This is a genomic window from Kitasatospora arboriphila (assembly GCF_039528095.1).
In the GTDB taxonomy this organism is placed as follows: domain Bacteria; phylum Actinomycetota; class Actinomycetes; order Streptomycetales; family Streptomycetaceae; genus Kitasatospora; species Kitasatospora arboriphila.
Map to the genome: position 1 here is coordinate 1 of NZ_BAAALD010000036.1, position 56,427 is coordinate 56,427.

Annotated in this window: 51 protein-coding genes and 2 pseudogenes (1 of these 53 only partly in view); 33 read left to right on the plus strand and 20 right to left on the minus strand. The window is 74.0% G+C overall.

The window, feature by feature from the left end:
• Positions 1 to 2,044: WGR domain-containing protein (locus tag ABD353_RS19385; protein WP_344624900.1), on the minus strand; the 2,044-nt coding region annotated here is incomplete at its 3' end.
• A 375-nt stretch (positions 2,045 to 2,419) separates the two neighbouring features.
• Here ABD353_RS19385 and ABD353_RS19390 point away from each other — a divergent pair.
• From ABD353_RS19390 to ABD353_RS19400, 3 genes are all read left to right on the plus strand, one after another.
• Positions 2,420 to 3,568: a hypothetical protein gene (locus ABD353_RS19390; RefSeq protein ID WP_344624901.1), complete on the plus strand. Its 1,149-nt coding sequence runs from the start codon at positions 2,420 to 2,422 to the stop codon at positions 3,566 to 3,568.
• Between the two features lie 163 nt (positions 3,569 to 3,731).
• On the plus strand, positions 3,732 to 4,343 hold the full coding sequence (locus tag ABD353_RS19395) for a DUF6461 domain-containing protein (protein WP_344624902.1): 612 nt from the start codon (positions 3,732 to 3,734) through the stop codon (positions 4,341 to 4,343).
• 96 nt (positions 4,344 to 4,439) lie between these two features.
• The gene (locus tag ABD353_RS19400; RefSeq protein ID WP_344624903.1) at positions 4,440 to 5,339 is read left to right on the plus strand and encodes a phosphotransferase; all 900 of its coding nucleotides are present in this window, start codon (positions 4,440 to 4,442) and stop codon (positions 5,337 to 5,339) included.
• A 60-nt stretch (positions 5,340 to 5,399) separates the two neighbouring features.
• Here the strand turns inward: ABD353_RS19400 and ABD353_RS19405 are convergent, their stop codons facing one another.
• Positions 5,400 to 5,825 (minus strand): BrxA/BrxB family bacilliredoxin, encoded by a 426-nt coding sequence (locus tag ABD353_RS19405; RefSeq protein ID WP_344624904.1) that lies wholly within the window; start codon positions 5,823 to 5,825, stop codon positions 5,400 to 5,402.
• A gap of 301 nt (positions 5,826 to 6,126) precedes the next feature.
• Positions 6,127 to 7,101 carry a LuxR C-terminal-related transcriptional regulator gene (locus ABD353_RS19410; protein ID WP_344624905.1) on the minus strand — a complete coding sequence of 325 codons (975 nt, stop codon included), beginning with the start codon at positions 7,099 to 7,101 and terminating at the stop codon, positions 6,127 to 6,129.
• A 139-nt stretch (positions 7,102 to 7,240) separates the two neighbouring features.
• Between ABD353_RS19410 and ABD353_RS19415 the strand changes: the two genes are divergently transcribed.
• From ABD353_RS19415 to ABD353_RS19445, 7 genes are all read left to right on the plus strand, one after another.
• Complete coding sequence (locus ABD353_RS19415; RefSeq protein ID WP_344624906.1) at positions 7,241 to 7,822, plus strand: TetR/AcrR family transcriptional regulator; 582 nt, start codon at positions 7,241 to 7,243, stop codon at positions 7,820 to 7,822.
• Between the two features lie 322 nt (positions 7,823 to 8,144).
• The gene (locus tag ABD353_RS19420; protein WP_344624907.1) at positions 8,145 to 8,309 is read left to right on the plus strand and encodes a hypothetical protein; all 165 of its coding nucleotides are present in this window, start codon (positions 8,145 to 8,147) and stop codon (positions 8,307 to 8,309) included.
• Between the two features lie 7 nt (positions 8,310 to 8,316).
• Positions 8,317 to 8,670, plus strand: coding sequence for a hypothetical protein (locus tag ABD353_RS19425; protein ID WP_344624908.1), 354 nt, complete (start codon positions 8,317 to 8,319; stop codon positions 8,668 to 8,670).
• A gap of 408 nt (positions 8,671 to 9,078) precedes the next feature.
• Positions 9,079 to 10,899 carry an NlpC/P60 family protein gene (locus ABD353_RS19430; RefSeq protein WP_344624909.1) on the plus strand — a complete coding sequence of 607 codons (1,821 nt, stop codon included), beginning with the start codon at positions 9,079 to 9,081 and terminating at the stop codon, positions 10,897 to 10,899.
• 138 nt (positions 10,900 to 11,037) lie between these two features.
• Entirely contained in the window at positions 11,038 to 12,477 is a 1,440-nt protein-coding gene (locus ABD353_RS19435; RefSeq protein ID WP_344624910.1) for a transglycosylase family protein, read from the plus strand.
• Between the two features lie 288 nt (positions 12,478 to 12,765).
• Entirely contained in the window at positions 12,766 to 13,113 is a 348-nt protein-coding gene (locus ABD353_RS19440; RefSeq protein WP_344624911.1) for a hypothetical protein, read from the plus strand.
• A gap of 92 nt (positions 13,114 to 13,205) precedes the next feature.
• Positions 13,206 to 14,828 carry an FAD-binding oxidoreductase gene (locus tag ABD353_RS19445; protein WP_344624912.1) on the plus strand — a complete coding sequence of 541 codons (1,623 nt, stop codon included), beginning with the start codon at positions 13,206 to 13,208 and terminating at the stop codon, positions 14,826 to 14,828.
• A 47-nt stretch (positions 14,829 to 14,875) separates the two neighbouring features.
• On the opposite strand, the gene ABD353_RS19450 is transcribed toward ABD353_RS19445, so the two are convergent.
• Positions 14,876 to 15,550, minus strand: a complete 675-nt coding sequence (locus tag ABD353_RS19450) for a hypothetical protein (protein WP_344624913.1) — start codon at positions 15,548 to 15,550, stop codon at positions 14,876 to 14,878.
• Positions 15,551 to 15,755: 205 nt separating this feature from the next.
• Between ABD353_RS19450 and ABD353_RS19455 the strand changes: the two genes are divergently transcribed.
• Positions 15,756 to 16,043, plus strand: coding sequence for a hypothetical protein (locus ABD353_RS19455; RefSeq protein ID WP_344624914.1), 288 nt, complete (start codon positions 15,756 to 15,758; stop codon positions 16,041 to 16,043).
• Positions 16,044 to 16,120: 77 nt separating this feature from the next.
• Here the strand turns inward: ABD353_RS19455 and ABD353_RS19460 are convergent, their stop codons facing one another.
• Positions 16,121 to 16,765: a dihydrofolate reductase family protein gene (locus tag ABD353_RS19460; RefSeq protein WP_344624915.1), complete on the minus strand. Its 645-nt coding sequence runs from the start codon at positions 16,763 to 16,765 to the stop codon at positions 16,121 to 16,123.
• Positions 16,766 to 17,224: 459 nt separating this feature from the next.
• Here ABD353_RS19460 and ABD353_RS19465 point away from each other — a divergent pair, with 459 nt between their 5' ends.
• Positions 17,225 to 17,545: a UBP-type zinc finger domain-containing protein gene (locus tag ABD353_RS19465; RefSeq protein WP_425555201.1), complete on the plus strand. Its 321-nt coding sequence runs from the start codon at positions 17,225 to 17,227 to the stop codon at positions 17,543 to 17,545.
• Positions 17,546 to 17,703: 158 nt separating this feature from the next.
• Here the strand turns inward: ABD353_RS19465 and ABD353_RS19470 are convergent, their stop codons facing one another.
• Positions 17,704 to 18,549, minus strand: a complete 846-nt coding sequence (locus ABD353_RS19470) for an AraC family transcriptional regulator (protein WP_344624916.1) — start codon at positions 18,547 to 18,549, stop codon at positions 17,704 to 17,706.
• A gap of 103 nt (positions 18,550 to 18,652) precedes the next feature.
• Here ABD353_RS19470 and ABD353_RS19475 point away from each other — a divergent pair, with 103 nt between their 5' ends.
• A complete protein-coding gene (locus ABD353_RS19475; RefSeq protein ID WP_344624917.1) occupies positions 18,653 to 19,606 on the plus strand; it encodes an alpha/beta fold hydrolase in 954 nt (317 codons plus the stop codon).
• Positions 19,607 to 19,704: 98 nt separating this feature from the next.
• Positions 19,705 to 20,010 carry a hypothetical protein gene (locus ABD353_RS19480; RefSeq protein WP_344624918.1) on the plus strand — a complete coding sequence of 102 codons (306 nt, stop codon included), beginning with the start codon at positions 19,705 to 19,707 and terminating at the stop codon, positions 20,008 to 20,010.
• Between the two features lie 9 nt (positions 20,011 to 20,019).
• On the opposite strand, the gene ABD353_RS19485 is transcribed toward ABD353_RS19480, so the two are convergent.
• Positions 20,020 to 20,439 (minus strand): hypothetical protein, encoded by a 420-nt coding sequence (locus ABD353_RS19485; protein WP_344624919.1) that lies wholly within the window; start codon positions 20,437 to 20,439, stop codon positions 20,020 to 20,022.
• Positions 20,440 to 20,532: 93 nt separating this feature from the next.
• Positions 20,533 to 22,683 (minus strand): bifunctional polysaccharide deacetylase/glycosyltransferase family 2 protein, encoded by a 2,151-nt coding sequence (locus tag ABD353_RS19490; RefSeq protein WP_344624920.1) that lies wholly within the window; start codon positions 22,681 to 22,683, stop codon positions 20,533 to 20,535.
• A gap of 545 nt (positions 22,684 to 23,228) precedes the next feature.
• On the opposite strand from ABD353_RS19490, the gene ABD353_RS19495 reads away from it, so the two are divergent.
• The 4 genes from ABD353_RS19495 to ABD353_RS19510 all read left to right on the plus strand — a co-directional run bounded on the left by ABD353_RS19495 (position 23,229) and on the right by ABD353_RS19510 (position 27,536).
• Entirely contained in the window at positions 23,229 to 24,203 is a 975-nt protein-coding gene (locus ABD353_RS19495) for a glycoside hydrolase family 16 protein (protein ID WP_344624921.1), read from the plus strand.
• A 571-nt stretch (positions 24,204 to 24,774) separates the two neighbouring features.
• Positions 24,775 to 25,221 carry an ATP-binding protein gene (locus ABD353_RS19500; RefSeq protein ID WP_344624922.1) on the plus strand — a complete coding sequence of 149 codons (447 nt, stop codon included), beginning with the start codon at positions 24,775 to 24,777 and terminating at the stop codon, positions 25,219 to 25,221.
• Positions 25,222 to 25,398: 177 nt separating this feature from the next.
• The gene (locus ABD353_RS19505; protein WP_344624923.1) at positions 25,399 to 25,698 is read left to right on the plus strand and encodes an adenylate kinase family protein; all 300 of its coding nucleotides are present in this window, start codon (positions 25,399 to 25,401) and stop codon (positions 25,696 to 25,698) included.
• A gap of 266 nt (positions 25,699 to 25,964) precedes the next feature.
• The gene (locus ABD353_RS19510) at positions 25,965 to 27,536 is read left to right on the plus strand and encodes a hypothetical protein (protein ID WP_344624924.1); all 1,572 of its coding nucleotides are present in this window, start codon (positions 25,965 to 25,967) and stop codon (positions 27,534 to 27,536) included.
• 156 nt (positions 27,537 to 27,692) lie between these two features.
• Here the strand turns inward: ABD353_RS19510 and ABD353_RS19515 are convergent, their stop codons facing one another.
• Positions 27,693 to 28,631, minus strand: coding sequence for a DNA-3-methyladenine glycosylase family protein (locus ABD353_RS19515; protein WP_344624925.1), 939 nt, complete (start codon positions 28,629 to 28,631; stop codon positions 27,693 to 27,695).
• Between the two features lie 220 nt (positions 28,632 to 28,851).
• On the opposite strand from ABD353_RS19515, the gene ABD353_RS19520 reads away from it, so the two are divergent.
• From ABD353_RS19520 to ABD353_RS19545, 6 genes and pseudogenes are all read left to right on the plus strand, one after another.
• The gene (locus ABD353_RS19520) at positions 28,852 to 29,544 is read left to right on the plus strand and encodes a hypothetical protein (RefSeq protein ID WP_344624926.1); all 693 of its coding nucleotides are present in this window, start codon (positions 28,852 to 28,854) and stop codon (positions 29,542 to 29,544) included.
• On the plus strand, positions 29,544 to 31,094 hold the full coding sequence (locus ABD353_RS19525; RefSeq protein WP_344624927.1) for a Y-family DNA polymerase: 1,551 nt from the start codon (positions 29,544 to 29,546) through the stop codon (positions 31,092 to 31,094). The genes ABD353_RS19520 and ABD353_RS19525 overlap by 1 nt, the downstream gene beginning before the upstream one ends.
• 56 nt (positions 31,095 to 31,150) lie before the next feature.
• Positions 31,151 to 34,402, plus strand: coding sequence for an error-prone DNA polymerase (locus ABD353_RS19530; RefSeq protein WP_344624928.1), 3,252 nt, complete (start codon positions 31,151 to 31,153; stop codon positions 34,400 to 34,402).
• A gap of 112 nt (positions 34,403 to 34,514) precedes the next feature.
• Positions 34,515 to 35,180 carry a transcriptional repressor LexA gene (gene lexA / locus ABD353_RS19535; RefSeq protein WP_344624929.1) on the plus strand — a complete coding sequence of 222 codons (666 nt, stop codon included), beginning with the start codon at positions 34,515 to 34,517 and terminating at the stop codon, positions 35,178 to 35,180.
• 36 nt (positions 35,181 to 35,216) lie between these two features.
• Positions 35,217 to 35,550, plus strand: a pseudogene (locus tag ABD353_RS19540) (FAD-dependent oxidoreductase); the annotation flags it as partial.
• Between the two features lie 99 nt (positions 35,551 to 35,649).
• Complete coding sequence (locus tag ABD353_RS19545; protein ID WP_344624930.1) at positions 35,650 to 36,126, plus strand: hypothetical protein; 477 nt, start codon at positions 35,650 to 35,652, stop codon at positions 36,124 to 36,126.
• Between the two features lie 61 nt (positions 36,127 to 36,187).
• On the opposite strand, the gene ABD353_RS19550 is transcribed toward ABD353_RS19545, so the two are convergent.
• The 3 genes from ABD353_RS19550 to ABD353_RS19560 all read right to left on the minus strand — a co-directional run bounded on the left by ABD353_RS19550 (position 36,188) and on the right by ABD353_RS19560 (position 40,938).
• Entirely contained in the window at positions 36,188 to 36,949 is a 762-nt protein-coding gene (locus ABD353_RS19550) for an SDR family NAD(P)-dependent oxidoreductase (RefSeq protein ID WP_344624931.1), read from the minus strand.
• Between the two features lie 511 nt (positions 36,950 to 37,460).
• Positions 37,461 to 39,995 (minus strand): DUF7617 domain-containing protein, encoded by a 2,535-nt coding sequence (locus ABD353_RS19555; protein ID WP_344624932.1) that lies wholly within the window; start codon positions 39,993 to 39,995, stop codon positions 37,461 to 37,463.
• A gap of 331 nt (positions 39,996 to 40,326) precedes the next feature.
• Positions 40,327 to 40,938, minus strand: coding sequence for a CGNR zinc finger domain-containing protein (locus ABD353_RS19560; protein WP_344624933.1), 612 nt, complete (start codon positions 40,936 to 40,938; stop codon positions 40,327 to 40,329).
• 103 nt (positions 40,939 to 41,041) lie between these two features.
• Here ABD353_RS19560 and ABD353_RS19565 point away from each other — a divergent pair, with 103 nt between their 5' ends.
• Positions 41,042 to 41,890, plus strand: coding sequence for an SDR family NAD(P)-dependent oxidoreductase (locus ABD353_RS19565; RefSeq protein WP_344624934.1), 849 nt, complete (start codon positions 41,042 to 41,044; stop codon positions 41,888 to 41,890).
• Between the two features lie 143 nt (positions 41,891 to 42,033).
• On the opposite strand, the gene ABD353_RS19570 is transcribed toward ABD353_RS19565, so the two are convergent.
• Both ABD353_RS19570 and ABD353_RS19575 read right to left on the minus strand, forming a co-directional pair.
• Positions 42,034 to 43,017, minus strand: coding sequence for a hypothetical protein (locus ABD353_RS19570; RefSeq protein WP_344624935.1), 984 nt, complete (start codon positions 43,015 to 43,017; stop codon positions 42,034 to 42,036).
• 201 nt (positions 43,018 to 43,218) lie between these two features.
• Positions 43,219 to 44,640: a DUF4190 domain-containing protein gene (locus ABD353_RS19575; RefSeq protein ID WP_344624936.1), complete on the minus strand. Its 1,422-nt coding sequence runs from the start codon at positions 44,638 to 44,640 to the stop codon at positions 43,219 to 43,221.
• Between the two features lie 170 nt (positions 44,641 to 44,810).
• Here ABD353_RS19575 and ABD353_RS19580 point away from each other — a divergent pair.
• Positions 44,811 to 44,939: pseudogene (locus tag ABD353_RS19580) on the plus strand (amidohydrolase family protein); the annotation flags it as partial.
• A 98-nt stretch (positions 44,940 to 45,037) separates the two neighbouring features.
• On the opposite strand, the gene ABD353_RS19585 reads toward ABD353_RS19580, so the two are convergent.
• Positions 45,038 to 45,400 carry an SCO4225 family membrane protein gene (locus ABD353_RS19585; RefSeq protein ID WP_344624937.1) on the minus strand — a complete coding sequence of 121 codons (363 nt, stop codon included), beginning with the start codon at positions 45,398 to 45,400 and terminating at the stop codon, positions 45,038 to 45,040.
• Positions 45,401 to 45,560: 160 nt separating this feature from the next.
• Here ABD353_RS19585 and ABD353_RS19590 point away from each other — a divergent pair, with 160 nt between their 5' ends.
• Together ABD353_RS19590 and ABD353_RS19595 are read left to right on the plus strand one after the other, a co-directional pair.
• On the plus strand, positions 45,561 to 47,102 hold the full coding sequence (locus ABD353_RS19590; RefSeq protein WP_344624938.1) for a hypothetical protein: 1,542 nt from the start codon (positions 45,561 to 45,563) through the stop codon (positions 47,100 to 47,102).
• Positions 47,103 to 47,224: 122 nt separating this feature from the next.
• A complete protein-coding gene (locus ABD353_RS19595; protein WP_344624968.1) occupies positions 47,225 to 48,037 on the plus strand; it encodes a class I SAM-dependent methyltransferase in 813 nt (270 codons plus the stop codon).
• 75 nt (positions 48,038 to 48,112) lie between these two features.
• On the opposite strand, the gene ABD353_RS19600 is transcribed toward ABD353_RS19595, so the two are convergent.
• On the minus strand, positions 48,113 to 49,345 hold the full coding sequence (locus ABD353_RS19600; protein ID WP_344624939.1) for an alpha/beta hydrolase: 1,233 nt from the start codon (positions 49,343 to 49,345) through the stop codon (positions 48,113 to 48,115).
• 121 nt (positions 49,346 to 49,466) lie between these two features.
• Here ABD353_RS19600 and ABD353_RS19605 point away from each other — a divergent pair, with 121 nt between their 5' ends.
• Together ABD353_RS19605 and ABD353_RS19610 are read left to right on the plus strand one after the other, a co-directional pair.
• Positions 49,467 to 50,060, plus strand: a complete 594-nt coding sequence (locus ABD353_RS19605) for a TetR/AcrR family transcriptional regulator (protein WP_344624940.1) — start codon at positions 49,467 to 49,469, stop codon at positions 50,058 to 50,060.
• Positions 50,061 to 50,345: 285 nt separating this feature from the next.
• Positions 50,346 to 50,774 carry a hypothetical protein gene (locus ABD353_RS19610; protein ID WP_344624941.1) on the plus strand — a complete coding sequence of 143 codons (429 nt, stop codon included), beginning with the start codon at positions 50,346 to 50,348 and terminating at the stop codon, positions 50,772 to 50,774.
• A gap of 264 nt (positions 50,775 to 51,038) precedes the next feature.
• Here ABD353_RS19610 and ABD353_RS19615 read toward each other — a convergent pair whose 3' ends face one another.
• Positions 51,039 to 51,380: a hypothetical protein gene (locus ABD353_RS19615; RefSeq protein ID WP_344624942.1), complete on the minus strand. Its 342-nt coding sequence runs from the start codon at positions 51,378 to 51,380 to the stop codon at positions 51,039 to 51,041.
• A 103-nt stretch (positions 51,381 to 51,483) separates the two neighbouring features.
• Between ABD353_RS19615 and ABD353_RS19620 the strand changes: the two genes are divergently transcribed.
• The gene (locus tag ABD353_RS19620) at positions 51,484 to 52,080 is read left to right on the plus strand and encodes a hypothetical protein (RefSeq protein ID WP_344624943.1); all 597 of its coding nucleotides are present in this window, start codon (positions 51,484 to 51,486) and stop codon (positions 52,078 to 52,080) included.
• A gap of 44 nt (positions 52,081 to 52,124) precedes the next feature.
• Positions 52,125 to 52,319: a hypothetical protein gene (locus tag ABD353_RS19625; RefSeq protein ID WP_344624944.1), complete on the plus strand. Its 195-nt coding sequence runs from the start codon at positions 52,125 to 52,127 to the stop codon at positions 52,317 to 52,319.
• A gap of 162 nt (positions 52,320 to 52,481) precedes the next feature.
• On the opposite strand, the gene ABD353_RS19630 is transcribed toward ABD353_RS19625, so the two are convergent.
• From ABD353_RS19630 to ABD353_RS19640, 3 genes are all read right to left on the minus strand, one after another.
• Positions 52,482 to 53,075, minus strand: coding sequence for a TetR/AcrR family transcriptional regulator (locus ABD353_RS19630; RefSeq protein WP_344624945.1), 594 nt, complete (start codon positions 53,073 to 53,075; stop codon positions 52,482 to 52,484).
• A gap of 62 nt (positions 53,076 to 53,137) precedes the next feature.
• Positions 53,138 to 54,028, minus strand: a complete 891-nt coding sequence (locus tag ABD353_RS19635; RefSeq protein WP_344624946.1) for an SDR family NAD(P)-dependent oxidoreductase — start codon at positions 54,026 to 54,028, stop codon at positions 53,138 to 53,140.
• Between the two features lie 517 nt (positions 54,029 to 54,545).
• Positions 54,546 to 55,778, minus strand: a complete 1,233-nt coding sequence (locus tag ABD353_RS19640; RefSeq protein ID WP_344624947.1) for an alpha/beta hydrolase — start codon at positions 55,776 to 55,778, stop codon at positions 54,546 to 54,548.
• 104 nt (positions 55,779 to 55,882) lie between these two features.
• Here ABD353_RS19640 and ABD353_RS19645 point away from each other — a divergent pair, with 104 nt between their 5' ends.
• On the plus strand, positions 55,883 to 56,427 hold the 5' portion of the coding sequence (locus ABD353_RS19645; RefSeq protein WP_344624948.1) for an ArsR/SmtB family transcription factor. 415 nt of this gene lie beyond the right edge of the window; only the first 545 of its 960 coding nucleotides appear in the window; the start codon lies at positions 55,883 to 55,885; its stop codon lies off the right edge, out of view.

Consider the following 56,427-nt stretch of genomic DNA (forward strand, 5'->3'; position numbering starts at 1 on the left):
CCAGCCAGTCCGCCATGGTCGCGGCCACCCGGCCGTCCAGGTACGGCAGCAGCAGCGACGCGTGGGCGGCCGGGTTGTGCTGCGCGGCGGCCAGCATCGGCTCCAGCGCGTCCGTCCCGAAGCGGGCGGCGACCCGGCGCAGCGCGCCGACGGCGTCCCAGATGTGCTCGCCGCCGCGCCACCCCGCGATCAGCGGACGGCCCAGTTCCTCGTCGCCGTACGCGAACAGCCCCAGCTCCTCGTGCCGGTTTGAGTGGTGCCGGGGGTCGCCGGGCCGCTCGGCCACGGCCCGCATCGTGTCGGCGATCCGCTGCCAGTCGCCGTCCGACCAGCGCGCGTACCAGGACTCGGAGATCGCCCAGGCGTCCTGCTCGCCCGGCAGCCAGCGCAGCTGCGGCCCGCCTGTCGCGTCCGGCGCGTGCGGTCCGTCCGGCGCGTGCGGTCCGTCCGGCGCAGTGAGGCCGCTCAGTACGCGCGGCTTGGCGGTGGAACGCGGCCGGGTCCACGGCGGGCTGGTGAACAGCTCGGGCAGCGAGGCGACCGGGACGTCCGGCACCCGGTCGGCCACCTCGGTGAGCGGCTGCACCACGGCGGCCTGCTCCGGCGTCAGCTCCGGCAGCAGCTCCAGCGCGATCGCACGGTGGGCGGCGACGTGCGCGGTGAGGAGCTGGCCGGCGAGCTGCCGGGCGGCCGGATCGGCGGACGTCGCCGCGGCCTCGGAGAGCAGCCGGACGGCCCGGCGCGGGTAGCGGCGGACCGACGCCACCAGGGCCCCGCGGGCCGCCTTGTCGTCTCCCTGATGGGTCAGCAGGCCGCGGAAGGCGTCGTCGGACGGCAGCTCGGCGAGTGCGGCCAGCAGTTGCTTGCGCCGGTCGCTGTAGAGGTAGTCGTGCGCCAGGGCGTGCAGCAGCAGCGGCGCGGCGCCACCGCCGAGCCCCTCCGCGACGGTGGCGATGACCTCCGCCGACCAGCCGTCCCAGCCGAGGCCCGGCAGGCGGTCCAGCTCTTCGAGCGGCTCGGCCGAGGAGAGCGAGCAGAGCAGCATCGACCACGCGGCCGTGTCGAGCCCCGCGGACGCGCGGACGCACTCCTCGGCCCAGGCCGTCTCGGACGGCACCAGGTACACCGCCGCCACCAGGCGCGGCAGGTTCCGCCGGCAGCCGGCCAGGGCCTCGACCACGGCGGCGTGGGTCTCCTCGTCGCAGACCGCCAGCAGGGCACGGACGCGGTCCACGGCCGGGCGGTGCGCCACCGACGCCCGGTGCCGGTGCTTGGCCGTCCCTACCCGCGGATTGAACCGGCGCGAGTTGGACGAGTCCGAGGTCACGTAGACCTCCAGCAGCTCGACCACCGCCCGGGCCGCGAACGGCAGGCCGTGCTCCACCACCCAGCCGTCCACCGCCCGGCGGTAGCCCTCCGGGGAGTCGGCGACCAGCGCCGCCACCACCGCGGCACCCCGCGCGTCGGTGACACCTCCCAGGTGCGTGCGGGCGGCCGCGACCAGGTCGGCATCGCTGTGCGAGGAGGCGAGCGCCTGCTCCACCCACTCCGCCTGCTCCGCGATCAGGGCGCTGAGCTTCGCCGGTGCGTTCCGCGTCGGCGCGGTCGTCGCACGGGCGACGCCGCCGCGGCGGGGGACCAGGATCCGCCGCCAGGCGTCCGGCAGGACGAAGGTGTCCTCGTCGAGCGGGGCGTCCGGCGTGCCCGGGGTGTCCGGGAGGTCCGTGGTCGCGGTCGTGGTCGCGGGGGCGCCCTGGGGGGCGGGGGAGTCCGGGGCGACGGGGGCGGCGGCCGCTCGGGTTGCCGCGACCGGCTGCGCGGGGGTGGGCGCCGTACCGGCGGTGGCTTCGCGGTAGCCCTTGCGCTCCTTCTCGGCGACCGTCTTGGCGAAGTGCGCCTGCGCCGCCTCCGCGGTCGGGAACTCCTTGCTCTGCTCCCGCCCGTCGGTGCCGGACCGGCCGTAGCGCACGGTCACCACAACACCGTCGACCGCGGCCTCCCAGAACTTGTCCGAGCCACCCTCGACGAACTCCCAGCGCCGCACAGCTCCGCCCTCTCCTCGAACGGTTGATCAGGGGAGGAACAGTAGCCATGCCCACCGACAGGGCGTCCGCCGGGCTCAGCCCCGCCACGGGAACGCCGTCCGCGCAACGGAGACGGGCCGCGGCCGGCCGCACTGCGCGCGGAAGCCGCCGCTGACGGTGCTCTCCCTCCCCGCCCATGCAGCCGTGCTCCGCGTGCCGGTGGACCGGCCCGGCGTGGGACCGGTGGCCGTCCGCGTCGAGCTCGGTTCCGCTCCTCCCGGCGAAGGCTTACGGCGGGCAGCTGCCGAGCCCGGCCGCGACGGTGCGGGGCTGCCACAGAGGCGGGCGGGAAACGCAGTTGCCGCCGGCTGTTCGAGTCGGGATCATCTCCGCGCGTGACACACTTCATCGCCCCGCTCGTCATCTTCCTGATCTTCGTCGTGGTCCGCAGCATGCGGAGCGGCTCCGGCGGCAGTTCCTCCCCGGCGGCGTCGGCCCCCGCCCGGCGGGCGCCGGTGTCCTTCGACGCCGCCGCGTACGGCCTGGTGCCGCGTGAGGCGCTGGACGCGCGCCGGTCCGGCCCGCCGCAGAGCGAGCGGGCGCGCGAGGAGTCGCAGGAGCTGGCGAACACCGTCTGGGGCGGCGACTGGCGGGCGGCCGCCGCGTACATCAAGGCGGCCGGCACCGACTGGGACGAGCACTGGAACCGCTTCGAGCTGCTGCGGGCGATCGCCCGCGAGGACGACGCGTGGCTGACGAAGTGGCGCGACGCGGACCCGGGCGACTGCGACGCGGCCACCCTGGAGGCGGACCTGATGGTGCACCGCGCCTGGGCGGTGCGCGGCTCGGGGTACGCCCGCGAGGTACCGGCGGAGCGGATGGCGGAGTTCCGGGCGCTGCTCCCCGCGGCGATCGAGGCGGCGCAGCGGGCGACCCGACTGGCGCCGGAGAACCCCGGTCCGTGGGTGGTCATGGTGACGGCGGCACGCGGCGCGCAGTACCAGCCGGACCGCTTCCGGCCGCTGTGGGCCGGGCTCGTCGCCCGCGCCCCGCACCACTACGAGGGCCACTGGCAGGGCATGCAGTACTGGTGCGCCAAGTGGTTCGGCTCCGACAAGCAGATGACGGAGTTCGCCGAGCGCGCCATGGACGGCGCGCCGGCCGGCAGCCCCCTCGCGGGCATCTACCTGCATGCCCTGTCGGAGCTCCGGGAGCGCCGCTCCGCGCTCCCGATCGGTCCCGAGGCGCGGCAGCGGCTGTGGGCGGTGGCGGACGCGCTGGCCGAGGTGCCGGCCGACAACGACAAGCTGCCCGGCCTGCGGCAGCTGCTGGCGTACTACCTCGGTGAGGCCGCGATGTACGAGGCGGCGGTGGAGCAGTTCCGGCTGATCGGCCGCTGGTGCGGCGCCGAGGTCTGGGCGGATCAGGGCGATCCGGTCGAGGCGTTCCACGCGGCCCGCGCGGTCGCGGTGACGAAGGCCGGGCTGAAGCCGCTGCCGCCCGAGGAACGCCCGACCAAGAACACGGACGCCGCCTACCACTGACCCGGCGAACCCTTACGTGCCTTTGGCCGCTGAGCGTACAACCACCTGCAAAGACCATCGCGTGCGTGCGGGCGGGGTCCGGCTCTTCACTGCGGCGGGCGATGAAGGACGGCCCGCTGATGCGGTCGCGTGAGCTGTCGGGAACGACTGCTATGCATGCGGCATGGCCGTGTACGAGGACCGGTTCGGCTGGACCGCTGAGGAGGACGATTTCCATCCGGTCCTCACGCTCATCGAGGGGATCACCGAGGACGAGGTGATACGGAGGTTCGGCGGCGCTCCGGACGCTGCCGGACCTCTTTCGCTCGACGAAATCCACGGTCGTCAACCGGAGTATCCCGAGCGCCGCGACCACGTGGGCGTGGGCACGGTCGGCGGTGTCGTCTTCGCCCTGGAGTTCGTCGGATGGACCGGAGCGGTGCCCGGCGTGCTGCGCGACCTGTCGCGTGGTGGGAGGTGCTTCGGGATCCACCTCGATGTCCATGGCAGGAGCACCGTTCACTACGCCGTCGACGGTGGCCTCGTCGTCCATGAGGAGGCCTACGGGCCCGTCACGCCGCTACGGGAAGGTGACACGCGCTGGGACCCCGCGTGGTGCGACGGCCTGATCGACGTCACCGATCCGACCGAGTTCTGGGGCCCGAAGCTGTTCCTGCTGGCCGAGCGCGTGATGGGCACGACCATTGAACGACCGTGGTTCACCGGGCCCTTGAGGACGGCGGAGATCCCCAACGCCGAGGTCTTCGAGAACACGCCCGCCTGGGACATTCCCTGAAAGGAGGGTCTCGGCGACCACCCGGGCCCGAGTCGGTGGAACCGGATCTCCCGGAGGGCGGGCCCGTTCCGCCCGGCTCGACTACTGTGACTGCTCGTGGTCGAATCCGAGATCGAGATCAGCGAGGATCTGGTCCGCGCTCTGCTGCGGGAACAGCATCCGGACTTGGCCGAGTTGCCGATCCGTGAGGTGGCGGGCGGCTGGGGCAACCAGATGTGGCGGCTCGGGGACGGGTTGACCGTCCGGATGCAGCGGATGGACGACTCGCCCGAGCTTCAGCTCAAGGAGCGTCGCTGGCTGCCGGTGCTGGCCTCGCGCCTGCCGCTTCCGATCCCGACACCGGTGCGCGACGGTGCACCGTCCGAGCGGTTCCCGAAGATCTGGACCGTCATGACGTGGGTCGAGGGCACGCCGCTGGACCACGGCTCCATCACCCGCGGCGACCACGCGGCCGACGCCCTGGCGGCCTTCCTCAAGGCCCTGCACGTGGAGGCCCCCGCCGACGCGCCCACGGCCTCGGACTTCGGCGCTCACCCCAAGGACTGCACGGACGGCTTCGAGCACTTCCTGCAGGCCGTGGACCTCGGCCCCGTCCCCGAGGACGACGTTCGGGCCGTGTGGGACGACGCGGTCGCGGCCCCTGCGTGGGAGGGCCCGCCGGTGTGGGTGCACGGCGACCTCCATCCTGCGAACGTCGTCGTCGCGGACGGCACCCTGGCGGGCGTCGTCGACTTCGGCGCCCTCTTCGCCGGCGACCCGGCGTGGGACCTCGCGGCCGCCTGGCTGCTGCTCCCCGCCGGCGGCGCCGCACGGTTCTTCGACGGCTACGCGCGAGCGGACGCGGCGGCGGTGCGGCGGGCGCGCGGGCTGGCCGCGATGAAGAGCCTCTTCCTGATGCTGATGGGCCAGAGCGGGGACCGCGGCCTGCCCGGCGGCAAGCCGGAGTGGCGGCCCGCAGGCCGGTCGGCGCTTGACCGTGTCCTGAACGGCCGCTGAGAGGCCCCGTCCCGCGATCAGTGCGGGGCGGGGCCTCTCAGCGGTGGCGGCCGGTCGGGACTACTGGCAGAACTCGTCGAACACGGCGGTGAGGTCGGCGGCCACGGCCTGGGCGCTGCGTCCTTCGATGCGGTGGCGCGGGACGAAGTAGACGAGTTCGCCGTCCTTGAAGACGGCGAACGACGGGTCGGACGGCGGGATGTCGGGGAAGTAGCCGCGCATCTTCGCGGTGGCCTCCACGTCCTGCTCGGCGAAGACGGTGAAGAGCCGGTCCGGGTGCTTCCCGTCGCTCTCCAGGGCGAGGCGGACCCCCGGTCGGGCCATGCCCGCCGCGCAGCCGCTCACGCTGTTGACGGCCACCAGGGTCACGCCGGTGTTCGCGCCGTCCATCGCGGCGTCGACCTCGTCCGCGGTCAGCAGTTCCTTGAACCCGATCGACGTCAGTTCTTCCTTCATCGGCTTGATCAGCAGCGGCGAGTACGGCATGGCGGGCGGCTCCTCACGCAGAGAGATGAATCCTGTACGAAGCGTATCCGTGGTCCGGTCGCAGCGCCGCGTTCGACCGCTCGGTCCGGCCGCGTCGCCGGTCCGCCGTCCCGGGGCACCACCGCGCGCCGACTCGCCGACTCGCCGACCCGCCGACTCGGTGACTGATGTCCTGGCAGAGCGCCGGTCCCGCCCCGCGAGCAGTGCGGGGCGGGACCGAGTCCGTCGGCCCGATTCGCCGGAGGTCGCCGGTCCGCGCCCGGGCGCCCCCCGGGGACCCGGGTCGCTGGTGGGTGCGGGGTCAGAGCCAGCCGTGCTGGGCGGCTTTGATGCCGGCTTCGAAGCGGCTGGTGGCGTTGAGGCGTTCCATGAGGGAGGACATGTGGCGGCTGACGGTGCGTGAGGAGATGCCGAGGCGCTGGCCGGCGGCGTCGTCGGTGAGGCCGGCGGCGAGGAGGCGGAGGAGTTCGCGTTCGGTGCCGGTCAGGCCGCTGGTGGGGTCGGTGGGGCGGGTCGCGCCGAGGGGGACGGCGGTGTGCCAGGCCTGGTCGAACAGGTCGAGCAGGGCGGTGAGGATGCCGGGCTCGGTGACGTGGAGGGCGCCCTTGCGGGTGTCGGTGGGGTCGACGGGGACGAGGGCCTGGGTGCGGTCCACGATGATCAGGCGCTGGGGGAGGACGGGGGCGGTGCGGACCTCGCTGCCGAGGCTGAGGAGCCAGTGGGCGTAGGCGGTGGTGTGGGGGTCGTTGCGGGTGGCGTCCTGGTAGAGGGATTTGATGGTGACGCCGCGGGCTATGGCGTCGGCGTTGGCGGGCCGTCCGGCGGCCAGGTCCTCGGGCCGCATGGCGGAGCCGGGGTGGACGCCCAGGACCTCGGTCCGGGCGTCGCGGCCCATCTGTTCGAGCCGCGTCTGGATGGCGTCCATGCCGAGCAGGCGCTGTCCGTGGGCGGTGCGGTGTTCGGCGCGGTCGGCGACCATCCGGGTGACCGCGGCGCGGGAGGCGGCCAGCTGGGCCTGGCGGGCGGCGAGTTCGGCCTCCTGGCGGGCGAGCATGTCCGCGAGTCCGATCTCGGGGCTGACGGCGCGCATCCGCCCGGGGTGCTCGGTGGACCCGCGGACCAGCATGAGTGCGGCGAGTTCGTCGAGGCTGTCGTGGACCTGGGCGGGACTCAGGTCGCAGGCCGCGGCCAGTTGGTCGACGCCCATGCCGGGCTGGTCGAGCATGGCCTCGTACACGGCGCCCGCCACGGCGGTCAGGCCGACAGTCTCCAGCACGATGTGAGCCCCCCAGCTGCACCGATTCACTTGATCAGAGCGACGAGTCGATACGTCTCGTTTCGCTTCGCACATGCTGGTCGAACGGGGTCGACCGCGTCAAGACGGGGCGGACCGTCTCGTGAAAGAATCCGTGGTCATGGCCCCCGTACCGAATCCGGATCTGCGCAACCCCCGCTCCCACCGCGCCATCCTCGACGCCGCTCTCGAACTGGCCGCCCGCGACGGCTACGCCAAGGTCACCGTCGAGGCCATCGCCGCGGCGGCGGGGGTCGGCAAGCAGACCATCTACCGCTGGTGGCCCAGCAAGGCGGCCGTCGTCCTCGAAGCCCTCAACGACCGCACCGGACCGTTCTCCGGGGTCCCGGACACCGGCGACGTCGTCGCCGACATGGTCGCCGCGGCCCAGGGGGTCATCGAGGCCCTGGGCACCGACCTCGGGACGATCTGGCGCGGCCTGGTCGCCGACGCCCAGGGCGATGCCCGTCTCGCCGGCGACCTGCTCACCGAGTTCCTCGAACCGCGCAACAAGAGCTGGCAGGACCGTCTCGACAAGGCCGTCGCGGCCGGCGAACTGCGCGCCGACGTCCCCACCCGCACCATGGTCGAACTCCTCTTCGGCCCGGTCTACTACCGCCTCCTGCTCGGGACCGACCCCCTCGACCCGGACGACACCACCGCACGCGTCGAGTGGCTCCTGAACGGCCTCCGCGCGCGCTGAGCACGGCCCGCCGAGCGGCGGGCAGGTGCAACTGCCGCTTGTCGCCGGGGGAGTGTCCCGCCCGTGCGCCGCGCGGTCGGCCCTTCCACCTGCAGGCTCGGTACCTGCCGACTGTATTGTCATGGACATTATCTAATGTCGGTATCTCGCCAGGCGAGTTGGCGACAGCCGGAAACCCTTTCCGGGGGTTCCGGCCTGGGCGAAGCTATTGATCGCCGGCAGGGAGACAGTCCCGGACGGCAAGCCGGACGGAGCGTCAACCGCGGGACGCACGACCGGTGAAGAGCGACCCGTCCGTCACGTCACCACAAGGAGTGCCGCCATGATCCGCACCCGTATCGCCCAGGCCACCGCGGTCGCCGCCCTCGCGCTGGGCACCGTCGTCCTCTCCGCGCCCACCGCCACCGCCGTCCAGGACTCGGTCACCCCGTCGGTCACCGCCCCGTCCGCCACCGCGTCCTCGTCCGACAACCTCACCTGGGGGTGACGGAGGCATGGACATCGTCTACGCCAGCCTGAAGCGCAGGCGGCCCGAACCCGCCCGGGCGGGGGAAGCGGCCGAGGTCGTCGGGGCCCTGTGGGCCCACGCCCGGCCCGTGGACGGTCTCGAACACGCGTCGGCCCGCAGTGAGGACGACCGCATCGACCTCCTGCTCTACCTCCTCACCCGCACTCCGTCCGACCCCGAGGCGCCGGGTGCCGTTCAGCGAGCGGGTGCCCTGCTCGCCCGCTGCCACCGGGCCTCGCCCCTGCTGCGCAGCCGCTACCTGGCCCCCGACAGCTCCCCGGCTCCCGACAGCGGCGCAGCCGATGACACCGCCACGGTCCGCGACGACCGCAGCGGCTGACCGTCCGGAAGGCGTCACCGCCGGAGCACCCGCGCATCCGATCACCAGGGCGCCCTGACGCTCTGACACCCTGACGCCGAGGCGTCCGGCTGTCCGGAGCGCATGACCGCTCGGCCGCCGCACACCGTCACATCCCGCACGCCGCCGTCTCCCCGGGTGAGCGCTGTTCCTCGTAGCGCGGCTGCTCCGGCCGGTCGGAGTTTCGCGCACCGGATGTGCACCGCACTCACGGACCGCCTTCCCCGTACCACGGATCCCGTGCGCCCAGCGCGCCCAACGCGTCCGGCATGCCCTCGTCCCACGTCCCGGCTGCTCCTGCAGGGCAGCCGTCCGCGCCCCGGACCGGGCCATGCCCAGTCAGTTCACTCCTCCGACCATTCGTCGGATCAACCTCGATGGGAATCCCTCATGTCCGTTCGCAAGCGCACCGCCGTCGCCGCTGTCGCCACTGTGCTCTCCGCCGGCCTCGCCTCCGCGGCCCTGGTCGTCCTGCCCGCCCACGCCGACACCGTGGTGTCCGGCTACCAGTCGGTGACGTCCACCGGCACGCTCGGCGGCGGCGCCGCGCCGGGCGGCCCGGTCACCCGCTCCCAGGCGATCCAGCGCGCCCAGGACTGGGTCAACAACCTCGTCCCGTACAGCCCGCACGGCCTCCAGTCCCCGTACGGCTGGTGGGCCGACAGCGCGACCGGCGGCCGCTACCGCGAGGACTGCTCCGGGCTCGTCTCGATGGCGTGGCAGCTGACGAGCAGCCTGACCACCGACAGCCTCCCCTCCGTCTCGACCCGGCTGGCCAGCCTCGATGACCTCAAGCCCGGGGACGCGATCAACAGCGCCACGCACGTCGTCCTGTTCGCCGGCTGGACGGACGGCAGCCACACCAACGCCAATGTCTTCACCGAGTCGGGCACGGACTACCCGACCCGCTACACCACCTACTCGCGTTCGTACCTGAAGAGCCTGGGCTACTACGGCCTGCGCTACAACAAGATCGTCGACTCGTCGGAGCCCCAGGGCTACCCGGACCCGGCGACCCTTCCCACCGGCACCCTGGTGAAGTCGCCGGGCAACCCGACGGTCAAGCTGATCATCAACGGGGCGGGCCTGGCCGTCGCCGGATCGGACGTCGGCCCGGACGGCTACGACCTGAGCCGGGTCGTCACCGTCGACGACGCCAAGTTCTGGGCCCTGCCCAGTTCGCTCCAGTCCGGCAGCGTGGTCCACGACCAGGCCGGCGGCAACAGCCGCTACGTCATCGTCGGCGGCGCCGCGCTGCCGATCACCGGCGCGGAGTGGACCGCCGACGGCTACAACACCGTCGCGGACATGGGCGTGCCCACCTCCTGGCTGAACAACGCCCTGAAGGCCACCCTGCCGGCCGGCATGGTGGTGATGGACCAGGCCGGTACCGACGCGAGCCGCTACGTGATGATCGGCGGCGCCGCCCTGCACATCTCCGCCTCCGAGTGGACCGCCGACGGCTACAACACCCAGCCCCTCATGGGCGTCCCCGGCACCTGGCTCGCCCAGGCCGCCACGAAGACCCCGCCGACCGGCACCGTCCTGATGGACCAGTCCGGCACCGACGCCAACCGCTACGTCATGGTGGCCGGTGCGGCCGTGCACATCTCCGCCGACGAGTGGACCGCCGACGGCTACAACGGGCAGTCGCTCATGGGCGTCCCCGGTGGCTGGCTGGCCGGCGCGGTCGACTCCACCGTCGCGGACGGCACCCTGATCAAGGGCCAGGCAGGCGCCGACCCGAGCGTGTACGTGATGGTCAACAACTCCGCCCTGCCGCTGACCAACGCCGAGTTCACCACCTCCTACGCCAACCAGCCGGTGGTCGGCGTCCCGGAGACCTGGGAGGCCGGCGCGGTGGGTCGTCCGCTGAAGAACGGCACCGTGATCAAGAACGTCTCCGGCGCCGACCCGTCCGTCTACGTGATGGCCGGCGGCATGGCCGTCCCGCTCGGCTACGCGGACTTCACCGGCTTCGGCTACGACAAGCAGCCGCTGCGGCCGGTCCCCGGCACCTGGGAGGCCTCGGCCGCCGCCAAGGCCGCCCCGAGCGACGGCACCCTGCTGCAGTCGTCCGACAGCACCACGGTCTGGCAGGTCGTCAACGGCGGCAGCAAGAAGGCCGCCACCGCGGGCTCCTACAACGCCACCGACGTGGTCAAGGTCCCGACCGCACTCACCACCAAGCTCCCCACCGTCACCCAGTAACCCCGCGCCCGCACCGCGCCCGCGCCAGCACGAGCACCGCACCAGCACCGTGCCCACGGGGCGGCCCGGCCCGCCCGGGCTGCCCCGCGCACCGCCCCGCCCGACCTCGACCCGCTCCGTTCCAGGGGGGAACCCGTCATGACCGCCAGTGCCCGCAAGAAGTCCGTACGCGCCCTCACCGCCACCGCGCTGCTCGCCCTCACCGCCCCGCTCGCACTCGGCGGGCACGCCTCCGCCGCCTCGGTGTCCACGTGGGACCGGGTCGCCCAGTGCGAGAGCGGCGGCAACTGGTCGATCGTCTCGGCGAACGGCCTCTACTACGGGGGCCTCCAGTTCTCCCAGAGCACCTGGCTCGGCTACGGCGGCAGCCAGTACGCGCAGTACGCCAACCGCGCCACCAAGCAGCAGCAGATCCTGATCGCCGAGAAGGTCCTCGCCTCGCAGGGCGAGGGCGCCTGGCCCCACTGCGGTCCGCTGGCCGGCCTGGGCGGCGACCACGCCGACCCGTACCCGGCCACGACCTCCTACCCCACCCCGTCCTCGTTGCCGAGCGGCACGCTCGTCAAGTCGCCCGGCGGACCCTCGGTCAAGGTGATGATCGGCGGGGCCGGCCTGCCGGTGGCCGGCTCGGACGTCGGCCCGGACGGCTACGACCTGAGCCGGATCGTGCTGGTGGACGACGCGGCGTTCAACGCCCTGCCCACCACACCGCCGGCGGGCACGGTCGTCCACGACCAGGCGGGCGGCGCCTCCCGCTACGTGGCGGTGGCCGGCGCGGCCCTGCCGATCTCCGCCGCCGACTGGACGGCGGACGGCTACAACACCCGGCCGGACATGGGCGTCCCCTCCTCCTGGCTCGCCGCCGCCGCCGCGAGCGGACTGCCCAGCGGCCTGGTGGTGATGGGCCAGTCCGGCACCGACGCGAGCCGCTACGTCATGGTCGACGGCGCCGCCCTGCACATCTCCGGCGCCGAGTGGACCGCCGACGGCTACAACACCCGCACCCTGATGGGCGTCCCGACCGACTGGCTCAAGGCCGCCTCGGTGAGGACGCCGTCGAACGGCACCGTCCTGATGGACCAGTCCGGCACCGACGCGAGCCGCTACGTCATGGCCGCCGGCGCCGCCCTGCACATCTCCGCCGACGAGTGGACCGCCGACGGCTACGACACCCACACCCTGATGGGCGTCCCCGGCGCCTGGCTCGCCACCGCGGTCGCCCGCCCGGTGGCCGACGGCACCGTCGTCAAGAACGCCTCCGGCGCCGACCCGAGCGTGTACGTGATGGCCGGCGGCATGGCCGTCCCCCTCAGCTACGCCGACTACACCGGCCTGGGCTACGACAAGCGTCCGCTGACCCCCGTCCCCGGTGCCTGGGAAGCCGCCGCCGCGGCCAGGACCGCGCCGAGCAACGGCACCCTGCTCCTGTCGCCCGACAGCGCCACGGTCTGGCAGTGCGTCAACGACGGCGGCAAGAAGGCGCTGACCGCCGCCGACTTCGGCCAGGGCAAGCTCAGCCTCAACGACGTGGTCAGCGTCCCCACCAGCCTCACCGTCAAGCTCCCCACCGCCCGGTAACCCGCACCCGGCCAGGGGCGTCCGGTCCACGGACCGGACGCCCGCTTTTCCGTCCCCCCGGCCCGGCGCCCCGCCGCGCAGGACGGGTCGTCGGCGCGGCCGGCTCCACCGCCGTTCCCCCGGCTCGGCGGGAGGGGAGTCACGGGGGCGGCAGCGCCGGACGTGCGCGGGCCACCGGGCGGAGGCGGGCAGAGGCGGGCAGAGGAGGGGGGAGGCGCGGTGCGTGGGAGAATCTGTGGCGAGTCGCCTTCCGGTGGCCGTCCGTCCCTCCCACCGTCAGGAGCAGGTGTGTCCGAGCCGCTCGGTCCGCAGGCGCGCATCGCCGAGGCCATCGGCCCGGCCATGGTCACGGGGCTGCACGGTGCCGTGCTCCGGGACTCGGAGGGGGAGCGGCACATCGCGGCGTGGGTGAACTGGATCGCCGAGGTGGTCGCGGTCCAGGTCGTGCAGCCGATCGCCGACGAACGCGATGCCTTCGCGGACCGGGTGGACACCCTGAGCGATGTGGCCAAGCGCAACAAGGAGGGGCGCCGGGACGCCCTGCGGGACGTGAGCCGGCTGGAGGCGCGGGTCGCCGAACTGGAGGCGGAAGTGACGCTGCTGCGGGCCGCGGCCGTCGCCGATCCCGAGGCCTGAACGGTTTCGTGCGGCGCCGCACCGGTGGTGGCCGACGGCGTCGGCGGGCACCTCACGGCGAAGACCCGAGATCGAGAGAGGGGAGTCGGCACATGGCGGAGCGGACCGTCTCCCGCCGGGCCGTCCTGGCGGCCGGCGTGCTGGGTGCGGCCGGTACGGCCGGCCTCGCCGGGTGTTCGGGCGGCGGGGCGGGGTCGCAGGGCTCGCCGCGGGCGACGGGCTCGACCGGGGCCGCGCCGTCGACCCCCGTGAGCGCGTCGCCGTCCCCGTCCCCCGGCTCGCCGAAGCCCGCCGACTGGGCGGGGCTGGCCCAGGACCTGGACGGGCAGCTGATCCGCCCCGGCGACGCGCGCTACGCCGCGGCCGGCCGGCTGTTCCAGCCGCAGTACGACACGCTCCGGCCCCAGGGCGTCGCCTACCCGGGCCACGCCGAGGACGTGGCCGCCTGCCTGGCCTTCGCACGCCGGTACGGGCTGCCGGTGGCCGCGCGCAGCGGCGGGCACAGCTACGCCGGCTGGTCCTCCGGGAGCGGGCTGGTGATCGACGTGAGCCGGCTGGCCGGGGTGTCGGGGGACGCGGCCGGGGCACGGGTCGGCGCCGGGGCACGGCTCATCGACGTGTACACCGGGCTGGCCGCCGCCGGGGTCACGGTGCCCGCCGGGAGCTGCCCGACGGTCGGGGTCGCGGGCCTCACGCTCGGCGGCGGGATCGGCGTCACGGGCCGGGCCTACGGACTGACCTGCGACAGCCTCACCGCGGCGGAGGTGGTGACGGCCGACGGCCGGATCCGGACGGCCGACGCCTCGTCCGAGCCCGATCTCTTCTGGGCGCTGCGCGGCGGGGGCGGCGGCAACTTCGGGATCGTCACCTCGTTCTCCTTCCGCACGCACCCCGCCGCGGACTGCTCGTACGCCTTCCTGAGCTGGCCGTGGTCCAAGGCGGTGGCCGTCATCGCCGCCTGGCAGGCCTGGGCGCCCACCGCGCCGGACGCACTCTGGGCGGACCTGCACCTGCTGGTGTGGGCGGACGGCCGGACCCAACTGGGCAGCACCGTCACCTACCTCGGCCCGAAGGGCGAACTCGCCGACCTGATCGACCGGTTGACGGTCGCCCCGACTGCGCCGAAGCTGCACGCGGCGTCCTACCTGGCGACCATGCAGGCGATGGGCGGAGTCTCCGGGTACTCGCAGGCCGCCTCGCACCTGCCGGGCAGCCTGCCCGGCCAGGACCCGGCCGGGCGGGTGCCCCGGGAGTCGTACGGCGCCAAGTCCGACGTCTTCACCCGGCCGATCGACGACGCCGGCGCCCGGGCCCTGGTCGCCGCGGTCGAACGCTACCCGCGCACCGGCCCGCAGGGCGGCAGCGCCGGGGTGGCGTTCGACGCCCTGGGCGGCGCGATCAACCGGGTGGGTGCGGGCGACACCGCCTTCGTCCACCGCGACGGCCTCTTCACCGCGCAGTACACCGCCGACTTCCCGCCGGGGGCGACCGGCGGCACCGACGCCGACCGTTCCTGGAGCTGGCTGGACGGCGTGTGGACGGCGATGCGTCCCTACGCGAGCGGGCAGGCCTACCAGAACTACGTCGACCCCCGCCTGGACGGCTGGGAGCAGGCCTACTACGGGGCGAACGCGGCCCGGCTGCGGAGCGTCAAGCGCACGTACGACCCGACCGGACTGTTCCGGTTCCCGCAGGCCGTGCCGCTCGGCGGCTGACGCGGCCCACGGGCGGGAGACGGCTCGGGGCCGGCCCGAGCGGCTCGTCAGCGTGCGTCCGCCCCCGCGAACCCGCCCGTCAGACCGGCACGGGCCAGCACCCGGACGAGGGCCGGCCGGTCCAGCGGATCGTCGTGGCGGTTGGTCGCGCCCAGCCGCTCCAGCAGCCCGTGCGGCGCCAGCCGGTACGCCTCCGCGTCGGCCAGCAGGCTGTCCGCGCTCGGCCCGTCGACCGTGCCGTCCAGACGGTTCGCCAGTTCGCCCAGCACCTCGCCGCGGTCGATGAAGTCGCCCATGCCGCAGTCCAGGCCGTCGTCGCCGAGGTCGTCCGGGTACGGCGCCCGCGCCCAGGCACCGTTCTCGTACCAGTAGACGCAGCCGATCTCGCACCCTTCGAGGCGGTCCCGCAGTTCCTCGTACGGCAGCCAGTCCGGGCCGCCCGCCAGCACGTCGATCGCCGGCTCGTACCACTTGACGTCGCTCGCCTCGTCCTCGCCGTACAGCACGAACCGCCCGTCGCCCTGCGCGGACATGACCCACCAGGTGCAGCCGCAGTCGTCCCAGTGGAGGCCCTCGTCGTCGAGCCACCGGCCCGTCCGGTGGCGCGGCGGGCGCTCCTCGTGCTCGGTGGTCGCCTCGAGGGCGGCGAGCAGCGCCCAGCGCGCCCACAGCTTCTCCGCCGGCGGAAGGTCCTCCGGCAGTCCCGGCCGGTGAACGGTCATGCGAGCCCCCGTGTGTGCGATCCGATGATGATCACCGCAACGATACGGCCCGCGGCCGACACGACCGTCCCGGGAACCGCACACCCCCGGGTCGCCCGCGGGGCCCGCCCCCGGGCGGTTGCGCCGACCGTGTGCCGGCCGGAGATTGGAACGGCCGCACGAGTGGCGGCGAGCAGGGGCGGGCCCGTTTCCAGAGGAGGTTGTGATGGCGGTTCTCGTCCACGGCCGGATGCCGGGCGTCACGGCGGAACAGTACGACGCACTGAACGCGGCGCTGCACGCGCTGCCCGGGAACCCGTTCGAGGGGTGCCTGTCGCACGCCGCGTTCGTCCGCGACCAGGCGCTGGAGGTGTACGACGTCTGGGAGAGCCGGGAGGCGATGGAGAAGTTCGCCGCGGTGGTGATGCCGCTCCTGGAGAAGGCCGGCATCCCGGTCACCGGCGCGCCGCAGGACGTCGTCGAACTGCACAACGCCTGGACCCCCGGCTCCTGACCGCGAAGGCCGGTCCGGACAGTACGGAGAACGTGCGGCCCCGCCCCGCGGCCGGTGGGGGAGGCCTGTTGCCCCCCTCAGCCGTCGCGACCCGCACCGCGATCCGGCGCGCTCATGTCGCCCGTCGCGGGCGTGCCGTCGGCGAGCCCGTAGCGCAGGTACACCGTGCCCCTCGGACCGGCTGTCGGAGGCTGGAGGAGCGTGAGGTTCGTCGGCACCGCGCCCCCGTCGAACACCTTCTTCCCGACGCCCAGCACGATGGGATGCACCCACAGGTCGAGACGGTCGAAGAGCTTCTCGCGGAGGAGGGTCTGCACCAGGTTCAGGCTCCCCACGACCTTCACGTGCTCGTGCCGGTCGCGGACCTCGCGCACCGCGCCGGCCAGATCCGGCCCGAGCCGGGTGGACCCGGCCCACGAGAGATCGGGATTGCCACGGGAGGCCACGTACTTCGGGACGCGGTTGAACAGCGTGGCGATCCCGTCGTCCGCGCCGCCCTCCTGATGCGGCCAGTACGCGGCGAAGATGTCGTACGTCCGCCGGCCGAGCAGGAGGGCGTCCGTGCCCTCGTACGCGGCACCGACCTGCGCCCCGGCGACCTCGTCCATCAACGGCGCCTGCCAGCCGCCGAACGGGAAGCCCACCGGATCCTCGTCGGGCCCGCCGGGCGCCTGCCCGACGAGGTCGAGGGTCGCGAACAGTTCGATGTGGATGAGGCCCATGCCCACTCCCGAAGAGGGTTCGTCCCAGCCGGACGGCCGGACCCGGGGAACCGGCGCACTCCTCGCCGCGACGGCACCCAGGTGTCACTGATTACCACGCTGCGCCGCGGTCGGCGCCCCGGCGACGCCCGGCAGCAGCCCCGGCGCGTGTCGAGAACGCCGGCCCGGGAGCGTTCACACGGCAGCGGGCGGGTCCGTCGGGAAGACCAGCACGCGGCAGGAGGCGAGCACCGCACCGGCCTGGGCGTAGTCGGTGCTCAGAGCTGCCGGGTTCTCGGTGAGGACCACTCCGGCCCTCGTTCTTCTCCCGCTCGACGCGCTGCACACAGGGCCGGGAGTCCGGTGGGGCTGGTGATGCCCGGTCCCGGGTCGCTCGAGCATCACGATCCGCGCTGCGCCGCGGCGCGGCCGGTGCCGGTCGTCGGGTCGCGGTGGGGGGCGGTGCGTAATGTGGGTGCCGTGAACGAGCGGCATGAATGGCGCGTCGCGGTGGATCCGGGCCTGGTCGTCCAGCGGACCTGCGGGCATCTGGACGGGCTTCGAGAGGTGTCCGCGGGGACGACCCCCGGCTGCGAGGACTGCCTGCGGGCCGGCCGTACCTGGGTCCACCTGCGGGCCTGCCTGAGCTGTGGGCACGTCGGGTGCTGCGACAGCTCGTCCGGGCAGCACGCCCACCGGCACGCCCGTGCCCACGGCGGACACCACGTCGCCCGCTCGCTCGAACCCGGCGAGGACTGGGCCTGGTGCTACACCGACGAGGTCTTCCTGCGCCCCGCCTGACCGGGGCCGCCGGCAGGGACCGCAGGCAGGGGCCGCCGGCAGGTGCGACACCGCCACCGCCACCGCCGACCCGGCCGGGGCCGCCACGCAGCGCGGCCGCCCGCCCGGGGACCGCACCGCCCGATGATCCGCGGGAAACGACCGGACCCGGCCCCGCGTCAGCCGCCGGCCCGGTAGCGGCCCGGGGTCGTGCCGACGAGGTCGGTGAACGCCGCGATGAAGCCACTGGGGTTGGCCCAGCCGCAGGCGTGGGCGGTGTACGTGGCGTCGTGGCCCTCGGCGAGCAGGACGAGCGCGTGGTGCACCCGCACCAGCGTGCGCCACTCGTAGAAGGTCATGCCGAGTTCGTCGCGCAGCAGCCTGCTGAGGGTACGGGCGCTGGCCCCGACCTGCCGGCCGAGCCCGGCCAGTGTGGTGGTGTCGTCCGGCGTCCGGGTCAGGATCTGCTCGATCGCCCGCAGCCGGTCGTCGCGCGGGTGCGGCAGGTGCAGCGGCTGCTCGTCGGCCTCACGCAGCTCCTCGACCAGCACCCGCAGCAGGCGTCCACTTGCGGCGCGGCCGTACCCGGGCACCGCCCCACCGCCGTCGCCCCCGTCGACACCGGCGCCCGCTCCGTCTTCGTCGTCGTGGCCGCCGCCGCGCGGGCCGGTCAGGGCGAGCAGGACCTCCCGCGCCAGCCCGGAGACGCGGAACACCGCCGGACGCCCGGGCAGCAGCCGGGCCAGGGACGGCGACAGGAAGACGATCCGCATGTCCGTCTCCCCGTGGGCGCGGTGCCGGTGCGTGGACCCGGCCGGCGTCCACGCGACGCGGTTGGCCGGAACGATCGACGTCCCGCTCTCGGTGTGCAGCACCAGGACACCACGGGCCGCGTACACCAGGTGCCCGCGGGCGTGCGCCTGCGCTCCGCTGCCGCCGCCCGAGGGCCACAGGTGACGACCGCCGGAGGGCCACGTCAGTGACGTGGCGCCGGCGTCCGGGCGGGCTTGGCGGCGAACGGGCATCGGACGGCATCGTATCGATGGCACGCCACGACGCGCGCGGACGAGACTTCCCGTCATGAGCGGTGCCCCCGGTGCCACCGCCGAGCAGAGAGGGGAAGCCCCCATGGCGACGTTCGTTCTCGTACCCGGCGGCTGGCACGGCTCCTGGGCGTTCGAGGCGGTGGTCCCGCTGCTGGAACGGGCCGGCCACACCGTCCACCCCCTGACCCTGACCGGCCTGCACCCCCACGACGACCCCGCCACGATCGCCACCGCCAACCTCGACACCCACACCGACGACGTACTGCGCCGGCTGGAACGCGCCCACCTCGACGACGTGACGCTGGTCGGCCACAGCTACGGCGGCATGGTGATCACCGCCGCCGCCGACCGCGCCGGCGGCCGGGTCTCCCGGCTGGTGTACCTGGACGCCTGCGTGCCGCGCGACGGCGACTCGTGCTGGTCCCTCATGAACGAGGGCTACCGGCAGTCGTTCGTCGCCGGCGCCGCCACCACCGGCTACGCCGTCCAACCCCCGTGGCGGCCGGACGGCGACCCCCGCCGCCGCCCCCACCCGCTCGCCGCCCTCCTGCAGACGGTCCGCCTCACCGGCGCTCACGCCGACGTCCCCCGCCGCGAATTCGTCTACTGCTCGGGATGGGAGGACCGCACACCGTTCGCCGACCAGCGCGCCCGGCTGCTCACCGACCCGGCATGGACCGTCCACGACCTGCCGACCGCCCACAACGCGATGCGCGAGGCCCCGCGGGCGGTCGCCGCCCTCCTGCTCGACGGAGCGGACGGACCCGGCGAGGACGCTGCAGTGGTCGGCACGTCGCCCGACAAGGAGAGCCGGGAGGACGACGCCCGCCAGGAAGCCGAGGCCCGTGCCGACTCGTCCTCTGACGTATGGCGCGCTGACGAGGTCACCTCGGGTTCGGCCGCCGGAGAAGCGGCGTCCAAGGGCCGTCCCGTTATGCAGGTGAGCTGCGATGAGCGACGAGGTACCGTCCTGGCGTGGAGCCCTTGCACCCTGTATGCCGTGCCCACGGGGCCGGGATCGAACCGGCGTCCCTGATCGGTCGGCGGCTGGTCCGCCTCGTGGCCTCGTGGCACGTCTACGGAGGCAGGAGGGACGGCACCCCGGTCGACCTCTGGCTGATCGATGATCACGGGGTGTCCACCCACCTCATGAGCGGAACGGACTGGTGCCTGGTGGTCGAGGCGTCGGAGCCGTACGAGGGCTACGACATGGGCGAGTGGGGGCGAATCGACGTGTGGCCCACGCAGGAGGAGACCCCGTTCGCGTGCCACATCGGGGACGCCGTTCTCGGGGTCAGGGAGGAGTGGGAGCCGAGGACGGGACGTGTGGCGCTGGAGCTGGACTTCTCCTCGGGTGGCGTCCGCTGCGAAGGCTGGAGCGGTGAGCTCCGGGTCCGGGCCGTGGACAGCTCCGCGAGTCCGGGCATGCCCGGGCCGTGATCCGGCCCGTCACTGCTCCGGCGGCCGTACCCAGGAAGCGAACCGCTGGCCTGGAGCCGCGTCGTCACGCCAGTACCGCAGGACGTTCTCCCGGACGATGTCCAGGCGGTCCGCGGCGACGAGGCAGGAGACCGGGTCCGGCCCGCCGGCGTCCGCTTCGAAGGCGACGAACACGGGCGGTCGTTCACCGAGCAGGCCGGTGACCGTCGCCAGTTCCTCGGACGTGGGAGCGCGGAAGACGGGATCCTGGAACGTCGCCGGGCAGCTGACGTAGAGCGGGTCGCCGAAGACCAGCTCCAGACCGTGGTGGTAGGTGAGGTCGTAGTCCGCGGCGAGCCGGAACTGCCCCGGGTCCCAGGCGACGACGTCCCAGTCCCACCAGGATCCCTCGGGGAGTTCAACCCCGGCATGCCCTTGGTCAGCGTCCACGTTCCGGCCCCCGATCTGCTCGAACGGGACGACAGGCTGCACAGCGGCCCGCGGCCCGGCGGCCGCCGGACCAGCCGAAGGGCGTGCTCGCGGTCACGCCTCCACGGGTACGGCGACCTCGCCGGTGCGGCGGAGCTTCTGCCAGCGCAGGCGGCCACCGGTCACCGCGGTGATCGCGGACTGCAGCAGGACGATGTACATCAGCTGCCGGTAGACCAGCTGCTGGGTCGGCAGGCTGATCAGGTGCCAGGGCTTCTCGCGGTCGAGCCGGAAGGCGTACCAGGACAGCACGGCCTGGATCATCAGGAAGCCGCCGAAGCTGGTGAGGGTCAGCCGGGCGTCCGCGAAGAACACGCCGTACAGCAGGAAGATGTCGACGAGCGGTGCCAGCAGCGGGGCGACCACGCCGAACATCACGACGAGCGGCAGTCCGAGGCGGCCGAAGCGTCCGGCCGGCCCGCCGGCGATGACGGCGCGGCGGTGCTTCCACATCGCCTGCATCGAGCCGTAGCTCCAGCGGTACCGCTGGGACCAGAGCTGCTGGATGCTGGCGGGGGCCTCGGTCCAGGCGCGGGCGCGCTCGGCGTAGACGACCCGCCAGCCTTCGCAGAGCACCGCCATGGTGATGTCGGTGTCCTCGGCGAGGGTGTCGTCGCTCATCCCGCCGACCGCCTGCAGGGCCTCCTTGCGGAAGGCGCCGACCGCACCGGGGATGGTCGGGATGATGCCGAGCATGTCGTACATCCGGCGGTCCAGGTTGTGGCCGAGGACGTACTCGATGTGCTGCCAGGCGCCGATCAGGGTGTCGCGGTTGCCGACCTTGGCGTTGCCGGAGACGGCGCCGATGCCCGGGTCGGCGAAGGGCTGGACCAGTTCGCGGACGGTGGACGGCTCGAAGACGGTGTCGCCGTCCATCATCACGACGATGTCGTACGAGGCGGCCGCGATGCCGGTGTTGAGCGCGCTGGACTTGCCGCCGTTGACCTTGCGGATGAGCCGGACGAACGGCAGGTCCATCTCCTCGACGATGTCCGCGGTGCCGTCCGAGGAACCGTCGTCGATGACGATGACCTCGATCGGGTAGTCACTGGCGGCCAGCGAGTTGAGGGTGTTGGCGATGCACTCGCGCTCGTTGTAGGCCGGGACGAGCACGGTGACCGGTTCGGTGACGGGATCGCCCCAGAGGTCCAGCCGCTTGCTGCGGCGGGCGTGGATCGGAGCGAGGACCAGCATCAGCGCGAACCGGCCGAAGTTCAGGAAGCCGACCACGGCCAGCATCGCGATCAGCACCGGCAGGGTCTTCACTCCGAGCTGGGTGGCCCAGATGTAGCCCTTGCCCGCCCACAGCTGGAAGCCGTGCACCGGCGTGGTGGCGCTGGAGGCGCCGAGCGCCTCGGTGATGGTGGCGAAGCGGTAGCCGTCGGCCTGCAGCTTGTCGATGAGCACGCCGAGCGCCTCGACGGTCTGGGAGCGGTCGCCACCGGCGTCGTGCAGCAGGATCAGCTCGCCCGCACCGGGCTTGGCCGGCACCGCCTCCTTGACGATCGCGTCCACGCCCGGACGCTTCCAGTCGTCGGTGTCGTGGTCGATGAAGGCGGTGACGTAGCCCTGGGCACCCAGGTACTTGATGACCGGGTAGCTCCAGTCGTCCAGTGCGGCCGAGTTGGAGGAGTACGGCGGGCGGAACAGCGAGCTGTGCACGCCCGCGACGCCGGCCAGTGCCAGCTGGGTCTGGGCCATCTCCCAGCTGATCCGGGCGTGCGACTGGAACGCCAGGTCGGGGTGGGTGAAGCTGTGCAGGCCGATCTCGTGGCCGCCCGCCACGATCTTCCGGATCAGGTCCGGGTTGCGGGCGGTCATGGCGCCGGTCACGAAGAAGTCCGCGCGGACGTGGCGGGACTCCAGGATCTCCAGGATCTTCGGCGTCCACTCCGCCGAGGGGCCGTCGTCGAAGCTGAGCACCACGGTGCGGTCCGGGATGCGGTAGCTCACCGGGTCGTCGTTGCGGTCGCCGCGCGCGTCGATGACCGGTCCGCCCTTGAGCAGGTTGGTCGGCACGGTCGTCTGGTCGGCCGAGTCGGCGACCCGGGCGTCGTGGAACACCTCGTTGGTGGCCAGGCCGCGCAGGACGATGAGCAGGAGCAGGCACGCCAGCAGGGACAGCGGCATGAAGAAGCGCAACGGCGGCGCGGCCAGTCGGCGCGGCCTCCGCAGGGACTGCCGGCGGCGCTGGTGGCGGGACATTGGCGCTCCTGGAGATGGGTGGTGCGGCGGTTCAGGGGTGCTCGGGCTACAGGCCCGAGCGGGAGGGTGTCCCGGGCGGCGACGTCGGCGGCCGGCCGAAGCCCCGCAGCAGCCGGCCGCGCGGACCGGACCGGCCGGCGAACACCGGTGCGGGAGCGGCCTCTTCGAAGCTTGACTCGCGCACGTCAGGCTGTGGCGGGTGTGCCGATCTGCGTTCGACGAACGAGATGGCTGGGCGCACCGTGCGACGCCTTTCCGTGCAGGGTACGTAGACCGCGGGAGCGTAGTAGCGAACGTTAGTGCACCGGACAGAATCGAATTGAGTTCGATGGGTGGATTTGGCCTGATCTGGCGGGGGGTTGTAATCGGATCGAGATACCGGTCGGTGCATACCGGAACGTGGGCGTGCACGCACCCTTCCCGACCTCGGACTCTCTCCCTCCGGTTCCTGCCGGGCGCGCGCCGGAGGGGTGTTCGCGTCCCGTTAGGATGACCCCTCATCCGATCAGTGCGCACGTGCGACCGGCACGCCCCAAGGAGCCCGCGTGAGTCAGCCCCGCCGCACCCCTCGCCACCGCGCGTGGAGCGTGCTCGCCCTCCCGACCCTGCTGTGCGTGCTCACCGCCTGTTCGAGCGGTCCGGCGTCCGGTGGCGGCGACGGTGGCGGCGACGGCACGACGGCGAAGGGCGGGTCGGTGACCAGCGCCTCGCCGACCCCGACCGGCCCGCCGGGAACCCTGTTCGACAACTTCCACTACACCGGTCCCACCGACCCCGCGCTCACCGCCCACGGCTGGGAGATCCGCACCGGCGAGGGCGGCCCCGGGATCAAGGACACCTGGTCCGACGCCGGCGCGAGCTTCCCCGACGACGCCACCGCCCAGGGCAAGCGGACCCTCCAGCTGCAGGCGTCCACCGACGGCACCCAGAAGGGCACCAAGCAGGCCGAGATCCAGAGCACCGGCGCCAAGCTCTTCAACGGCACCTACGCCGCCCGGGTCTACCTCAGCGACAAGCCGGCCGGTGGCAAGAACGGCGACCACGTCGTCCAGTCCTACTTCCCGATCTCCCCCCAGGACGACTCGGCGAACTACAGCGAGCTCGACTACGAGTACATGACGAACGGCGGCTGGGGCACGCCCGGTCCGCAGCTCGACACCACCAGCTGGTTCAAGGCCGACCCGCCGGACCGGGTCACCAAGCCCCACAAGCAGCGTCTCGGCGGCTGGCACATCATGATGGTCACCTCCGTGGGCGGGAAGGCCACCTACTCCATGGACGGCAAGGAGCTGTTCACCAGCTCCGGCAAGTACGTCCCGCGCGAGAAGATGGACGTCCACTTCAGCAACTGGTTCATCGACCTGCTGCCGTCCCTCGGCGGACAGCGCACCTGGAACCTGAAGATCAACTGGTTCTACTACAAGGACGCCGAGGCCGTCTCCTACGCCGACGTCCAGAAGACCGTGGACGGCTTCTACAGCGCCGGCACCGACTTCGTGGACACCCTGCCGAAGTCCTGACCCAGGCCCCACGGCGAAGGGCGGGCCGGCCCCCGGCCCGCCCTTCGCCGTACGCCCCGACGCCCGCCGCGGCCCCGACGCCCGCCGCCGACGGCCCGGACCCCGGCGGCCGCGACGGAGCAGCACGCGCCGACGGCGTCCCTCGACGTCGTCGCGCGCAACCCGAGGGAGCGGTTCGGCACCGAGTACGTGTCGTTCCTGTTCATCGACGTCGTCGGCCGGCAGACGGTCCGGGTCGACGAGGAGACGGCCACCCGGCAGGGCCGCCGCGCCGAGCAGGTCCGCCTGTCCGGCAGCAGCTACGAGGGCGTGCTGCGCTCCAGGAACTGCTGCACGCACCCGCGGCCCCGCCCCTCGCGACACGGTGTCGAGCGCCGGGGCGGACACCTGACCCGGTCGCTCCCGCCGCCTCGGGTGCAGCCCGGATGCCGCTGGGCCCGCCGAGCGATGCCGTTCGGGCACCGGTTTCACGGCGATTCCCGGATTGACTGTTCAACCTTCCCTCGCCGGGTAGGCGCATGCCGGAAGCAGAACCGTGCAGACCCCGATCCGTGGACGGGCGGTGATTCGGATGACGGCACCCACCTCCTCCCTCGGCCGCCGGCCCGGGGAGACCGCAGGCGGCAGCGAGCGGGTGTTCGGCCTGCGTCTGGAACACGATCCGCGCGCGGCGGCGACCGCCCGCCACGCGGCCCGCCCGGTGCTCAGCGCATGGGGACTGGACGACGACCGGCTCTACGACACCCTGCTGGTCCTCTCCGAGCTCGTCACCAACGCCGTCACCCACGGTCGGCCCCCCGCGGTCCTGTACCTGCGCGCCCAGGACAGCCCGGGTCAGGTCCAGGTCCACGTCAGCGACGGAGGACCGCAGGGCGCCCCGGCCGGCTGGGCCACCGACCGGCCCGCCGACGAACGCGGCCGCGGCGCCTCGATCGTCGCCGCGCTCGCCGACAGCACCGGAATCACCGACCGCACCGGAACGCTGATCGACCATTGGGCCGACATCCCCGCTGCCTGAATCACGCCGGCCGACCCGTCGGCGGACTGCTCCGGCGAGGTGCGGGGGTTGCAGGCCGACACCGGCGCCGGCCGGACAGTGGCCTTCACGATCCGAAAGCCGGCCTGAACAGCGCCGGGTCCACTGATGCCGAGGGGCCGTCAGGGACGCCCTCTGCGCCTGTCCGAAGCCGAGAGGATGCGTTACCTCCGCCACCGGACCGCACTTCGGCTCTGCGCCGCCGACCCGACCCACCGCTTCCACCCGGAGGCTGACACCGTCCCGGACGACGGCATCTGCACCGTCTGCGGAGGTGCGTTGTACCAACGCGACGACGGGGACCACGTCCGCCGGCTGGTCGGCGAGCACGAAGCGCGGCTGGAGCCCGTGGCGCAGCACTACGCCCAGCAGCACCTCCTCCTCGAACTCGACGCGAGCGGTACATCCGCCGAGGTGACGAGCCGTGCGGTGATCGCCCTCCGGGAGCGGAGCCGCTGACGTCGGCGGGCTGTGCACGGCTCGGACCGCGGCTCCCGGGCCTCGGCCCGGCCTCGGCCCGGACTGCACGGGGAGCTCCGAACGGGCGGTGGCAGCAGCCGGTCTGACCGGGGCTCGAAATTTCGTGCGGGGCCGAATCGTCCGCGCTACGGTATGGGCCGTTCGGGGCCTGCCGGCCCCCGGTAGAGAGCGATGCCTCCGTGCACTCTTCTTCTTCCCCACGTCGTCCAGGCCGTTCCACCGCCGCCGCGGCGGCCGTCGGAGTGGTGCTGATCGCCGTGGGTTCGGTGCAGCCCGCCTCGGCGCACGCCGCCGGCAAGGACCGCCCCTCGGTGGGTTCTCAGGGCACCTCGCCCGCGAGCGCGTGCGCGGGTGGCACGGTGCTCGGCGACACGTCGGTGGCCTTCCGCGCCCGGCTGCAGGATCCGGCGGGTACGGCGCTGAGCGCCGAGTTCCGGCTCGTCCGTGCGGACCGGCCGGGGACGGCGGTCATGGCGGTGGGTCCGGGGAAACTGACCGTGGCGTCGGGTCAGGAGGCGGTGGTGGAGGTGCCCGCCGCGACGTTCGAGAACGCCGCGGGTGGGCGGATCACCGACTTCGTGTGGCAGTTCCGGGCGGACGCCGACGGTCTCAAGAGCCAGTGGTCGCCGCAGTGCCGGTTCGCCTTCGACCCGACCCGGCAGGGTGCGCCGGTCGTCGCGGGGCCGAGCGGCGCGGTGATCGGCAAGCCGGTGACCGTGACGGTGGCGCCTCCGGCCGACGGTTCGGTGCCGGCCGGCTACTCGTACCAGCTGAACGTCGGTGCTCCGGTGGAGGTCCCGGCCGACGGCGGCCGCGCGGTGATCACGCTGAAGCCCGACCGGGCCGTCAACACCCTCACGGTCACCAGCCTTTCCCCCGGTGGGAACTCCGGCGGCCGGGTGCAGCTGACGTTCTCCGCCGCGGCGCCGCCGCCGAACCTCACGACCGCCGATCTGACCGGTGACGGCGTGCCCGACCTGGTGACGGTCGGTGGACGCGACGGGCTGCCGTCGGGCATCTGGCTGGCTCCCGGCACCGGCGACGGCCACGTCGGCCCCGCCGTGAACATCGGCGCGGCGGGCCCGGGCTTCAGCACCGAGCCCACCCCGTCCGACTGGGACGGCGCGGTGCCGCTCACCGGACGGTTCACCGGCGGGTCCTTCCAGGACCTGCTGTTCTACTACCCGGGCGGCATCCGGGCCGGCCACTTCGGGGTGCGCGCCGGCGACGGCGGCGGAGGTGCGCTGCCCGCGGGCGGGCCGAACGGTGACCTCACCGACTGGGTGGGCAGCTACCCCTCGCAGGTCGCCGAGGCCGGTACGGTCTCCGGCCGCGCCACCGGGTTCCCGGACCTGCTGGGCATAGCGCCGGACGGCTCCGGCGGCACCGCGCTCAGCCTGTACCCGGCGGGCTGGGTCACCGGCGTGTTCGACATGCCGACGGCGCTGAACGTCCGTACCCCCGACGGCACCGACTGGAACGACTGGACGATCGCCTCGACCGAGGTCGCCGCGCCGGGCGGCACCACCAGCACCGCGCTGTTCCTGTGGAAGAAGTCCACCGGCGAGCTGGACGTGTGGAAGGACCTGGCCGCCGACCCGAACACCGGCGCCCTGACCTACCACGCGTTCCCGGTGGCCACCGGCTGGAACACCGGCGCCGACGTGCAGCTCCGGGCAGCGGACATCGACTCGGACGGCACCCCGGACCTGTGGACGGTCGGTGCGGGCGGCCAGGTCACCGCGAACCTGTTCCACGGCCTGTCCGCCACCGGACCGGCCGGCCTCACCCAGGTGAACAGCACCCTCTCCCACTGATCCCGCGGCGGCAGCCGAGGCGCCCCCGGACCTCCCGGGGCGCTTCGGCGTGTCCGGCCTCCTCCGATCCGCGTGCGTCCGGTCGGCCGTCCGTCGCACTCGCGTGCCGACGGGGTGCCCGTCCTCGCTCCACACACGATCGGAACGCGGACGGGCCTACCGGCGACGGTGGTCGTTGGGCGCCAGGCGCGGCCCGAACCGTGGTGCGCGGACGCCGAGGGTGCGGATGAGGCGGCAGACGCGGTGGCGGTGGCCGGCGTAGGGGGCGAGGAGTTCGAGCATCTCCTCGTCGGTGCCGCGGGCCTTCCCGGCGAGGGCCCAGACGACGGTGTTGGGCAGGTGGAGGTCGCCGACGGAGACCGCGTCCGGGTCGCCGTTGCAGCGCTGCAGGGTCTCGGCCGCGGTCCACGGCCCGATGCCCGGTACGTGCATCAGCCGGGCCGCCGCCTCGGTGCCGGCCATGGCGGAGGCCTCCTCCAGGCGGGGCGCGAGCCGTACCGCGCGGAGGATCGTCTCGGTGCGCTTCGCATCGACCCCGGCGCGGTGCCAGGACCAGGAGGGCACGAGTGCCCATTCCCGTGCCGACGGCGGGACCACGAGTCCGAGTTCGGTGCCGGGCCCGGGCGCCGGAGTTCCGTGGCGGCGCAGCAGGTACCGCCAGGCGCGGTGCGCCTCGGTCACGGTGACCTTCTGCTCCAGGACGGACGGCACGAGCGAGTCCATCACCAGCCCGCTCGCGCCCAGGCGCAGACCGGGGTTGCGGCGCTGGACGTCCCGCAGCTTCCCCGGCGGCAGCACCAGTCCGTCCGGCCGGTCGTTCGCGCCGAGCATCGCCGGGAGTTGCTCCAGCAGCCAGTCCGCGCCCGGCCCCCACGCGGTCGCGGCGACGGCGCCCTCGGCCGGCCGGGCCGCGATCCGCAGCGTCCCCAGGCCCGCCGGGGTGCGCGACGCCCGCCACACGGTGCCCGCCTGCACGAGGATCGTCGGATCGCCGGCTCCGCGGCGCAGCGGCGCGACCACCGCGGGCAGGTCGAGCGGGTACGGCGGGCACCAGGTACGCGATCGTGCTGCGCCGTCCACCACTCTCACCGCCATGCCCGTGTCGTTCGACGCCGCCGTGGTCCGGCGGCACCGGGGCACGGTACGCCACCAGTCTGACAGTGGCCGCCGAGCCGTCGAGGTTCCGGTGCCGCCGGCGATCGGCCTGCCGGACCGGGGTGTCCCGGGTCGGCTGGGCCCTGCTCGTCGCGTGACGATTCGGCGACACGCCTAATTCGAACTCGCGTTCTACGAAAATTTGTTCGATCCTATGCGTGTGGAGACGACGCTCAGCGCCCTGGCGGCCCAGCTCCGGCCGTCCCGGCCGGGACCGCTGGTACCCGTCCTGCCTGCCCTCCACGACCTCCTGCCCGAACGCGGCCTGCGCCCCGGCACCGTCGTCTCCGTCGGCGGGGACACCTCGCTGATGCTCGCCCTCGCAGCAGCCGCCACCACCGCCGGCACCTGGTGCGCAGCCGTCGGCCTGCAGGGCCTCGGCCTGGTCGCCGCCGCCGAGCTCGGCGTCGCCCTCGACCGCCTCCTGCTCGCCGAGAACCCGGGGGAGCGCTGGCCCGAGGTCGCCACCGCCCTCGCCGACGCGGTCGGCATCATGCTGCTGCGCCCGACCGGCACCGTCGCCGGCCCGCTCGCCGCACGCCTGCCGGCGGTGGCTCGGCGCACCGGCTGCGCGCTGGTGGTGGCCGGTCCGTGGCCGGGCGCCCAGGTGCGCCTGGACGTGGTCGACCGGTCGTGGGTCGGGGTGGGGCAGGGCCGCGGCCGGCTCCGGGCGCGGCGGATCACCGTCGCCTCCGGTGGGCGGGGCGCCGCCGCCGTCGGACGGCAGACGCAGCTGTGGCTGCCGGACGCGGACGGCGCGATCCGCCGCGCCGGGCCCGCCCACCGCGCGGCCGGGGTACCGGCCCAGGCCCGGTACGCGGCGGCCGAACGCGGCCCGCTGGCGGTGGTGTGATGGCCGCGGACCCCGAGAACACGGACGCGCCGCGCGCGCTGGTGGTCTGGTGCCCGGACTGGCCGGTGACCGCCGTCCTCGGCACCGACCTGGACCCGGCCCGGGCGGCGGCCGTGGTCGAACGCGGCCGGGTGCTGGCCGCGACCGACGCGGCCCGGGCGGCCGGCGCCCGCCGCGGCCAGAAGGTCCGCACCGCGCAGTCCACCGTCGCCGGCCTCGAACTCCACGACCGCGACCTCGACGCGGAGGCCCGCCTGTTCGAGCAGGTCGCCCACACCGTCACCGGCCTCGCCCCGCACCTGGAAGTGCTGCGCCCCGGGATCTGCGCGATCCCCGCGCGCGGTCCGGCCCGCTTCCACGGCGGCGAGGACCGCCTGGTGGAGAAGGTCATCGACGCGGTGGAGGCAGCCGGCTTCGAGTGCCGGGTCGGCATCGCCGACGGCCTGGCCGCGGCCCGGCTCGCCGCCCGCTCCCACCGGGTGGTGCCGCCGGGGGAGAGCGCCCGCTTCCTGGCGAGGTTCCCGGTCGGCGAGCTCGCGGACGAGAAGCTCGCCGACCTGCTGGTGCGGCTCGGCCTGCCGACGATCGGTCAGTTCGCCGCGCTGCCCGCCGGATCGGTCGCCGACCGGTTCGGCCCGGCCGGCGTCGCCGCGCACCGCGCCGCCCGCGGACTGGAGGCCCGCCCGGTCGTCGCCCGCCCACCGGGCTTCGACCTGACCGCCGAGGAACGCTTCGAGGAACCCCACCTGCTCGCGGAACCCCTGGTCTTCGCCGCCCGCGTCCTCGCCGAACGCCTGCACACCGGCCTCGCCGCCGCCGGCCTGGCCTGCCGGCGGTTCGAAGTGGAGGTCCAGTGCGCGGACGGCACCGTCGCCTCCCGCGCCTGGCGCCACGAGGGTGCCCTCTCGATCGGCGCGGTCGCCGAACGCGTCCGCTGGCAGCTCCAGGCCTGGCAGCACCGCGCCCTGTTCTCCGCGGCGGCCGGCGGCGCGGTCGCACTGCGCCTGGTGCCGGACGGCCTGGTCGCCGACCAGGGCCGGCAGCTGTCCCTGCTGGACGGCGACCGGGAGGCCACCGACCGCGTCGAACGGGCCGTCGCCCGCGTCCAGGCGATCCTCGGCCACACCGGCCTCGTCACCGTCGAGCTCGCCGGCGGCCGCGCCCCCGCCGACCGGGTGGTCCGCACCCCGTGGGGCGACGCGCACCAGGAGCGGCGCGCCGACGGGCCGTGGCCCGGACGCCTGCCCGCACCGTCGCCCGCCTACGTGCCGCCCGCCCCCGTGCCGGTGCGGCTGCTGGACGCCGACGGGCAGGAAGTCCAGGTGACCGCCCGCGCGGAGGCCCTCGCGCCGCCCGCCCGCCTGATCCTCGGCGGCCGGGCGGTCGAGGTGACCGGCTGGGCCGGGCCGTGGCCGGCGACCGAACGCTGGTGGGACACCGCCGACGCCCGCCGCACCGCCCGCCTGCAGGTCACGCTCGCCGACGGCCGTGCCTTACTGCTCGCCGTCGAGGGCGGCCGCTGGCGCGTCGAAGGCGCCTACGACAGCTGAGCAACCGGCGGCCCCGGACCCGATGACCGCACCCCCCGAGCACCACCTGGAACGACATGGGATTCACCAACCACCCCACCACGCCGTGGCGCGAACCGGAGCGCCGCACGGCCGGCGGCCGCGCCGTCCCCGGCGGGGGAGAGGTCGTCCCCTTTCCCGGCCCAGCCGCGTCCACGCCGCCTCGGCCGGAGCCGAGGCGGGCCGGCCCCGGCTGGGCCGAGCTCCACGTCCACACCTCCTACTCCTTCCTCGACGGCGCCTCCGACCCGGCCGACCTGGTCGCCGAGGCCGTCCGCCTCGGCACCGAGGCCCTCGCCGTCACCGACCACGACGGCCTCTACGCCGCAGCCGTCCTCGCCGGCGAGGCCCGCAAGGCCGGCATCGCCACCGTGTTCGGCGCCGAACTCACCCTCGGCGCCACCGGCGAACCCACCGGAACCCCCGACCAGGACGGCGAGCACCTCCTCGTCCTCGCCCGCGGCCCCGAGGGCTACCGACGGCTGTCCAGGACGATCGGCGACGCCCACCTCGCCGGCGCCGGAAAACGCCGACCCGTCTACGACACCGACCGCCTCCCCGACGCCGCCGACGGACACTGGGCGATCCTCACCGGCTGCCGCAAGGGAGCCGTCCGCCGCGCCCTCGAGACCGAAGGGCCCGCCGCCGCGGAGCGGGAGCTGCGCGCACTCGCCGACCGGTACGGACCCGCCAACGTGTTCGTGGAACTGACGGACCACCGGGTACCCGGCGACGACGACCGCAACGACGCCCTCGCCGGCCTCGCCCACCGCACCGGCCTCACCCTGATCGCGTCCACCGCCGCCCACCACGCCGCCCCCGCCCAGACCCGCCTCGCCCAGACCCTCGCCGCCCTGCGCCAGCGCCGCACCCTCGCCGACGCCGAGCCCCACCTCGCCGCCGCCGGCACCGCCCACCTGCGCTCACCCGCCGAGATGGCCGCCCGCCTCACCCCCTGGCCCGGCGTCCAGCAGAACACCGTCGACCTCGCCCACGCCTGCGCCTTCGACTTCCGCGCCCTCGACCCCGAACTCCCCGGCTTCCCCGTCCCCGACGGCCACACCGAAGCCGGCTGGCTGCGCCGGCTCACCCTGGAGGCGGCCCGGCGCCGCTTCGACCCCTCGAACACCAGGGCGCACCGGCAGGTCGACTACGAGCTGACGGTGATCGAGCAGCTCGGCATGGCCGGCTACTTCCTGATCGTCCACGACATCGTCGACTTCTGCCGCCGCGCCGACATCTGGTGCCAGGGCCGCGGCTCCGCCGCCAACTCCGCCGTCTGCTACGCCCTCGGCATCACGAGCGTCGACCCGATCCACTACGGCCTGCTGTTCGAACGCTTCCTCAGCCCCGAACGCGACGGCCCGCCCGACATCGACCTCGACATCGAGCACCGCCGCCGCGAGGAGGTCATCCAGTACGTCTACGACACCTACGGCCGCGACCACGCCGCCCAGGTCGCCGACGTCATCACCTACCAGCCCCGCCTCGCCGTCCGCGACGCCGCCCGCGCCCTCGGCCACGCCACCGGCGACCTCGACCGCTTCGCCCGCGAGACCGGCTGGCACGAGATGCCGCCCGCCGACGCGAGCGTTCCCGACGACGTCCGCGAACTCGCCGGGCAACTGCGCGGCCTGCCGCGCCACCTCGGCATCCACTCCGGCGGCATGGTGCTCACCCGCCGCCCGGTCGCCGAGACCTGCCCCACCGAGTGGGCCCGGACGCCCGGCCGTTCCGTCCTGCAGTGGGACAAGGACAGCGTCGCCGCCGCAGGCCTCGTCAAGATCGACCTGCTCGGCCTCGGCATGCTCTCCGCCCTCCACGACACCTGCGACCTCGTCGCCGAGCACCACGGCGTGCGGTTCGACCTCGCCACGATCCCGCCGGACGACCCCGCGGTGTACGACATGCTCTGCCGCGCCGACACCGTCGGCGTCTTCCAGGTCGAGTCCCGCGCCCAGGCGTCCGCCCTCCCGCGGATGCGGCCGCGGAAGTTCTACGACCTCGTCGTCCAGGTCGCCCTCATCCGGCCCGGCCCCGTCCAGGGCGGCTCCGTCCACCCCTACATCCGCCGCCGCACCGGCCACGAGGAGGCCGCCGTCCCGCACCCGCTCATGGAACGCGCCCTCGCCAAGACCCTCGGCGTGCCGCTCTTCCAGGAGCAGATGATGCAACTCGCCGTCGACTGCGCCGGCTTCAGCCCCTCCGAGGCCGACAGGCTCCGCCAGGCCATGGGCGCCAAACGCTCCCACGAACGCGTCGCCGAACTCCGCGAACGCCTGCTCGCCGGCATGGCCGAACGCGGCATCCCGCCTGAGGTCGCCGAGGACGTCTACGTCAAGATCGACGCCTTCTCCTCCTACGGCTTCCCCGAGTCCCACGCCGCCGGCTTCGCCCTCCTCGTCTATGCCAGCGCCTGGCTCAAGCACCACCACCCGGCCGCATTCACCTGCGCCCTGCTCGCCAACCAGCCCATGGGCTTCCACTCCCCGCTCACCCTGATCGCCGACGCCCGCCGCCACGGCGTCGACGTCCGCCCCGCCGACATCAACCTCTCCCGGGCCGGCCCCACCCTGGAGGCCGGCCCCGAGCCCGACAGGCCGGCCATCCGCCTCGGACTCGAAACCGTCCGCGGCCTCGGCACCGACCACGCCGGGGCCGTCGCCGCCGGCCGCCCCTACACCGACCTCGAAGACCTCGCCCTGCGCACCGCCCTGCCCGCCCCCGCGCTGGAGGCGCTCGCCACCGCCGGCGCGTTCAAGAGCCTCGGCCTGACCCGCCGCCAAGCCCTCTGGTCCGCCGGGCTGCTCGCCCGCACCGAACCGGGCATGCTGCCCGGCACCGCCCCGGCGCTCACCGCCCCGGACCTACCCGGGATGACGGCCGTCGAGGAGACCATCGCCGACCTGTGGGCGACCGGCGTCTCCGCCACCAGCCACCCCGTCCAGCACGCCCGCCCCCACCTCGACCGGTGCGGTGCCCTGACCGCCGCCGCCTTCAGGACCGCCCCCGCGAACAGGCCGGTCGTCGTCGGCGGCCTGGTCACCCACCGCCAGCGCCCGCCGACGGCCGGCGGCGTCCTGTTCATCTCCCTCGAGGACGAGACCGGCCTGATCAACGTGGTCTGCCCGCCCCACGTGTGGGAGCGCCGGCGCCGCACCGCCCTGCAGAACGCCGGCCTCCTCGTCCACGGCACCGTCGAGCGCCGCGACGGCGCCACCAACCTCCAGGCCACCCGCCTCGCCCCGCTCACCCTCGCCCCCGGCACCACCAGCCGGGACTTCCGCTGACCACCCGCCGGTGCGTAGGTGCGGGTCCGCCGTCGCCGGCCGACCGGGTGCTGTCAGTGGCGCGGGCTACCGTCGGGGTCACGGCCACGACCAGCAGGAGGGGACAGCAGCCATGGCAGACAACCCCGGCACGCTCGTGCACGGCCGGCGCCGCGCGGTGGGCCGCGACGGCCTGACGGACCGGCAACGGGCCATCCTCGCGGTGATCGCCGACCACACCGCCGCCCGCGGCTACCCGCCCACCCTGCGCGAGATCGGGCGGGCCGTGGGCCTGTCCAGCAGCTCCTCGGTCGCCCACCAGATCAACCGCCTCCAGGACCTCGGCCACGTCGAGGCCGACCCCCAGCGCACCCGCACCTACCGCCTCACCGCCACCCGCCCCACCGCCCCCGGCGGCCCGGAGCGCGGTTCGGTGGCCGTTCCCCTGGTCAGCCCGGGTCACGCCGGCGGCCCGCTCGCCGCCGTGCACGACGAGGACGTGCTGCACCTGCCCCGCCGGATCGTCGGCGACGGCGAACTGATCGCACTCACCGTCCGCGGCGCCGCCACGACCGACGGCACGATGCGCGACGGCGACCTCGTCATGGTCCGCCGCCAGGGCGTCGCGGACGACGACGACCTCGTCGCCGCGATGATCGACGGCGAGACCACCATCAGCCGCTACCGCCGGGACGGCGAACGCACCTGGCTCCTGCCGCACCTCGCCGCCCACCGGCCCGTCCCCGCAGACCGCGCCACCGTCCTCGGCAAGGTCGTCGCCGTCCTGCACACCATGTAGCACCACCGGGACGACCGGCGGCCCGGCTGCACGCCCGACACCGCACCGGTCCTGCGCCCCCACCAGCCTGCCGACCGGCCACCGGTGGGACCGGGTACCGGGGGTGACCCTGCTCGGGGACGCCGCCCACCTCGCGGCCCCGAACGGCGAAGGCGCCAACCTGGCCATGCTCGACGGCGCCGAACTCGGCACGGCACTCGCCGCGCACCCCGACGACGTCGAGGCCGCGCTCGGCGACTACGAGCAGGCCGTGTTCGCCCGCGGCACCGAGGCCGTCGTCTTCGAAGGCGCCGAGGTCGTCCAGGGGATCGACTCCGAGGACAACACGGCCCGGGCCATGCTCCGGATGATCACCGGACAGGGGCAGTGAACCCCGTGAGCCCCGAGCGGTGCTCTCGCTCCCGCCCTCGTCAGGCTGTCCGACTCCCCTGACAGGAGATGTCAGGGGAGTGCTCCTAGCCTGCGGCCCATGGACAACAGCACCGGCTTCGGCTTCTTCACCGGCACCTACGACGTCGTCAACCGTTGGCGCAAGGACTTCCTCGATCCGACCGAGGGCGACGACCGCTGGGAGGAGTTCCCCGGCATCACCCGCGCCACCGCACACTTCGACGGGCGGGCCAGCTTCGACGAGATCGAGTTCCCGACCAAGGGCTTCACGGGCCTGACCCTGCGCCTGTACGACCCGGCCGCCGACGCCTGGTCCCTGTACTGGGCGAACGAGCGCACCGGCATCCTCTGCCCGCCCGTCGTCGGCTCCTTCCAGCCGGACGGCACCGGTCTCTTCCACGGCGACGACGAGTACCGGGGCCGCACGGTGCACGTCCGCTTCGTCTGGTCGGAGATCACCGGGACCACCGCCCACTGGGAGCAGGCCTTCTCCGTGGACGAGGGCCGGACCTGGATCACCAACTGGCACATGCACATGACCCGCCGCGAGGACTGACCGCCCCGCTCGCCCGGCCGGGGACCCGGGCCGCGCGGCAGCCGCAGACGCTCGGCCTCGATCAGGGCTTGGGGGGCTGGGCGGCCAGCCACAGGCGGGCCGCGTTGATCTCCAGGGCGGGCTTCTCCCAGAGGCCGGCGATGGCGTCCGCGAGGTCCTTGACGTCGGTGAAGCCGGCGAACTTCGCGTTCGGGCGTTCGGCGCGCATGGCGTCGTGGACCAGCGCCTTCACCACCAGGATCGTGGCCGCGGCCTGCGGACCGTCGTCCCCTCCGGCCTTGCGGAAGTCGTCGGCGAGGGCGAGCGTCCACGCCTCGGCGGCGGCCTTCGCGGCCGCGTAGGCGGCGTTCCCGGCGGTGGGCCGGCTGGCACCCTCCGCGCTGATCAGTACGAACCGGCCCCTCCCGCTGCGCAGGAGGGCGTCGTGGAAGGCGAGCGAGGTGTGCTGGACGGTGCGCACCAGCAGGTCCTCCAGGACGGTCCAGTCCCCGAGGTTCGTCTCGGCGAACGTCGCCGAGCCGCGCCAGCCGCCGACGAGGTGGACCAGGCCGTCGATGCGGCCCGAATCCTTCTCGATGCGGTGCGCCCAGGCGCGGGTCGCGTCCGGGTCGAGCAGGTCGACCGTGTCACCGGTCACGGTGGCGCCGCCGTGCGCGGAGCGGGCGGCGTCCACCGCGTCCGCGAGCCGTGCGGCGTCCGCGTCGGCCGCGACGACCGTGGCACCCGCCGCGGCGAGCCGCAGCAGCGCCGCCCGCCCCGCGGGGCCGGCCGCACCCGCCACGGCGACGACCGCACCGTCCAACCCGTTCCGGTCCGTGCTCACGTCCACAGGTCTCCCGTCCGAGTGCCGCCGACAGTGCCCGGCACCTGCACCGTGCGTCACTCTCGGTGCTGCAATGGCTGCTTCTGGTGCTTCGGATCATAGGGTCCGGGGTCGCCCCGGCCGTGCTGCGAGGGCCTGACCCGCCGTCAGCCCGGGGCACGGTCCGCCGTACGGCGGTGCGGGCCGGCCGCACCGGGGCGGGCCCGCAGCCGTGGTCGGGCCGGCCGGTCCGCCGGAGGGCGGGCCCGGCCGGCTGTCCTGGTCAGCTGAAGATCACCGAGCGGAGCTTCAGGCGGTCGCCGAGCTTCTTGCCGGGGTTCATGACGAAGTACGTGTCGCCCGAGCAGTCGAAGTCGAGGAAGACGGTGGCCGTGGAGTCGGTGAGGTTCTCGGGGGCGAAGGCCGGATGGTTCTCGGTCGCCCCGAACAGGTTGACGCACCTGCGATCACCGGCGCCACGTCCACAACGGGGCGCTGTTCACCCGATGAGCCGCGGGTGAGGGCCCACCCGTCAGTCACTGCCGGGTGCCCCGAGGATGCAGAGCAGGGAGCAGGCCACGGCCGAGGAGGGCGCGGTGGTGGCGGGGGCGGTGCCGGGCGGCGAGTTCGCGGGGACGAAGCTCGCGGAGGCGGTGTTCTTCAGCGGCAGTGCCAGCAGCAGGGAGTCGCAGTAGACCGCGCGGCTGGTTCCGGCCGCCAGGGCGAAGGTGCCGGCGGCCTGCCGGCAGCCGGGCGTGACGGCGTCGTTGACGGTCACCGACGCGGCGTCGACGGGGCCGTCGTTGGTGACGGTGATCCGCCAGTGCGCGTGGCCGAGCAGGCGCAGCAGGCCGACGGGGCTGGTCTTGGCCCAGGGGCCCGGGCCGCCGGGTTCGCAGTCGTGCGGGTTTCCGGAGCCGCAGATCTCCTTCTCGACGCTGACCCGGGGCCGGCAGCCGGCGCCCGGGGCGACGGCGGTGGTGACGGTGTTGGAGGTGAGGGCGCCGGTCGCGTCGGTGCCGGTCGCCGTGTTGGTGACGGACGTGGTCGCACAGTCGGGCGTGACCGTGGTGCGGAAGCAGATCTGCGGTGCGTCGCCCCGGTACTCGACGACCAGCGCGGGGTGGTTGTCGGTGGTGAAGTCCGCGGTGGAGGTGAGCACGAGCTGGGCCGTGACGGTGATCGCCGGGTGCGCGGTCGCCGAGATGCCGGACAGGTCGACGGTGCCGTCCGGGGCGAGGGCCGGGGCGGCGACGGGCGTGCCGTCGGGGTCGGTGACGAGGGCCCGGGACGCCGCCGGGTCGACGTGCGAGAGGTCGATGTCGGTCAGCCGCGCCCGGGTGTAGCCCTGGACGTGGCCGGTGGCGCCGTCGCAGTAGAAGTCGGCGGGCCTGAGGGTGACGGCCGCGCCGCTGTGGACGCACGGGGTGGCTCCGGACGCCGGGTCCAGGGAGAACAGGACGCCGGCGTCGCCGAGGCCGATCAGACAGCGGGTCGTGGCGTCGTACGCGTAGCCGTAGTCACGGGTGGCCCCGCCGTTGACGCCGGGGTGGGACGCGGGCAGCGGGAACCCCGCGCAGGGCGCGGCGGTCGTCCAGTCGTGGCAGACCGTCGCCCCGGCCACGGTGCCGCCCCAGACGGGGAAGTAGCTGCGGGTCCCGGTGTCCGTGGTGACCGTCTCGGGGTTGAAGGTCAGCACGTTGCCGGCCAGCGTCGAGAGGGTGGCGGGCGCGGAGTGCGCGGAGCCGTCGAGGCCGTAACAGGTGGTCAGGACGTGGGCGCCGCCGACGGTGCTGGTGCAGACGCCGTCCGGGTGTCCGGCGGTGTCGTAGGACGTGTAGGCGTCGTACGTGTAGTAGCCGGAGTCGGGGCCGGCGGGGTGCGGGGACTCCCAGCCCGCGCAGACCGTCCTGGTGGCCGTGTCGAAGCAGCCCAGCGCGGGCGGGCCGGAGACGGTGGAGCCGCTGCCCTGCGGCGAGGACGAGGCGAAGACCTTGTCGCCCACCACCGTCAGCGCGCCGAGGTAGAGGGCGCCCGGGGTGCTCGGCAGGTCGTGGTTGGCGGCGACGACCGGCGCGTAGGGCTGCCCGGCGCACGGGGTGCGGTCGGCCAGCGAGAGGCACAGCACCTCGCCGGTGGTCGAGACGCCGTAGACGCTGTCGCCGGCCCGGACCAGGCCGGCCAGGCTGTTGGCGCGGCTGGGCGTACCGCCGGTGCTCTCCAGGGCGACGAAGCCGCAGTTGGCCTGAGCGTCGAGGTCGAGGCAGCCGACGCCGACCGCGGTGGCGGTGACGGCGGGGTAGAGCACCTGGCCCGGGTGCTGCGGGTCGAGGACGTACTGCGGGGTCAGCGGGCTGCCGATGTCGCCGGTGGCGCCGCTGCCGAGCGGTCCGGCCGTGGTGTTCAGCGGACGCGGCCAGGGGCCGCCGGTGCAGGGCTGTCCGGTGGACAGGCTGCTGCAGACCGCCTGCGGGGCGGTGCGGGCGGCGTGGTGGTAGATGTTCCACGACCGGACCTCGCCGGCCGCCGTCCGGTGCAGGATCGGCGTGAACCCGTCGCCGCCGGTGGACTGCGGTGTCGGCCGGACGGGCGCCAGCAGCGGTGCGGCGAGGCTCGTCCCGGTGCCCCGGACCGTCCCGTTCTCGGCGCGGACGGCTGTGGTCGCCGTGCCGGGATCGGTCGTGGTGAAGCCGTTGCCGTCGGTGGACCACGACGGCGTCCAGCCGGGCGGGGCGTGCAAGGAGCCGGGGACGTACGTCTGGGCCGTGCCCGCCCCGGCGATCGGGTCGGTGATGGTGGCCGCGGAGGCCGCGGCCGTCGCGGCGTTGTCGTACCGGACGGTCCAGTTGACGGTGTCCCCGTGGTCGGCGGCGGCCGCACCGGGGTGGGTGACGTTCTGGGCGCTCTTCACCAGCGCGGACGCGGTGGCGGTGTCGTTCTCGGCCGCTCCGGCGGCACCGGGAGCGGTGGCTCCCAGGCCGAACAGGAGGAGGGCCGAGGTGAGAGCGGCGGCCGTGACGGCTCGCAGCGGATGGATCGGATGGGGCGGACGCGGGCTTTTCAGCACTGGTTTCTCCACCTCGGATCAGCGGGCGACCTGACGGACGATCAGGCCGGGCCGTCGATCAGGTTAAGCAGGTGGAAGATCTGCGCAGGGATCACTTTTTCGTATTGGTTGCATCATGAACGAATCTGACTGAACGTCGAGTCGGGCTCTCGCTCGCGCCACCGGGGAACTCGGGCGATTCGTCGACGATTGAGTCGAACGCATCCCCGGTTGTGTGCCCATCGGTTCGACGGCGATTCGATGAACGGTCTTCCCGGCCCGGGTGCTGGGGGAGCCGCGCTCGGGAGCCGCGTCGTGCCGATCGCCGCCCTTCCTCGCCGGAGGGGCGGTCTCACGCCTCGGAGGGCGCAGCGCCACCGTTCCGCTGTCGCCGACGGTGTTTGCGCATGGACACCTGAGAGCCGCAGCCGGTACTGCAGTAGAGCCCGCCCCCGTTGCGGGTGCGGTCGAGGAAGCCGAAGTGGCACGGAGGGTTCCGGCACGCCTTGATGCGCCCCCAGTCGCTGCTCTGCGCCAGCGTCGTCACCGCTGCCAGTACGGTTCCGAACACGCGCGGCACCCCCGTCTGCGGTGAGGCGAGCTCGGCACCGTCGGCCGTGACCACCGTCGCCAGCGGGTAGAGCGGGCCCGCGCGTCGTAGGTGCCGTTCGGCATGCAGCAGTTGCTCACCCTGACCGTCCTCGTCGCCCGAGTGTGCGAGGAGCACGGTCACCAGGGCATCACGCAGCTCGCGCGCGACCGCGGCGTCGGCGTCGGTCACCACGGTTTCGCCGCCGTACTCCTGGCGCTCCGACAGCCACGCCGCGAACGAGTCCCCGTCCGCGAACAGCTCCCGGCGGCCCGATCCGTCCGCGCGCGTGTTCACGAACGCGAGCACGGTCTCCGCCGTCGGCGTGAGGGTGCGCGGGTTCGGTGCGGGGGATCCGGCTGCCGCAGTGGTCATGCCCCCAGACTACACCAGCGTGATCGGGGCTAATTCGTCTAGTGGGCAACCTGTCGGTCGATCGAGGTTGACTCGTTGCGAGCTAACGCCTTACGGTCGCAACATGAACAGGACATCCAACCCCCAGGCCCACCTCCGCACCTGGCTGATCACCGGCGCGACGTCCGGCATCGGCCGTGAACTGACGCTCCAGGCACTGCAGAACGGCGAAACCGTCTCGGCCCTCGCCCGCGACACCTCCCCCCTGGACGAACTGGCGCAGGCGCACGGTGAGCGCCTGCTCCTCCTCCGGGCGGACGTACGTGACGAGCGAGCCGTCCGGGACGCCGTGGACAGCACGCTCGCGCGGTTCGGCCGCATCGACGTCGTGGCCAACAACGCGGGATACGGACTGTTCGGAGCCGTCGAGGAGGCCTCCGACACCCAGGTCCGCGCCGTGTTCGACACCAATGTCTTCGGTGTGCTCAACGTGCTCCGCGCGACGCTGCCGGTGCTCCGGGCCCAGCGGTCCGGGCACGTCCTCCAGGGCTCCTCGGTCTACGGGCAGTCCGCCCACCCCGGCGTGGGTCTGCTCGCCGCCACCAAGCACGCGGTCGAGGGGTTGTCGGACGCGCTCGCGGCCGAGGTCGCACCGCTCGGCATCAAGGTCACGCTGATCCAGCCCGGCCTGACCGCGACCCCCTTCCTCGCCAACCTCGACGTCGCAGCCGGCCTGGCCGACTACGACCCGACCGTCCGCGAGGTCCAGAAGGGCATCGGCGAGCTGCCGGCGTCCGCGTTCTCCGACGCGGCGCGGATCGCCGCAGGCATCCGGACCGCGGTCGACAGCCCCAACCCGCCGCTGCGCCTGGCGCTCGGCGTCTCCAGCGCGACGGGCATGCGCCCCGCTCTGGAGGCACGGATCGCGGACCTGGACAGCTGGCAGCGCGTGACGGACGCCGTCGACGGGTAGCCCATCCCGTCGGCAGGTGGCCGATCGAGAACCTGTCGAGGGGCGCAGGGGTCACGCCCGGAAACGCCCGGCGACCGCCCGGCCCCGGCCCGGCCGGTGACACCCGGTCGTGCGGCGTGCCGCAGCCGGGGCCGGGCCGGACCTCACAGCGGGACGACGACCAGGCCCGCGACGTACCGGGCCAGCCGTGCCGGGCCGTGCCCGGCGAGCGCCCGGTCGACGTAGCCGGGCACCGCGGGCCGCAGACCGGCGGTGACATGGCGGAGGAGGGCGCCGCGGTCGAACTGCGGCAGCCGCCCGGGGGAGTCGAGCACGGTGCCGTCGGCGGCCCTGGCCGCACACGGACGGTGGTGGCTCAAGGCGTCGAGAACGCTCCGGGCCACCGCGCCCGCGCCGGACTGAGGTTCGGTCAGCAGCGGGCGCAGCCGGCGGTGCACACCCTGCCGGGCGAGGTCCGCATCCGTCGCCACGGGTGGACGCGGCTCGGCGCCGGGGGCGAGGAGCGGGGCGAAGGGCACGGCCGACTCCAGCAACCCGGGCCCGTCGAGGCCGCCGAACCGGAGACCTGCGGTCTCGGCCTCGGCCGCCCGGAGCCGGAGGTCGGCGCGGACGGCGAAGGCGGGCAGCAGGGCGGCGGCCTCCGTGCAGGGCCGGCGGTCGTCCGCGACGGGATCGGCCGTGGCGCCCTCGTCGGCGCCCTCGTCGGCGTCGGCGTCCGCGGCCTCGTCGCGCCCGGGGTGGAGCAGCAGCGCGGCGGGCAGGTCGAAGTGCTCTGCGGTGTACAGCAATCGGGTCAGCTGCGAGTCGGCGTCCGCCCGGCGGTCCGAGCCGATCCGCCAGACACCCGCGTGGAGGGTGAGAGTCCGCGACTGGATCAGACAGCCGAACCCCCGCCCGTCCGGTTCCACCCACCACCAGAGCAGATCGGCGCCGGTGGCCCTCCCGTGGTGGCTGTTGAACGAGACGTACCGCGCCTCGGGCGGCAGCTCCCGCAGCAGCCCCCGGCCGATCTCCTCCTCCGCCGAGAAGCTGCCGCGGAAGAGTTCCGCCGCCAGCGTCCGGCGGCGACGGCTGCGGGCGACGGCACGGCCGTCGATCGGCATACGGGCTCGGCCGGCCAGTCCCATCGGGCTGCACCCCCCTCCGGTGCCCGGGCCGACGGCCGGGTGGCACCATCGTCGTGGTCGAGGACCCATGATGGCTCATCGCCGCCTCCGCGGACCGGGCACCGGACGGGCGCCCACCGGGCGGCGAACCCCCCACCGGCCCGGTGGGGCCGCCCGACGCGGAGCGAGAACCGCGCCGGGCGGCGTCCCGGTGGCGTGTGCTCAGATCCGCACGGCCGCACGGCGACCGGTGCCCGGCGCCAGCACCGGCGCCGGGCCGTCCGTCCGGGTGTCGCCGGAGCCGTCCGAGCGGTTCACCCGGCTGTCGTCGGTGCCCAGCCGCAGGGCTGCCCGCACCGCCTTCGGCCGGTCGTAGCCCAGGTAGTCGGTGGCGGCGGCGAGCTCGTTCTGCAGCGTCTTCGTGTCCTTCGCGTCCTTGGCCGCGGCCAGGTGCGGCAGGGCCTTGTGCAGTTCCTCGGCCAGGGCCACGACCGGCCGGGACGCGGCGCCGCCCCAGGCGTGGGCGCTCAGCTCGCCGATCTCCAGGCGCACCCCGCCGGCGAGGGTGTCGGCCCAGGCCCGGAAGGCGGCCGGGTCGTCGGCGGGCTCGGCCCGCGGCTGCATCGCGAAGGCCTGGTCCACGCGGTGCTCGGCACCGAGGTAGGCCATCTGGTCGGCGTCGAACCGCGCGAGGTCCTGCTGGAGCGACCCGGTCAGACGACCGGTGGTGTCGGTGAGGAAGCAGGTCGAGCGGCGGCCGGTGCCCTGCAGCGCCCAGGCGTGCTCGTCGGGGTAGAAGAAGTGCACCTCGACGTCGACCGGGAGCTTCCAGCCGTCGGGGGCGAAGCCGAGCAGCGCGTCGTTGCAGCCCTTCGTCGCGTCGGCGATCACCGCGGCCCTGCCCGGGTAGGACTTCTCGTCGGAGGGCGCCCTGCCGAAGACCTCGCCGTAGTGCGGCTCGGCACAGTCGACCAGCCGGACGTCGGTGACGCCGTCGGTGCCCGCCCCCGCGGGCTTGACGAAGCACTGGCCCGCGACGAGTTCGAAGACGTTCCAGGTGCCGGAGTGGGGGCTGCCGGAGCCGGAGCCGGAGCTGGTGCCGGAGTCGGAACCCGGGTACGACGTCGGCAGGTCGGGGGCCGTCGTCATCAGCGCGACGACCGTCACCACCGCCAGGACGACCGCCCAGACACCGCCCAGCGCGATGCCGGCGATCGCCAGCCCGCGTCCGCGCTCGTTGCGCCGGCGTACCTCGCGCAGCGCGGCGACGCCGAAGGCGATCGCACCGATCCACAGCAGGCAGGCGCCGCCGACGATGCCGAGGACGAAGGAGGTGACGGCGAAGCCGTTCCAGCGGGTCGGCGGACCGGGCGGCGGCTGCCAGCCGAGCGGGCCGGGCACCGCGTACGGCGCACTGGTGCCCCAGCCCTGGGCGCCGTAGGAGGCGAAGCTGCCGGGCGGCACCGCACCGGGCTGCGGGTACGGACCGGGCGCACCCCACGGGTCGCCGGCCGGCGGCGGTCCGTATCCGTAGGGCGGGACCGGCGGCGGCGCGTCTGCGGACGGCGGGGCGAAGGCTCGGGCGAAGGCGTCGTTCTCGGCGGCCGAACCACCCGGCGAGGGGACGTCCTGGTCGGACGGCATGAGGCGGGCTCCCTGGGCGTGGTGCGCGCCGGACGGGATCGTTCGACGGCGGCGCGAATATAGCGGATCACCCGGACGTCCGTCCGACGGGCAACCTGACGCCGCCCCGGCGCACCCCGGCCGACGAACTCGCCGACCTGTCCGAGGATCCCCTTCAGCCCGACACCCAGCCCGGGGTCTCCGCCGCCGTCGAACACGGCACCTCCCTGCACCGCGAACTGGAACTGCTCGTGGCGGCCGGCCTCTCGCCCGTGGACGCCCTGCGCGCCGCCACCGTCCTGCCCGCCCGGCACCTCGGCCGACCTCGCCCCGGGCCACCGGATGCCGGACGTGCTGCCCGGCCCTGCGCACGGGCTGGTCCGCCGCGGCATGCCGGCCCAGGGCATCGCGGACCGCGCTACGCGGCGGTGCGGCCGTCTCGCGCCGTGGCGCGGTTGCCGGCGACCATCCGCCCGAGGTAGACGGCGTTGACGAGGCCGGCCGTGACGGCGGTGGCGAGCTGGAGCAGGGGGCCGATCCATTCGACCGGGGTGTCCCAGAAGACCGCGGGCAGGGGCATGGCGAGAAGACCGAAAGGTGCGGTGGCGAGGGCGAGCCACAGACCGGCGAACGAGGGGTTGTGGATGACGTACGTGGCGTGGACGTCGAGACCGACCGCGGCTGCGACCAGGACCAGGTAGGCCCGCGAGAGCATGTTGTCGAACGCGGGGGCCAGCAGAGCGGGAATGCGGCGGGGTCGGGGGGCGGCGTCGCTGGTCATGGCTTTGTTCCCTCGGTGGGTCGGTTGCTGTTGCACCAAGAGTGGATCACCGTCGCGGGCCCGGTCCTGAGTAGGAATACTCATCACGCCCGCCACGGATACGCAGCGGGTGACGTCCGGTCGGCCCGGTCCCGGTGTGACGGGGTGACAGGATGACGCGGTGTCCGAATCCCTTCATGAACCGTGGCTGCGCGGCATCGCCTTCAATCCGGCGGCGCCCTCCGAGGTGCTGATACGCCTGCTGGATCGAGCGGCCGGCGGGATCGGCCCGCTGATGTGCGAGGGTCGTGACCTGCCCGACGCCGTCGTCGACGCGGCCCTGCGCCATCCGGACAGAGTCGTCCGCCGCGCGCTCGCCCGTAACCGGCACGTCGACCCGACGCGGCTCGCCCCCTTGGCCACGGACCCGTCGGGGATCGTTCGCGGGTGGCTCGCCGGCGGCCCCCGCCCCCGTCCCCGGTGGGTCCGGCCGCTTCCGGACGACGTCCTCGTCACCCTCCTGACCGCTCAGGACGGGGGCGAGGACGGCATGGTCACCGAGCAGGACATCATTGCGGAGCTCGACTCGTCCCGGCAGATCCCGCTGTCCTTCCACTGCTCCCTGGCCGGCCGCGAGCACCCCGAACTCCGGATACGGGCCACCTGGAGGTGGCAGTTGCTCACCCCCGCGGAGCGCGAGGCCCTGCTCGACGACCCCGACCCCGCCGTACGGGAAGCCGCACAGGACCACAGCTGGGAGCTGGACCCGGAACGGGTGGAGGCCAGGCTGCCGTCCATCGGCTCGCTCAGCAAGGGATTCGTGCTCGGCACATGCGCGTTGTCCCGAGCGCTCGTCGAGCAGTGCTTCGCGGACGGCACGGTGCGCCCACTGACCTGGAACCGCCATACCCCGGCCGATGCCGTGGCCCGGCTCGCCCGCCACCCCGAGCCGGCGGTCCGAGCCTTGGTCGCCGCCCGGCCCGACCTGGGAGCCGACCTGGTCGCGGAGCTGAGGGAGGATCCGGACGAGAACGTGCGGAGGCGCGCACGCCTCCACCCCGTCCCCCGCACCTGGGCCGAGTACTGGGCGATCGAGCGGGTCATCGGGCAGATCATCGGGCACGGTCCGGACTGCACCTGCCCGATCACCGAGCCGGCCCCCGAGCCGTCCCCCGACTGGTACGCCGCCTGCGCGGCCTCCGAGGAACCGGAGCTCCGCCGGGTTGCGGCGAGCTGGCCGCTCCTGCCCGCCGTGCTCGTCGAGACACTCGCGCAGGACGACGACGAGGAAGTACGGATCCGGCTGGCCTGCCACCACCCCCTGGCCCCGCCCCACCTCCTCCTGGACGTCTTCGTCACCCGCCCGGCCCACCGTGAACACCTGCTGACCCTGCCCGCCTTCCCGCGCACCGGCCGCACCCACCTCATCGGCCACCCGGACCCCGAGGTCCGCGCCCTGGCCGCAGCCGATCCCGCCCTGCCCGAACCCCCGGTGGACGACCCCGACGAGGCGGTACGCCGGGCCGCCGCCGCCAACCCGAGCCTGACCCCCCAGGCCCTGGAGCCGCTCCTCGCCGACCTCCGCACCGCGGAGGGCGCCGCGGCCAACCCGTCCCTCCCCGCCGCCCGCATGCACGCACTCCTCGACCGCTGCCTGACCGGCGGTGCTGCCGCCACCCCGCCGCCGGCGGCCGGAGGCCGAGGGACGACGCCCGGCCAGTGATCACGGGCCGAGAACCATCCACCGGCCGCGAACGAACCTGACTCTTCATCAGTTCCGCCTTGGGGTCGACCATCTAGGCTGGTGTGGTGACTGGTGAGCAGGAGCGGGTGCAGCCGTCGGGTGTGTGGGCCACGGCGGTGGGGGTGGCCAGGGTGCGGGCGCTGGAGTCGGAGCGGGAGAACGCGCTGTTCCGCGACCCCCTGGCGAAGGCCTTCGCCGCCGCCGGCGGCCTGTGGCCCGCCTCGCCGCCGCCCGAGGACGAGGCCGCGCGACGCCGTCGGCTCGCCGTGTCGTTCTCGATCGTCATCAGGACGAGGTTCCTCGACGATCTGTTGCTGGAGGCGTCCGCGGCCGGGGTCCGGCAGGTCGTGCTGCTCGGCGCCGGCATGGACAGCCGGGCCTTCCGGACTGACTGGCCCGAGGGCACCCGGCTGTTCGAGGTCGACACCGCCGCGCCACTGGACTTCAAGGCGGCGGTGCTACGCCGGGAGCGGGCCGTCGCACGCTGTGAGCGGATCACCGTCGCGGTGGACCTGCGTGAGGACTGGCCGGGCGCGCTGGCCGCCGCGGGGCACGACCCGGCGCTGCCGACCGTGTGGATCGCCGAGGGACTGCTGATCTACCTGCCCGAGGACGCCGTGGAGCTGCTGCTCGCCCGGATCGGGGCGCTGTCGGCGGTAGGCAGCCGGATGGGGCTGACGTTGGGCTCGCGCGGCGTGGTCGAGCGGTTCGGTGCGGACGCGGTGCCGGGATCGGCGGCGTCCCTGTGGGTCTCGGAGATGCCCGACGACCCGGTGGGCTGGCTGGCCGGGCACGGCTGGGACGCCGACGGCCACACCCTGCGCGAGCTCGCTGCCGCCTACGGCCGCCCGATCGGCACCCCGCCGCAACGCGAGGAGCGGTCCGGCGGACTGATCGGGGCCGTCCGCCGGTAGAGCACCTCCCGCCCCCGACGATCGATCCCAAGGGGCCCGACGAGTGGACCAGGTTCGACGTGCCGCGGTCAGTGGTCAGGAATCGCTCCGGGCGGCGGGCGTGGACGGGCGTTCGGGGCGGCGCGGTTCTCGGCCGGCCGTCGGCCGGAGGGCCTGCCGGTGTGCGAGCACCCGGGCGGTGAAGACCTCGACACCGTCCACGACCGCTTCGAAGCGCAGGGAGTGGAACAGGTCGAAGGCGTGCTGGGCGCCGGGGAGTTCCGCGTACACGACGGTCTCGACGCCGGCGTCCCGCAGCTCGGTGGCGAATCGCCGGGCGATGTCCACCGGTACCACCGTGTCCCGGTCGCCGTGGACGAGGAGGAAGGGCGGCGCGTCCGCGGTGATGTGCGCGGAGGGCGAGGAGTGCGGCCCCTGGCCGTAGTAGGGCCCGTAGTAGCCGTTCAGTCCGATCACCGCGGTGACCGAGGTGTCGGCGTCCTCGAAGCCGGGCTGGAGGGTCGGGTCGCCGGGGGTGAGGGCGGCCAGCGCCGCCAGATGTCCGCCGGCCGAGCTGCCCGCCACGAACACCGTTGCCGGGTCGGCCCCGAACGCGGGGCCGTGTTCGCGCACCCAGGCGATCACGCGTTTGGCGTCGATCAGGTGCTCGGGGTGCCGGACGGCGGGCCGCAGCCGGTAGTCGGCGCTGATGCAGACCCAGCCCCGGTCGGCGAACCTGTGCAGCAGCGGCAGGGACTGCCTGTTCTTGCGGCCCCCTCGGTAGCCGCCGCCGTGCAGGTGGATCAGGACGGGAGCTCCCGGCGGCGTCGCACGACCGTGGTAGACGTCGAGCCGGTGCCGGCGGCCGCCGGTGCCGTACCGGAGGTTCGCGACGCGGACGACACCACGGGGACGGCGCGGGAACGGACGGAGCACGACGCGGGCGAGCGGATGCCGACGGCCCGGCCCGACCGCAGCCGCACCGGGGGAGTGTGCCGCCCGCCGGTCGGCCCCCAGCCCTTCGGCCAGGGCGCGGTCGACCTCCGCCCGTGCGCGCATGCTGCGCCGGACGACGAGTGCCAGTCCTGCGACGGTGGCCGCCGCCAGTGCCACTGCCGCCCACCCGGCGGGCGTGCGGATGTCGCCCTGGGCGAAGGCCACCGCGGTCCACAGCACCAACCAGGCCGCCGCGACGAACGGCAGCTCGCCGATCAGCAGGCCGAGGCGGAAGCTCAGGTCGTCGAGCGGCCACGGCCGGCGCACCGGGGCGAGCGCGAACAGCGTGCCCGCGGCGACGAACGCCACCGTCCACAGATATCCGACAGGCACAGGAATCGTCCTCCGCATCACGGCCGGCCACGGGCCACCGCCGCGCCCGCAGCACCCCATCCTCATCACCGCAGATGTGGTACCTCATTTGTGGTACCACGGGTGGGGTAGTCTCGGCAACGTGAACAGAGACCGACGCGACCGCCTCCGGGACGCGGCCATCGAGGTACTGGCGGAGGCCGGCGGGCGCGGCCTCACCCACCGGGCCGTCGACGCCGTTGCGGCCGTGCCCCCGGGCACCACCAAGAACTACTTCCCCACCCGCGACACCCTGCTCACCGCCGTTGCCGAGCGGTGCGCCGACCTGTACGGCGCCGTGCCCCGCCCCGCCCCCGTCGACCGCGCGGGCCTGGCGGACATGCTGCGCACACTGCTGGAGAACGTCGCCGGACCCGGCCGCACCCGCATGCTCGCCTATGTGGAGCTGCGCGCCGAGGCCGCGCGCCGCCCCCGCCTGGCGGCCCTCCTCGACAGCGTGGCGATCGCCGACTTCACCGCCTTCGAACAGGCCCAGCGCGCCGCGGGTCTGCCGGTCACCCCGGAGCGCTCGGCCGCTGTCGTCCTTGCCCTGCACGGTGCTGTCGGCCACCTGCTGGCCGGCGGCCACGACCTGCTCGCCGCCGCAGGACTGCGCGACCTCGACGCCTTCGCGCACGGACTGCTGAACACCGTCTACGGGCCCGCCCTCGACGTCCCGGCCGCCGCACCTCGGTGACCGGCGAGCCGGGTTCGGACGCGCTGCACCGTCTGCCGGCCACCGGGTCAGGATCGATGCCGAACGCGCGCTGCCGAGCAGCGGTCGCCGTCCGGTGCTTGCCGGGTGTGCCGGGCCAGTTGTGAACGAGGGGGTCGGGTCCGGCGCCGCGGGAGAGTCGTGGCAGCTCGCGCCCGCCGAGCTGCCACGGGCCGCAACGCGCCCTTGGCGCACCGAGTCTCCGTCAAGATCATTCGTTTGATATGACTGCGCCTCAATCCCTATGAGTGCAGTAAGGAAGCGACAGTGCGCGCACGCAAGGCGATAGCAGCAGTCTCCGCCGCCGGACTGGCGGTCCTGGGCGGCGTCCTGACGGCGCCGGCCGCGCAGGCCGGCAACTACGGATGCGCGGGAAGCCTCTCGTGGTCCTCGACCGTCAACGACGTGAACGGCTCGAAGGCCGGCACGATCTACGACTACTTCGACGGCACCACCAACTGCTCGGTGTTCGTCAAGTCGGTGTACGCGGGCGTGAGCACCCACATGGCCATGGACATCTCGAACGCCAAGGGTGCGCAGAGCAAGGTCGACGACGGCCAGTTCACCACCTATGCGGGCCCGGTCAGGGTGGCCGGCACCGGCACCGGCACCTGCGTCCGCGAATGGGTCTGGATGACCACTCCGGGCGGCAGCGTCCTCGTCAACTACACGGCGCCCTGGCACTCCTGCGGCTGACACCCCCCCACAGGACGGCCGAGGGCCCGGGGGGACGTTCCCCGAAGCGGCAGCGACCCGCCCGCCACCCCGGCGTACCGACCGAGCCCTCGGCCCCCACCCGGCGACGGGCGTCGCCCGCCGGGGCGGCCGACCGGCACCGGTTGCACCCCCCGAAACCCTGGCGGTCGGATGCTGTGCGAACCGGAAGTCCCGCGGGCCCAGCCCGGCGAAGGGGCTGTCCAGGAGGGCTCCGACGCCGTCATCGCACCGGCCGTGCCGAGATCATTCCACTGCTTCGGGATTCTCCTGTGCGTAGGTGGCCCGACAGCGTTCCACCTGCTCGGTGACCTGCTCCATGAACCAGCGCATGATCTCGTAGGGGACGACGTGCTCGTCATGGCTGTGGATGTGGACGGTCGGCTCCAGCGCCGGATCCTCGTCGGGGACGAACGCCACCAGGAAGGCACCCCCGGGCAGGTGGGTCAGGGCGCTCGGGATCTCGGCCCCTGAGGCCGGCACGGGTATGGCCTCGCTCAGCTCCACGGCCCAGGCGTCGTCGGGCAGGGCGTAGTGAAACCGGACGGCGTAGTGACGGCCTGCGTGCTCTCTCAGTTCTGCTGGCATGGCCGCAGGCTGCCACAGTCGTCCGTCCGGAGTCGCGCCGATTCCCGGCGCCTCGACTGCGTGACTCGACCAGCGGTTCCGGGACAGCCCCTCGGAGTTCGGCGTGCCCGAGCAGCCGTCCGCCCTCCGCGCCTGCCGCCAGGGGTGTGGACACCAGGCCCGGGCCGGCCGAGAGGCGCTCAAGGGCCGGTCCAGCGGATACGCCGTGCTCAAGGCGAGGTTGGACTACGTGAAGCGGAAGACCACTCTCGACGCGGTCGATCTGAAGACGCTCTCGCAGTTCATCCTCCTCGGTGATCCCTCGCTCAGGCCGGTGCAGCCGCTGAAGCCCGCGGTCGAGGGGGATGCGAAGGCCGCCCTGACCGAGCGCCGCCGGGAAGCCCGGCGTGCCGCACACGTGCTGGAGCAGAGCATCTACGTGCCCGAGCCGATTCCCGGCAGCGCACGCAGCTCCGAACTCGAGTCGCGCCTGCGGGAGATCGGGGAACGGCACGGACTGCCGCCGACAGCCACCATCTCCTCGTTCGCCGGGGTCTGGCAGGGCAGCGGCGCCATGCCGAAGGTCTTCGAGCCGCCGCCGCGACAGCACCTGCTGCACGCAGAACGGGACCCGGAGGCCCCCGTGTGCACGGATGTCATCGTGATCGTCCATGAACAGGCGGGAACCATCGTGTCCGTGGACGAAGTCGAGGCCCGGTAGCCGTGACACGGTTGAGCGGTCGGCTCTCGATCAAGCGCGTCGACGTGGGTTCCAAGAGCGAACGGGACGCCCTCGTGCTGCACCACGGCGAACACGACTACGTGGTGCGCAGGCCCGGGGAGAGCCCCTTCGAGGCGACCAGCCTGAACCACCTGGCCGGCCACCTCGTGGAAGCGCAGGGTGAAGTCGACCGGCAGTACTTCTTCGTGACCGAATGGTCCGTTCTGGACAACGAATGACGCGGTGACCGACCCGAGGCGGTCGACTGTCCGCCCCGCTGCCCACTCCGCTCGCGCCGGCGGGCCCCCCCCCCCCCCGGGGGGGGGCGCCTGCCGGCGTGGTCGGGAGCGGCGGCCGGCCGGCGGCGTTCGCCATCTTGTCGCGGTGGTGCGGGCGGTGCCCTAGGTGTTCGGTGGTGCGGTGTTCGGTGGCGTGGTTCGCAGGCCGCCCAGGAACGCCGCGAGGTAGCGGCGGGCGGTGTCGATGCGGTCGGCGGGCGTGCCGCCGTGGACGTCGACGGCGTGGGCGATACCGCACATGAGCGGGACGAGGTCGGCGGCGTCGAGGTCGGGGCGGACGGTTCCGGCGTCGCGGGCCCGGTCGAGGAGTCGGGTGCCGGCCGACCGGAGCGAGTGCTTGAGTTCCGTGGTGCGCGGCAGTGCGTCGGTGACCGCGGCGGTGACGGGGGCCAGGGAGGCGTCGGTGACCTGGGCCTCGACGGTGCGGAGCAGGAAGCCCTCGAGTGCGCGTCGGGGGTCGGTGTCGGCCATGGCCTGTTCGCCGTGCACGGCCAGGTCCTCCAGGCAGGGGGCGGCCACCGTTTCCAACAGCGCCTCGGGAGTGGGGAAGTGCCGGTAGACGGTGCCGACCCCCACTCCGGTGCGGCGGGCGACGTCGTTGAGCTGCAGGGGCTCGCCCCGGTCGACCAGGGTGCGGGCGACGGAGACGATCCGGTCCCAGTTGCGGGCCGCGTCCTTGCGCAGGGGCGTCGTCATGGGGACATGCTAATCGGATGGGCCATCCGGAATGGTCTCCGCTGCCCGCACCGTGCCGGTGGTCAGGCGGCCGGCAGGGGCGCGTGCCGTTCGCTGAGCCGGCGCACGGCTTCGACGACGCGGGGGTCGGTCGCGGCGCGGAACGGTGCCGCGGGGCGGGCGTCGGCGCCGATGACGACGCCGGTCCGGCCGGTCAGGGTCTCATCGGTGGCGGCGGTGATCGAGGACTCGGCGGCAGTGGACGCCGGACCCGAGGTGGAACGTTCGAACTTGCGGCGCACCAGCGGCCACAGCAGCCGCAGGCCCGGTGAGACGATCCCGGGGTCGGTCATGGTGCCCTTCGTCATGTCGGTCGCGGCGCCTCCGGGGTCGGCCGCGAACACCGACACGCCGGTGCCGTCCAGTCGCGCGGCCAGGTCGAGCGTGTAGGCGAGGTTGGCGAGCTTGGCCCGGCCGTACCAGTGGAAGCCGTAGTAGCCGCCGGGCGGCTCGACGGCGTCGAACGTGCGCTTGGCGAGTCCGACCGCGCCCGAGGTGACGTTCACGATCCTGCTCGGGGCGCCGGCGGTCAGCGTGGGCAGCAGCAACTCCGTCAGCAGGTACGGCGAGAGGTGGTTGACGACGAACGACGCTTCGATGCCGTCCAGGGCCACGCGCCGGGGGAACATCGCCCCGACGTTGTTGACCAGCACGGTCAGCGGGTCTCCGGAAGCGGCGTGGTCGGAGGCGATCCGGTCGGCGAGCACGCGCACTTCGTCGAGTGAGCCGAGGTCGGCGGCAAGGAACCGGCCGGGACGCGCCGGGTTCGCCGCGTTGATCCGCTCGACCGCCCGGGCGCCCCGATCGGGGTTGCGGCCGACCACGGTGACCGCGTACCCGGCGGTCGCCAGTCCCACGGCCGTCTCCAGTCCGATGCCGGCCGTCCCGGCCGTGACCACGGCTGTCTTCCGCATGTGTGCCTCCACTCGAAATTCGGATAGGTCATCCGCTTGGTGTGGACGCTAGCACATGCGGATGAACTATCCGCTTGCTGTGCGGTCGGTCGGAGCCCGGCAAGGGGCCGATCGCGGGCCGGCTTGCCCCCTTGCTCGACGCGGCGTCACCTTCCGGCGCACCGAACCGTGGAGGGAATCCACCGACCCCGACCACGACACCGTGCCGGAGCGGATCGAGCACGTCCTGGAGTGTCTCCCCGACCGCACGTTCGCGTTCGACGGGCTCGGGCCGCTCCGGCAGTTCACCCGGTGCACTCGAACCAGCCGAACCACACGGTCCGGACCTGCGCACTGCAGGCCCACCTTCGCTGACGCAATGCCAACGCCCGCCGTCCCGACGTCCTCCCGGCCCGGCGCAAGGAGCGTGCCCTGCGTCCGCGGCGGGAGAGGTGTCCGCCGGGGAGGGCCGGCCGGCCCTCGCCGCGTGATCGAGCGAACCGGCGAAGCCATGCGGCCATCGGCCGTTGCTTCCGGATCAGCGGCCGGCCAGGTGCCGTGCGAAGAACCTGCGGATCGTGCGGCGGACCGTGGGGACCGATGCGGTCGGGTCGACGGTGCCGATCAGCGCGTTCCTCTCCGCCGCCGTCATCGAACCGGATGCCTGGAGCTGGGGGAGCATCGCGGCGTAGTCGGTGAAGATCCAGTGGTTGGCGTCGGCGACACGTGCGCTGCAGACCCGTCGACCGGAGAGCGCGGCCAGGGCCAGCCAGGAGCGGTCCAGTTCCCGCCGGCGGGTGAACCCCTCGCTGCCGAGCAGGAGCAGTGGCCGGTCCATCCCGTGTGCCGTGACCGGGAACGGTTCGGCGGCGGCGCCGGGCGCGGAGGGCGGGTGGTCCAGGTGGCCCTCCAGGTTGATCCCGGCACGCACCCGCCGGTCCTCGTACATCACCTCGGTCACGGCGCTGCCGCCGGCGGAGTGCCCGTACACGCCGAGACGGCGCAGGTCCAGCGTCTCGGCCAGCCCGCGCGGCAGCGGCAGGTCGGCCGCGTGCCCGAGCCGGTCGAGGACACGGTGCAGGTCGGCGATCCGCGCGTCGATCATCGTGCGGGCCACGGCCGGCTGGTCCCGCGGGTCGCCGCGGAAGACGGTCGTCCGCACGGTGTCCTCCCGGTACGGCCGGGCATCCGGGAACTCGACCGCTGCGGCGTCGCCGGGGTGGTCGACCGAGAGGACGACGGCGCCGTGACTGGCCAGGTCTTCGGCCAGGGACGTCCCCAGACCGCGCGGGTCGCCGCCGCCCGGGCTGTACACCAGCACCGGCCGTCGGCCCGGCAGCGGCGACGCTCCCTCGAACGCGTGGGACCGGGTGGCGCCCCAGTCCACGCCCGCGGCAGGCAGACGGAGCGGCGTGAGCGGCGCGATCCGTCCGAACCAGGTCGCGGCCTGCGGCGGCATCTGGGGAGCCGGGGCGAGGCCGGTGACGTCGCGGGCCGGGTAGTGGACCGTCAGCATGAGCTCCCTCACGGGGATCGTGGGGTCCCACGGGTCGCGCCGGGAGTCGTCGACGAGGTACACGGGCCAGCACCCCACGGGGTGGCGGCCCGTGGGCGCCGGCAGGGTGAGCACGGCACCGCCCGGGACCGGTCCCTCGGTGGTGGCCCGGGAGTCGGCGTGGGCGCGGCCACCGGCGCCGAGCAACAGGGCGGCGGAGCCGAGCAGTGCGGACCTGGTGACGGTGCGTCGGCTGATCGGGGAGTCGTGAGTCATGTCCTGCAGGCTGTCCCGCCCGGCCCGGCACCCGCGATCGTTTAGGTTCGGGGCTCAAGGATGGCGCTCCGGGGCGCTGTCGGGGCCGACACGCAGGGGGAGCCGTGCTCCGGATCCACTTCACGCCGGACGACTTCGCGCGGGTCAGCCTCGCGCCTCGGCCGGCGCCGCTCCAGGAGCTCAACGTGGCGCTGACGATGATGTGCCGCCGGGACGGCGAGCTCCTCCACGGCTCATGGCGCCGCAGGGCGTTGCGCGTCCTGCCGAACGCCGCCCTCCCGCTCGCGGACCTCGTCCCGGCCGGGCGGGCGCCGAGCTTTCTGGACGTGCTGGCGGACTCCCTCCCCGACGCCCTGGAACAGGTCCGCTCGGCCCCGGCCGAGTTGGTCGGTGCCGAACTGGAACGGGTCTACGCACCCGCGCGCACGCCTCCCCCGGCGTGGATCCACGAACTGCACCGGGGTGCCCCCGAGGCATGGCGCTCGGTCCGCCGTGCGCAGCACGCGGCGTTCACGGTGCTGCTCGGCCCGGTCTGGGCGCAGGTGCAGGACCTGCACCACGCCGAGTTCGTGCGTCGGGCCGTGCAACTCGCCGAAGGCGGCGTCGGCTCGGTGCTGGCCGGACTGCTGCCCGGAGCCCGCCTGTACGG

Excerpts from the sequence above, each read along its gene's own strand:
- ABD353_RS19460 (WP_344624915.1), bottom strand. The coding sequence starts at position 16,765 with ATGGGCCTCATCCACATCGAACTGTTCGCGACCCTCGACCTCGTCGGG.
- ABD353_RS19635 (WP_344624946.1), bottom strand. The coding sequence starts at position 54,028 with ATGCGGAAGACAGCCGTGGTCACGGCCGGGACGGCCGGCATCGGACTG.
- ABD353_RS19585 (WP_344624937.1), bottom strand. The coding sequence starts at position 45,400 with ATGACCAGCGACGCCGCCCCCCGACCCCGCCGCATTCCCGCTCTGCTG.
- ABD353_RS19575 (WP_344624936.1), bottom strand. The coding sequence starts at position 44,640 with ATGCCGTCCGACCAGGACGTCCCCTCGCCGGGTGGTTCGGCCGCCGAG.
- ABD353_RS19505 (WP_344624923.1), top strand. The coding sequence starts at position 25,399 with ATGCGTTACCTCCGCCACCGGACCGCACTTCGGCTCTGCGCCGCCGAC.
- ABD353_RS19420 (WP_344624907.1), top strand. The coding sequence starts at position 8,145 with ATGATCCGCACCCGTATCGCCCAGGCCACCGCGGTCGCCGCCCTCGCG.
- ABD353_RS19640 (WP_344624947.1), bottom strand. The coding sequence starts at position 55,778 with ATGACTCACGACTCCCCGATCAGCCGACGCACCGTCACCAGGTCCGCA.
- ABD353_RS19475 (WP_344624917.1), top strand. The coding sequence starts at position 18,653 with ATGGCGACGTTCGTTCTCGTACCCGGCGGCTGGCACGGCTCCTGGGCG.
- ABD353_RS19395 (WP_344624902.1), top strand. The coding sequence starts at position 3,732 with ATGGCCGTGTACGAGGACCGGTTCGGCTGGACCGCTGAGGAGGACGAT.
- ABD353_RS19570 (WP_344624935.1), bottom strand. The coding sequence starts at position 43,017 with ATGGGACTGGCCGGCCGAGCCCGTATGCCGATCGACGGCCGTGCCGTC.
- ABD353_RS19525 (WP_344624927.1), top strand. The coding sequence starts at position 29,544 with ATGGCCGCGGACCCCGAGAACACGGACGCGCCGCGCGCGCTGGTGGTC.
- ABD353_RS19425 (WP_344624908.1), top strand. The coding sequence starts at position 8,317 with ATGGACATCGTCTACGCCAGCCTGAAGCGCAGGCGGCCCGAACCCGCC.
- ABD353_RS19470 (WP_344624916.1), bottom strand. The coding sequence starts at position 18,549 with ATGCCCGTTCGCCGCCAAGCCCGCCCGGACGCCGGCGCCACGTCACTG.
- ABD353_RS19565 (WP_344624934.1), top strand. The coding sequence starts at position 41,042 with ATGAACAGGACATCCAACCCCCAGGCCCACCTCCGCACCTGGCTGATC.
- ABD353_RS19545 (WP_344624930.1), top strand. The coding sequence starts at position 35,650 with ATGGACAACAGCACCGGCTTCGGCTTCTTCACCGGCACCTACGACGTC.
- ABD353_RS19415 (WP_344624906.1), top strand. The coding sequence starts at position 7,241 with ATGGCCCCCGTACCGAATCCGGATCTGCGCAACCCCCGCTCCCACCGC.
- ABD353_RS19515 (WP_344624925.1), bottom strand. The coding sequence starts at position 28,631 with ATGGCGGTGAGAGTGGTGGACGGCGCAGCACGATCGCGTACCTGGTGC.
- ABD353_RS19450 (WP_344624913.1), bottom strand. The coding sequence starts at position 15,550 with ATGACCGTTCACCGGCCGGGACTGCCGGAGGACCTTCCGCCGGCGGAG.
- lexA (WP_344624929.1), top strand. The coding sequence starts at position 34,515 with ATGGCAGACAACCCCGGCACGCTCGTGCACGGCCGGCGCCGCGCGGTG.
- ABD353_RS19530 (WP_344624928.1), top strand. The coding sequence starts at position 31,151 with ATGGGATTCACCAACCACCCCACCACGCCGTGGCGCGAACCGGAGCGC.
- ABD353_RS19500 (WP_344624922.1), top strand. The coding sequence starts at position 24,775 with ATGACGGCACCCACCTCCTCCCTCGGCCGCCGGCCCGGGGAGACCGCA.
- ABD353_RS19405 (WP_344624904.1), bottom strand. The coding sequence starts at position 5,825 with ATGCCGTACTCGCCGCTGCTGATCAAGCCGATGAAGGAAGAACTGACG.
- ABD353_RS19455 (WP_344624914.1), top strand. The coding sequence starts at position 15,756 with ATGGCGGTTCTCGTCCACGGCCGGATGCCGGGCGTCACGGCGGAACAG.
- ABD353_RS19490 (WP_344624920.1), bottom strand. The coding sequence starts at position 22,683 with ATGTCCCGCCACCAGCGCCGCCGGCAGTCCCTGCGGAGGCCGCGCCGA.
- ABD353_RS19435 (WP_344624910.1), top strand. The coding sequence starts at position 11,038 with ATGACCGCCAGTGCCCGCAAGAAGTCCGTACGCGCCCTCACCGCCACC.
- ABD353_RS19430 (WP_344624909.1), top strand. The coding sequence starts at position 9,079 with ATGTCCGTTCGCAAGCGCACCGCCGTCGCCGCTGTCGCCACTGTGCTC.
- ABD353_RS19445 (WP_344624912.1), top strand. The coding sequence starts at position 13,206 with ATGGCGGAGCGGACCGTCTCCCGCCGGGCCGTCCTGGCGGCCGGCGTG.
- ABD353_RS19560 (WP_344624933.1), bottom strand. The coding sequence starts at position 40,938 with ATGACCACTGCGGCAGCCGGATCCCCCGCACCGAACCCGCGCACCCTC.
- ABD353_RS19615 (WP_344624942.1), bottom strand. The coding sequence starts at position 51,380 with ATGCCAGCAGAACTGAGAGAGCACGCAGGCCGTCACTACGCCGTCCGG.
- ABD353_RS19630 (WP_344624945.1), bottom strand. The coding sequence starts at position 53,075 with ATGACGACGCCCCTGCGCAAGGACGCGGCCCGCAACTGGGACCGGATC.